Here is a 42,278-nt window from a genome sequence, read left to right as displayed (position 1 = left end):
CGGGTGCGGTCCGCGCTGCGCGCCCGCGTCCTGCGCGCGGCCCTGCCGGGGTGGGCACCGCGCCGGGGACTCGCGGACGTCGTCTATGCCGAGGCCCTGGACGCCGAGGTCGCCCGCCTCGACGACTGGCTCACCGACTACGTCCCCGCCCGCCGCGCGATGCTGCTCGGCAGCGGTGTCGTCCTCGCCGCCATCGCTCTGCGGAGCTGGTTCGTGGCCCTCCTGCTGGTGCTGGCCACCCCGCTGCTGCCGGCCAACCTCAAGGTCATCGGGATGGGGACGAAGGCGGCCGTACAGGCCCAGCTCGGTGCCGTCCGCACGCTGCACGGCCGGCTCCTGGACCAGATGCGCGGACTGCCGACCCTGGTCGGGCTCGGTGCGCAGGAGACGGCGGCACGGGCCCTGCGCCGGGACGACGAGGAACTCGCCCGCCGCACCACCCTCGTCCTGCGGGTGGCCTTCCTGTCCACCGCCTGGGTGGAACTGCTCATCACGGGCACGCTCGCCGTCGTCGCCACCTACTGCGGCCTGGTGCTCCTGGACTACCTGCGCCTGCCCGCCGTACCGGACCACATGAGCCTCGCGACCGCCCTGTTCGTGCTGACGCTCACCCCCGCCTACTTCGCCCCGGCGCGGGAACTGGCCCGCGGCTATCACGCCCGCGCCCAGGCGGCGGCCGCGGCCGACCTGATCGCCGGGGCCATGCGGGGTACGGCCCCCGAGGGCCGCCGCCCGGCCGCCCGCGGCGCCGCGCCCCTGTCCGTCCGCCTTCGCGAGGTGTCCGTCGTCCATCCCGGACGGGCGCGGCCCGCCCTGGACCGGGTCGAACTGGACATCCGCGCCGGGGAGTTCATGGTCGTCACCGGCCCGAGCGGCGCCGGCAAGTCCACGCTCCTGTCCGTGGCGGCGGGACTGCTGGTGCCCGACCGTGGCAGCGTCCTGCACGGGCCCGAGGGGGCGACTCCCGCGAACGTGGCCTGGGCCGGCCAGCCGGGCTTCCTGCTCCCGGGGAGTGTGCGTGAGAACCTCCGGCTCGCCCGGCCCGACGCCACGGACCCCGAACTCCTCGCCGTCTTCGACGAACTGGGCTTCGCCGGTCTCCTGGCCGCGCTGCCCGATGGACTGGACACACCCGTGGGCGAACGCGGCTTCGGCCTCTCCTCCGGCCAGTCGCAGCAACTGGTCTTCGTCCGAGCCATGTTGCGGGACGCCCCGCTGCTCTGCCTGGACGAACCGACCGCACATCTCGACCCGGACGCCGAGACGGCCATGGTGACGGCACTGCGCCACCTGGCCCGGCACCGGACCGTCCTGCTGGCCACCCACAGCCCGGCCTTCCTGCCCCTCGCCGACCGGGTGATCACCCTGGAGCAGGGGAGGCTCGCATGACCCCGGCACGACCGCTGCGGCTGCTGACGTCGGCGGCCCGACGGCGCGATCTGCTGTACGGCCTGCTCCTCGCCGGGGCGGCCGAACTGTCCGCCGCCACCCTGCTCGGGGTGTCCGGCTGGTTCCTCACGGCGTGCGCCCTGGTGACGGTACGGGCCGACACCACGTGGTCGTGGATGTATCCGTCCGCCGCCGTACGCGTCCTCGCCCTGTCGCGCACCGGGCTGCGCTACGCGGAGCGCCTGGTCAGTCACCGTGTCCTGCTCAACGCCACGGTGGCGCTCCGGGCCCGGCTGGTGCGCGGCGGCGCGGCCCTGCCGACGCGGGAGCTGCGCGCGCTGCGGGACGGAGCCCTGCTGAGCCGGCTCACCGACGACGTCACGACTGTCGGCGCGCTCCACACCGACGTCCTGGCCCCTGTGGCGAGTACGACGGTGACGGCGGCGGTCGTGACCGGGCTGCTGTGGCACGCCGACACATGGCTGGGTGCGGCGGAACTGCTGGTGTTCCTGCTCGCCGCCGCGACCGCCGTGGCGGCGCACCGACGCGCGGAGGACGCGGTACGGCGGTCGGCGCTGGAGCGGGCCGTCGTACGGACCGAACTCCTCGGCGCACGGGACGCGTTGCCCGAACTGATCTGCCTCGACGCGGTGACGCCGGCCCGGGTCCGGATCGCGGAGGCGCTGGAGCGCGCCCATCGTGCCGACGAGGACGCCCGACGGGCCCTGCGCGCCGGCCGGTCGGCCCTCCGGCTGCTGGGCGCGCTCGGCCAGTGTCTCGTCCTGCTCCTCGCCCTGGACCTCGCGGCGACGGCGCAGTCCGTGTCCGCCGCGATCGGTGAGGTCCTGCTGATCGCCGCCGGATACGAGCTCGTCGAGCAACTGCCGAGGGTGCTGCCGGCGTACGGCCGGGCGCGCGCCGCGGCGGAGCGGCTGGCCCCGCTGGACGCCGTCCATGACCTGTCGGCGGGGGAGACACCGGTGACCCTCGACGCCGAGCCGGGCACCACCACCCTGGTGACCGGCCCCAACGGCAGTGGAAAGAGCACGCTGTTGGCCCAACTGGCGGGCCGCGCGACCCCGCAGGCCCGGACCCTGGTCGAGGCCGAGGACTGGCTCGCCGACGCGACCGTCGCCGAGAACCTGCGGCTGGCCGCCCCGGACGCGGACCCGGAACGGCTCACCGAGGTGCTGGGCCTGGTCGACCTGGACGACATCCCACCGGACTTCGCGGTGGGTACGAACGGCAGCAGGCTCTCCCAGGGCCAGCGCCGCCGGCTCGCCCTCGCGCGAGCCGTGCTGCGCGACCCGCCGGTCCTGCTGCTGGACGAGCCGACCGCCGGACTCGACCGGGCCACCGCCCGCCGCGTCCTGGGCGCCGTCCGCTCCGCGCTTCCCGCCACCGCTTTCGTGATCGCATTGCCCGACCGTGACCACGACCTCCTCCCCTTTCCGGTTGACGGCCGGATCGAACTGATGGCCCGAGGGACGATGGAGCGCGTATGACCGACGAGGCGATGGGTGACGAGGCGGAGGGCGCGATGCGGTGATCCCCGTATCCGAGGGCGTCTGACGGAGCGGCGACGCAGCGGACGCGTGTGGGCGCGGGGACGGTTTCCGTCCCCGCGCCCACGCTGTTTCCAGGAGTGTCTGTCGGCGCGTCTTCGGTCGGGTCAGCGGGACAACGGGCGGTGGAGGCGGGCGGTGAGGAGGTTCGGGTCCCGCTGGGTGAGGCAGGCGGCGTCGGCCACGTACACCGTGCCGCCGCGGACGGCGACGGAGGCGGGGTTCTGTAATCCGTCGGTGTGGTCGAGGACGACGGTGTGGCCGCCGTTCCCGGACACCAGGGCCACCTCGCTGCCGGCGTTGAGGGCCGCGAGGAGCTGGTCGCCGTGACCCGTGAACGCGAAGTCGTCGACACCGGTCAGACCCGTCGCGACGGTGCGGATCGCGCCCGGGGCGCCGTCGTGGCGGACCGGGACGACCGTTGGGCAGCGCGTCGGCGGGCAGTGCCGCGATGCGCTCCGGGCTGCCGCCGGGACGCAGCCGCCAGACGCCGGTGAGGGTGTCGGTGCCGGTGGCGTAGAGGAAGCAGAGCGTGTGTTCGTGGCCTTGGACGATGCCGCCGAGGAAGGACGACCCGAGCACGGGGGTCCGGGCGCCCGAGGGCGGCGCGGGAAGCGTCGCGAGGACGCGGACCGCGCCGCTGGCGAGTGCGGTGGTACCCACCACGGCCGCGGCAAGAACCGTACGAGATGCCATGGCCCCGACCGTAGGCAACGCCCGGCCCGGCCACATGCCTCCTGGCGCACGGCGTCGCGCCGCGGAGCGCCAGGCCCAGGGGCAGGGCACTGGAGGGTTCGTTCCGGTGCGCGCACGGTCATGGCGGCCGGGCGGGCGGCCGCTAGCGTTCGGCGCATCCCACGCATGCGCGACGCAACTCGCCGGAAGAAGAGAAACTCATGCAATTCGGCATCTTCACGGTCGGTGATGTGACGACCGACCCGACCACGGGACGTACTCCCTCGGAGCACGAGCGCATCAAGGCGATGGTCGCCATCGCGCTCAAGGCGGAGGAGGCCGGCCTCGACGTCTTCGCGACCGGCGAGCACCACAACCCGCCGTTCGTGCCCTCCTCGCCGACCACGATGCTCGGTCACATCGCCGCCCGCACCGAGAAGCTGATCCTGTCCACCGCCACGACTCTGATCACCACCAACGACCCGGTGAAGATCGCCGAGGACTACGCGATGCTCCAGCACCTGGCCGACGGCCGGGTGGACCTGATGCTGGGCCGCGGCAACACCGGGCCCGTCTACCCGTGGTTCGGGCAGGACATCCGGCGGGGCCTCGACCTCGCCAAGGAGAACTACGCGCTGCTGCGCCGCCTGTGGCGCGAGGACGTCGTCGACTGGGAGGGGACGTTCCGCACCCCGCTCCAGGGGTTCACCGCCACACCCCGTCCGCTGGACGGCGTGCCGCCGTTCGTCTGGCACGGTTCGATCCGGTCCCCGGAGATAGCCGAACAGGCGGCCTTTTACGGTGACGGCTTCTTCCACAATAACATCTTCTGGCCGGCCGACCACACCCGGCGCATGGTCCAGTTGTACCGGCGGCGGTACGCCTTCCACGGCCACGGCCTGCCCCAGGAGGCGATCGTCGGGCTCGGCGGCCAGGTGTTCATGCGGAAGAACTCCCAGGACGCGATACGGGAGTTCCGCCCCTACTTCGACAACGCGCCCGTCTACGGGCACGGGCCGTCCCTGGAGGACTTCACCGAGCAGACCCCGCTGACCGTGGGCTCCCCCCAGCAGGTCATCGAGCGGACGCTGACCTTCCGCGAGACGGTCGGCGACTACCAGCGGCAACTGTTCCTGATGGACCACGCCGGGCTGCCGCTGAAGTCGGTGCTGGAGCAGATCGACATCCTGGGCGAAGCGGTCGTACCCGTCCTGCGCAAGGAGTTCGCGGCCAGGCGGCCGGCGGACGTGCCCGAGGCACCCACTCACGCGGCCCTGCTCGCCGCCGCACGGCAGGAGGCCGCCGTATGAGTCTCACCGCCACAGCCGGAGGTCGCCCGGTGAGGCTCGTCGCCGTGTCGGCCGGGCTGAGCACCCCGTCCTCCACCCGCCTACTCGCGGACCGGCTCGCCGAGGCGGTCCACGGCGAACTCGGGCCGCGGGGGTACGAGGTGGAGAGCCGCGTCGTCGAGCTGCGCGAGCTGGCTGTCGCCATCGCCAACCAACTCGTCACCGGTTTCCCGCCGCCCCCACTGGCCGCCGCCATCGACGCGATGACGGGCGCCGACGGCCTGATCGCCGTGACCCCCGTGTTCAGCGCCTCCTACAGCGGGTTGTTCAAGTCGTTCTTCGACCTGATCGACCCCGGCGCCCTCACCGGCAGGCCGGTCCTCGTCGCCGCGACGGGCGGTACGGCCCGGCACTCCCTGGTCCTGGAACACGCGCTGCGCCCGCTCTTCGCCTACCTGCGCGCCGTCGTCGTACCGACCGGCGTGTACGCGGCGTCCGAGGACTGGGGGACCGGCGGCGGCGAGTACGCCGAGGGCCTGCCCACGCGCATCCGCCGCGCGGGCGGCGAACTGGCCGCCCTGATGGCCGCCCGCCCGGCCGAGCCGGAGCCCGGGGATGAGATCAGCGCTCTCGAACGGCACCTGTCCGACCTGCGGTTCGACTGAGAAGAACGCGCGCGTTCACGTTCTCCGGTTCGACCGAGAAGCGTGCGGGTGATGTGGCGCAACAGCGCCGCGTTCGGCCGCCAGGGGTTCCCTGGCGGCCGTACCACCATCACCTTCCAGCTCGGCGCGTGCCGGGCGAACGCGCGCCGAGGCCCGGCGCGTCCCCGCCCTGGCCGTCCCCCGCGCTCTGCGCGAGCCGGGCGGTGCTGAGCGGCGGAGTCGGCCGCATGGTCCGCCTGGCGCGGGCCAACCTCCGCAACATTTGCCCGCCCTTGAGGCTCAGGGCGGTATCGCCGGTCCCGCCGAGGTGTCGAAGGCGTGCGTCACCTCGGGCGCGGTGCCCGGGGTGAGCAGCGCTCGGGCCTCCTCCTCGAACCGGCGGTCGGTGGCCGTCAGCCGGACGTGGTGCTGGGCGTGGTGCTCCGCCCAGGAGGAGACGAGGTAGTTCTCGACGAAGCGCTCCGGGTCGTGGCCGTCCTGGTAGAGGCCCCAGGACAGGGCTCCGGTACGGCGCCGGGAGCGGGCCACGCGGCGCATCCGGTCCCTGAACTCGGCCCGTCGCTCCGCCGGGACCCGGTAGACGACGGAGACCAGGACCGGGCCGTCGGCCTCCCCCGGCTCGAACACGAGGGGAGGCGCGGGCCAGTGGTCCGACGGCGTGGGGTTGATGCCCTCGGCCTCGTGCAGCGGCCACCGCCGTACGCTGGCCGCACTGAGCAGCATGGCGCCGCCGGCGATCAGCAGACAGGTGCTCAGCCCGAGCCAGTCGGCCACCGCACCCCACAGGGGCGCCGCCAGCGCCTGCCCGCCCTGGAAGACCAGCAGGTACACGGCGAGCCCGCGCGCCCTGACCCAGCCCGGGAGCCGCGTCTGCACGGCCGCGTTGAGCGTGGACAGAACGGCGATCCAGGCGAGGCCCGCGGGCAGCAGAGCGAGCGCGACCAGCCCCGGCACATGGACCGTGGCCAGCACCGCGAGCACCCCGGCGAACACCAGGGCGCCGCCGGCGAGGATGCCGTTGGCGCCGAGCAGGCGACGGGCGCGGGGCAGCAGGAAGGCCCCGCCCACCGCGCCGGCCCCCACCGCCGCGAGCAGCAGTCCGTAGCCACCCGAGCCGAGGCCCAGGGAGCGGCTCGCGGCCAGCGGCAGCAGGGCCCACAGCGCGGCACCGCCGGGGATGAACAGGAGCGTGCGGAGCAGAACGCGGCGGACGCCGGGCGCGTTCCAGACGTAGCGGCGGCCGGCGTACAGGGCGGCCAGCAGCCCTTCGTTCCGGGCGGGCGGGGCGGCCGCCGCGGCGGGGCGCCGCCACAGCAGCAGGACCGCCGCGACGCCCAGATAGGACGCCGCGTTGAAGGCGAAGACCCAGCCCGCGCCCGCCGCCGCGACCACCGCCCCGCCGAGCGCCGGGCCGACGGCACGGGCCAGGTTCATGTTCACCGCGCCCAGCGCCGCCGCCTGACCGAGCCGTTCCCGCCCCACCAGCTCGGGCTGGATGGCCTGCCAGGCCGGGCCCATCAGCGCGGTCCCGCAGCCCAGCAGGAAGGTCAGGAGCAGCAGTACCGTCGGTGACAGGGCGTCCAGGAACGCCAGCACGGCGAGCGCACTCGACACCGCGAGCATCGCGAACTGCGCGGTCACCAGCACCGAGCGCCGCTCGAAGCGGTCGGCTATCACCCCGGAGGGCAGGGCCAGCAGCACGACCGGCAGGCTGGCGGCCGTCTGCACCAGCGTCACCAGCGCGGCGCTGTCCCCGACCAGCAGCCACTGGGCGCCCACCGTCTGCATCCAGCTACCGATGTTGGAGACCAACTGGGCGATCCACAGCGCCCGGAAGACGCGCGCCGCGAGCGGCGCCCACGGGGAGTCGGTGGCAGCGTCGCTCATGCTGCTCCCGACCGGGTCCAGGCGGGGGCGCCGCCGGACAGTCGGTGCGTCGTCAGGGAGGTCAGGGCCAGGAGCAGCAGGGCCAGGCCCAGGGTGAGCACCAGATGGCCGTGGAGCAGGAGTTGGGTTCCGGCGAACGCGCCGAGCAGCATGGCGAGCACGGACAGGATCCGGCGGCCCGGCCGGGGCGCGGCACCGCCCGCCGGGGTGGAGTCCGCGGCCAGGCCCGTCAGGGTCAGCGTCAGGACGGTCGTGGTCAGGTCGGGGACGCCGAGGCGTCGGGCCACCGCGTTCTGGAGGCCCATGCCGAGCCCGAGAAACACGATCAGCGTGTACTGCACACCGGTGCCGACCCGGCCGTCGGTGACCGCGGTGACGGCCACCGTGACGGCGACCAGCACGGTCTGCACGGCCGTCGCCGTCTTCAGCAGAGTCCCTCGGTGTGCGGCGAACCGGGTGCCCAGCCGCCCCCCGGCCAGTGCCCCGACGAGGAACGCGGCCAGGGCGACGACGGAGGCGAACGCGGACAGGTTCGGGGCGCCCGCCAGCGCGAAGCCGAGGAACACCACGTTGCCGGTCATGTTGGCGACGAAGACATGCCCGAGCGACAGATAACTCACCGCGTCGACCAGTCCGGTGACCACCGTCAGCGCCAGCATCAGGGGAGGCAGCGGGCCGTGGCGGTCGTCCCGGGGCGGTACCAGCGTGTGGAGCGCGTCAGTCAGCAGCCCGCGCACGGGGAGCTCCTTCCGGTGCGGTGGGGGTGCGGTGCAGCACCGCGCGGGTGAGCAGCCCGCTCGTGGGGCCGATGACGATCGTCGCGAGGACGAGCCACAGCGGCCACGGGGTGAGGCCCAGCGCGTGGTCGACGGACCACCGGCCGGGCCCGGTGAGGGCCAGGGACACCGAGATGACGACGAGGACCAGCGGATACTCGTACCCGTCGTTCTGCACCCACAGGCCCTTGGGCCACTTGACCGTGCCCGCGACCGTCATCACGCCCATCGCCGCCATCGCCGCCAGTGGCGTGAGCAGTCCGGCTGCCAGGAACAGACCGGCGCCGATCTGGCTGCCGCCCGCGACGATCGCGGTCAGCCGCCCGCCGCGGAAACCGTCGTGCCGGAACTCCTCCGTTCCACCCACCAAGCCGTTGCCCCCGAGGTGGAAGCTCACCTTCTGCACTCCGTGACCGGCGATGAGGAGTCCCGCCAGCAGCCGGAGGACCAGCAGTCCAGCATCCATGTCTTCCTGCCTGTTCCTGACTCGTCCGTGACGTCTGCTCAGCCGGCGGTGTTGGCGCCGATCATGGTCTGGGCGTAGACCAGGCCGAGGCCGTAGGCGCCGCCGTGCTCCTTGACCACGTTCGTCGCCGCCTCGTACGTCCCCGTGCGGGCCCAGTCGCGCTGGAACTCCAGGAGCACCTGGAGCCAGGTGACCGGGACGGCACCGCCCTGGACCATGCGCTGGACGGCGTGCTCATGGGCCTGCGGGGTGACACCGCCGGACGCGTCGGCGACCACGTAGACCTCGTAGCCCTGGGCGATGGCGGAGAGGGCCGGCAGGACCACGCACACCTCGGTCCACAGACCGGCGATGACGAGCTTCTCGCGACCGGTCGCCTTGACGGCCTCGACGAACGCCGCGTCCTCCCAGGCGTTCATCGAGGTGCGGTCGATGATCTGCCGGCCGGGGAAGACGTCCGCGAGCTGCGGCAGGATGGGGCCGGAGAAGGACTCGGCGGCCACGGTGCTCAGCACGACCGGCACGTCGAACGCCTTGGCGGCCTTGGCCAGACCCAGGGTGGAGTTGATGATCGCGGTGCGGTCGCCGCTGGCGGTGCCGAAGAACATCTGCGGCTGGTGGTCCACGAACAGCACGGCGCAGTTGTCGGGGGTCAGCAGATCGGGGCTGGGGGCAGCGGTCACCTGGGCGATGTCGACCATGACGAAGAACCTTTCTCAGCAAAGGGTGGGATGGTGCCCCGGAAGGAGGAAGGGCAAGTGCCGTCCTTCTTCCGGGAGTCTCAGAGGAAGCAGGGGTCGGACGGCGTGGCGGCGCCGTCCGGAATCAGGCCGCGCCGGACCCGCCACGCCCGGTGCAGCTCGGACTCGGCGACGGCCTCGCCCAGCGCCTCCGCCTGGCGTACGCCCGCCGGTCCGCGCGGGGCCGCCTGGTAGCCGCCGAAGTGCGCCACCGGGCTCCAGCCGGGGGTGATGGCCGGCAGCTCCTCGTCGAGGCCCGCGTACTCGCCGGCGGCGTAGACGATCCGGCCGCCGGTGACCGTGAGCAGCGACTCGATGTGGGCGATCTCCGGCTCGGGCACGGTGAAGTAGTCGTCGGAGAGGATCGCGAGATCCGCGAAGAAACCCGGGCGCAGGATGCCCTTGACCCCCTCCTCACCCGTCAGTTCGGCGCCGGCCCGGGTGAACATGCGCAGGGCTGTCTGCCGGTCGACACGGTTGGACCGGGGGCGGAGCACGAGGTCACCGGCGTTGCGCCCGCTGATCAGCCAGTGCAGGGCGACCCACGGGTTGTAGGTGGAGACCCGGGTGGCGTCGGTGCCGGCGGCCACGGTCAGCCCGCGCTCCAGCATCTCCCGGACCGGCGGGGCGTCGGCGGCGGCACCGGGGCCGTAGCGGCGCAGGAATGCCTCGCCCTGGAAGGACAGGCGGTTCTGCACGGACATCGCACCGCCGAGCGTGGCCACGCGGTCGAGGCTCTCCGCCGACACGGTCTCCGCGTGGTCGAACAACCACCGGTTCCCGGCCGGGAAGAGGCCCTCGGCGGCCAGCTTCTCGAAGACCGCGAGATCCCGGCGGATGGTCTCGTCGTAGGTGGCGTGCAGCCGAAATCCCCAGCCGTTCGCCATGAGAAGACGCACCGCCTTCTCGAACTCCGTCTCGTAGTCGTCGAGTTCGGGACGTGGCTGGTTGAAGTTCTCGAAGTCGGCGGCCGCCCAGGTCAGGTTCTCGCCCGCGCCGTTGAGACGCAGCCATTCGTCGCCGTCCCCGTAGTCCGCCATCTCGATCCAGCGGGTGAGGTCGGCCACCTCCTGGCCCGGGGTCTGCGGGAAGAGGTGATAGGCGATGCGCAGCGACAGCTCACCGGCCTCGGCCAGCTCGATGACGGTGCTGTAGTTCTCGGGGAAGTTCTGGAAGCCGCCGGCCGCGTCGATCGCCGACGTCAGCCCGAACCGGTTCAGCTCGCGCAGGAAATGCCGGGTCGAGGACTTCCGGTGCTCCTCGCTCAGCACCGGCGCCTTGGCCAGCGTCGAATAGAGGACGAGGGCGCTGGGCGCGGCCAGCAGCATGCCCGTCGGCTCCCCATCCCGGCCACGCACGATCTGGCCGCCCCTCGGGTCGGGGGTGTCCTTGTCGAAACCGGCGGCCTTCAGCGCCGCCCGGTTGAGGACGGCCGACTGGTACAGGTGCAGGACGAACACCGGGGTGTCCGGGGCGGCCGCGTTCAGCTCGGCGACGGTCGGCAACCGCCGTTCGGCGAACTGCTCGGCCGACCAGCCGCCCACCACCCGCACCCACTGGCCCCCCGGGGTACGCGCGGCCTGCTCGCGCAGCATCGCCAGGCCCTGCCGCAGCGTGGGCACCCCGTCCCAGCGCAGCTCCAGTACGTAGTTGAGCCCGCCACGAATCACATGCAGATGGGCGTCGTTGAGACCCGGGACCACCCGTCGGCCGAGCGCGTCGACCACCTTGGTGGCCGAACCGACGTGCGGGGCCACGTCCTTGTCGTCGCCGACGACCGTGATCACACCGTTCCGGACGGCCATCGCCCCCGCCTGCGGGCGGTTCGGGTCTCCGGTGTGGATTTTCGCGTTGCGGACGACGAGCTCTGCGGGATCGTCGACGGCCTGAGGAGCCAGACCGCCGACCGGCATTGAGGACACGCTTGCGGGACCCCCTCCGGGATGGGAATTGCGGTGCCGGGGTCCGTGTTCGCCGTCGAATCAGAGGTGAACCGCGACCGCCGAACCGTTACGTTAGGGCCGGTTCCAGCCGCGGTGTGTCCCGTGCGCGCACTCGCACCGGCCCCGCAGCGCACCGCCTGCGCACGTGCGCCGCGGGGCCGCCGAAAGTGCGCTTGCGGGCAACTGCCCGGCGCACAGGGCTCCTACGGTGGGTCGCGGCGGCGCCGGACCGACCGGTGTGCCCCACGCAATCCCAGGAGACTCACATGCCCGAAGCCTTCACGCCCGTCAAGCCGGTGCTCGAACCCGCCGCCCAGGACTTCGTCGAGGCCACCGCCAACCCGCCCTACCTCTTCGACCTCGCCCCGGCGGACGGCCGCAAGGCCGTCGACGAGGTGCAGTCCGGCGAGATCGCCAAGCCGGTGATCGACGAGGAGTGGATCACGGTTTCCGGCGGCCCCACGGGCACCGTCCGGGCGCGCATCGTCAAGCCCGCCGGCGCCACGGGCACCCTGCCGGTCATCATCTACATCCACGGCGCCGGCTGGGTCTTCGGCAATGCCCACACCCACGACCGCCTGGTGCGCGAACTCGCCGTCGGCGCCAACGCCGCGGTCGTCTTTCCCGAGTACGACCTCTCGCCGGAGGTACGCTACCCGGTCGCCATCGAGCAGAACTGGACCGTAGCGCGATGGGTGGTGGAGCAGGGTGCGACCAAGGACCTGGACGCCACCCGGATCGCGGTGGCCGGTGACTCGGTCGGCGGCAACATGGCCGCCGCCCTCACTCTGATGGCGAAGGAGCGCGGCGGTGTCCCGCTGCTCCAGCAGGTGCTGTTCTACCCGGTGACCGACGCGAGCTTCGACACCAACTCCTACCACCAGTTCGCCACCGGCTACTTCCTGCGCCGCGACGGCATGCAGTGGTTCTGGGACCAGTACACGACCGACGAGGCCGAGCGCGCCCAGATCACCGCCTCCCCGCTGCGCGCCACCACCGAGCAGCTCAAGGACCTGCCCCCGGCCCTGGTCATCACCGCCGAGGCCGACGTCCTGCGCGACGAGGGCGAGGCCTACGCAAATAAGCTGCGCGAGGCCGGCGTGTCCGTCACCGCCGTCCGCGTCCAGGGCATCATCCACGACTTCGTGATGCTCAACGCCCTGCGCGAGTCGCACGCCGCCGAAGCCGCCATCTCCCTGGCCGTGCGCACCCTGCACGCGGCCCTGTACACCGGCTGATCAGGGCGACGGCGTGACCACGAACGGACCCGTCCGCGCACGACGGCCACCCGCGCATGGAGAGCTCAAGGCGCGGGTGGCGGAGTGCGCGGAGGACCAGCACCGGCTCAGTGAGGCCGGGCCGGAGGAGTCCGCCCGCGTATCGCAGCCGTATCGGCCCGAGCGGGCGCACGCTCCTGGCCGACGACGGCCTGGGCGGCGGCACCGTCCCGGTGCGCCTGTGGGACCTGGAGCATCGCCGCACGCTCTTCGAGCAGCGGGTGCCGGGACTCGGAAAAGCAGCCGTCAGCCGGGACGACCGCCTGGTGGGGATGTGTCCGGAAGACGGACGGATACGACTCTGGCGCGTCGCCGGGCAGCGCCCGGTGACCGGAGCTCTCCATGTCTCAGACCGCCGCGCCGTCTGTGTCCACCGCACCCGGCGGCGCCACCGCGCAGCAGGGCAGTGAGTTCAGCCTCCTGCTGCGGAAGGTCAGGGGGCAGGGTCGCTCACGATGAACGCCAGAGCTACGGGCAGGTTCCCGAGCGGGACCCGGCGCCGCGTCCGGGGCGGCGCTCGTTCGCCGCGGAGTACAAGGGCAGGGAAACCTGACGGCGATCGCGGAGTCGCTCGCCGAGTGGGCGTACGGTGACGAACCCGACGCCGGGGACCTGGAGTTCGCCAGGCGGCCGCTCCTGGGCACAGTGACGATGATGCTGGCCGCCCGCGCTCGGGACGGCAGCGGTCATCCTCCAGTCTGGCCGCCTCCGGAAATTACCCGGCCCTGCTCTTCGCCCCAGTTGGTCGCGAGCTCGATCAGGGACAGATCCGCTCCGCGGACCGACGACCGCACCAGCCCACCGCATCGCTAACCTGGCGGCATGGAAGCAATCCTGGTGAGCGCGTGTCTGCGTGGGGTGCCGTGCCGCTTCGACGGACGTCATAAGGTTTCGGCGGAGTTCGAGGAGGCAGTGGCCGGTCGCGAAGTCGTCTCCTTCTGCCCAGAGGTCGCGGGCGGGCTCGCGACGCCGCGGAGGCCGGCCGAACTGGTGGGCGGTGACGGGCACGATGTGCTCGACGGGACGGCGCGGGTCGTTGCAGACACCGGGCATGACGTGACAGAGGCGTTCGTGACCGGAGCACGGCGCGCACTTGCGGCGGCGCGGCAGGGAGGCTGCACGGAGGCGCTGTTGATGCCGCGTAGTCCATCGTGCGGACAAGGTGTGGTGTACGACGGATCTTTCACCGGGGAGCTGGTGCCGGGAGACGGGGTGACGACGGCGCTGCTCGAGCGGAACGGGATCGCCGTGCGGCCCGCACCCGGCGTGTGAGGTTACATCTCCCGGCGATGGACAGGCATCCGCTCACTGTGCCGGTGGCGGGGCCGAAGCGATGAGCCGGGCCGGATGGACGCGGTGGCGTTCGGTGTGCTGGGCGGTCCGAGGACGGCCGCTGAAGCCGTCGGCGGGAACATGGGTGTTGAGCGGGGCGGCGCGTACGGCGTGGGGGAGCAGGGCCTGCCCCCCACGCTCGACACCGCACCCTCGATCGCCCGGCCAGGACGGCTAGTTCATATCCCGGCTGCCTCGAAGTGGGCCGCGGCGAGTACCAGGTCTTCCCAGGCCATGCCTACGCTCTTGAAGAAGCGCGGCCGGTCCGGGGGGATCTCGTGCCTGCCCGACACGACATCGGCCAGGCACACCAGCTCGCCGGGATCGACGGCGCCCGCCTGGACCGCCTGGACCACATCGCCGGCTTCGCGCAGCGCGGCCGAGACCGCTTCGACGACCACTGTGGACCTGGCGACGGCCGTTTCGTCGACCTCCCGGGCGTCGGGCTCGTGCGAGCCGACGGCCACGATGGTCGCCGATGCCGGCAGCAGGGCGCCGTCGAACAACGGGGTGCGTGCCGTCGTGCAGCACGCGACGATATCCGCGTGCACGATGTCGTCCACCGTGCCGACCCGCGCCCCGGCCTCGGCCGCGAAAGCGCGGGCACGGTCGGCGTTCCGGCCGATGACCGCGACGTCCTGGATCGGCCGGACGCAGCTAAGGGCCTCCAGATGGGACCGGGCCTGCGGTCCTGTTCCGAACAGGACGAGTCGGCTCGCATCCGGCCCGGCCAGCGCGTCGGCGGCCACCGCAGAGACGGCGGCGGTGCGTACGGATGTGAGGGCGATGCCGTCGAGCAGGGCCAGCGGTGTGAGGGTCTCGCCGTCCAGGAGCAGGTAGTTGCCCTGAATGCGGGGGAGGCCACGGGCCGCGTTGCCCGGTGCCGCGGTCACCATTTTCACCCCGGCGTAGTTCCCCCAGTGCGCGGGCATGAGCAGGAGCTGGCCGTGTGGCACCGGGACGACGGAGCGCGGCGGCCCGGCCTCCGGGTCCAGTCCGTCGAGCAAGCTCTTGCGCAGGACATCGATGGCGGCCGCCATGGGCGGGGCGCCTTCCAGAAACGGGATCACAGGTAGAAGCCCTCCGGGAGCGAATCCTCCGGATCGAGGAAGAACTGCGCGGTTCCGGTCAACCACGCACGACCAGTGATCGTAGTGCTGACGGCCGAAGGATCGGACATGACCAAGTGCTACGACCCCTACAGCGCGCTTCCTCCGGTACCGCCGTTCGCACTTCGCAGCACCGACGTCGACGTCGCTGACGGTGAGACCCTGGCCGCCGCCCGGCGCAGCACCCTGTTCGGCGGGCCGGGCCAGGACCGCTCCCCGCATCTGGCCTGGGACGGCCATCCGGCCGGGACGCGGAGCTTCGCGGTCACGTGCTACGGCCGACGCCAATCAGTAGTGATCCGACGGCAGATCACTATGCCCGCGAGCGGGCCGCTTTAACGACACCGCCTCTGAATAAGGCAGAGCGCCAAGACATTCTTGACTTCAAGCGCAGTTGAGGTATGAGACTCGATCTGTCCATACATCCCCCGATGGGAGACACATGAACACGGTGCGGGATGAGATCGCCGAGCTCGTGACGCGCTATGAGATCGCGTTCAATAACAACGATGCCAAAGCGATGAACGCTCTGTTCTCCAAAGACGCGGTCTTCGTGAACTTCGGCGGCAACCTGGTGTTCGGCGCCGATCTGCTGTACAGGGCACAAGCCCATGTCTTCGCTCCCGGGGGAGCGCTGGAGAATATCAACGTCCGTTACCTCGTTGAGAGCATCGTTTTCCTCACACCCGAGGTGGCCGTAGTCCACGCACGGCAACGCTCCGCAGACTCCGACGGGCAACTCCCCACGGATGACCATGACCCCATGGAAAGCATCTTTCAAATGACGCTGATGCGGGACGCCCAGAACAGATGGTGTATCCGGGTCGCTCAGAACACACCAGTGACCGCACCGCCAGTGAAGCCAGACGGCAGCCACTGACCTGGCCGTGTGGTGCCGCACCCGTGACTGTACGAGGGCGGGAACGGCGCACGACGTCCCACCCCAAACAGCATCCCGACGGGATCAGCGAGGAGGACCTGGCCGCCGAGACCGGCCTGACGCTGGACCGGCCGGAGCGGCTGATCAGGCGGCTCATCGCCGAAAACGGCTGGCCACCGTTGATCTGGACCAGGGCCGATGGCTACCAGCTCGGCGCCGAACGGGCGGCGTTGGAGGCATACGAACGGGCCGTGCTCACCGAGAAGCTGACCGAGTTCCGCCGGTTCATCACCGGCACCGTCGCCCCGCACGGCGCCGCCCACCCGCGCGACAAGTGAGTCAAGCACATCATCGCCCAGCGTCAAGGCCGCCGAATCCGTCTCCAAGGCCACCCGCGGCTACGACGCAGGCAAGAAGGTCAACGGCCGCAAGCGCCACATGGTCGTCGACACTCGCGGCCTCCCCCTCATGGCCATGGTCACCCCAGCCGACCTGCACGACTCCGCCGCAGCGAAGGAAGTCCTGTTCCGCCTCCGCCTCATGCACCCAGAGATCACGATCGTGTGGGCCGACTCCGCCTACGCGGGCCCCGTCGACCGGGCAGGACGGGCAGCAAGCATCACCTGATCACCGCCGCCACCGGCATCCCGCTCGCGCCACCTTGACCGGCGGTAGCCCCAACGACGTCACCCAGCTCATCCCGCTACGCGAAGCCGTGCCGCCGGTGCGTGGCAAGCTCGGTCGGCCCCGGCACGCCCGAACGTGGTGCTTGGCGATCGCGGCTACGACCACGACAAGTACCGCCGACTGGTCCGGGACCTGGTGTGAAGCCACTGATCGCTCGTCGCGGCACCGAGCACGGCTCCGGACGGGGCACCCAACGCCGGGTCGTGGAGCGCGCCTTCGCCCACCTGCACCGGTCCCGTCGCTTGCGGATCGCTGGGAGATCCGCGACGACATCCACGAAGCCTTCCTCACGCTCGGGTACGCACTGATCTGTTGGAGACGTCTGCGCTCAGTCTGCTGACTGGTCCAGCGGGAATAACGAGGCGGCTGTGCCGACGTAACTACTTGAGGTCGGAGAGGAGCGCGTCGAGCGCCTTGGTCAGGGCCTCGGCGTTGTCCTTGTCGAACCAGGTGGTGCGGAGGCGCTCGTTGAGTCCCTTCGGGGTCTCGTGGTCACCGGCGAGCTGCCGCAGCGAGCGCGTGTCGTCGCCCAATGCGCGACCGACGCCCTGGAAGAGGCCGCGGACGTAGCGGTCCGCGCCCTCGGCGGGAATCCCCTGCCGGGCGGCCCAGGAGGTGAGCGTGGCCAGGTACCAGTAGTGGGAGGTCAGCGTGGCCGTCAGCGCCTGGAAAACGTTGAGGGTCGCTTCGTCCTCGACGGGGAGCGTCCCACCGAGGCGGCCGAAGAAGCCGTCCACGGCCGGGTGGGAGGGGCAGGTCACGGTGACGGACCGGCGCTCGCGCGCGGAGGGGAGCGGAATGGCGCGCACCACCGGGGCGTCGGTGCCGAGCGTGTGGCGCAGCTCGCTGATGGCGACGCCGGTCATGACGCTGACCACGACGTGGTCGCTGCCGACCCGGAGCCCGGCGAGGGCCTCGGCGCGGTCCTGGGGGCGGACGGCGAGGATCACCAATGCGGAGCGGTTCAGCACGTCCTGGTTGTCGGTGCACACCTGCACGTTCGGATACCGCTGAGACAGTTCGGTTGCCGCACGGGCGCCACGGGGTGAGAGGTAGATCTCCGGGGGCTCCCCATCGCCGTCACACAGACCGTCCACGATGGCGCGGCCGATCTCGCCCACGCCGATGATCCCGATGCGGTCCACTGCTTCTCCCCGTCGTCTTGCCAGCGGTGCCCGCGCCTCGATACGCAGGCCACCGCCGAGTGTAGTTGCGAACAGTATGCGCAGAGCCTCTCCCACGGCTTCGCCCATGCCACTGCGCGGCACCCCTGGGGCATTGGTCCCGGAGCGATCCAACCGGCTCGGTTTCGCCAGGAGTTCTTAGTCCTCCTCTTCTTCCGCGTCGTGCGATGCGGAGGTCGTGGATGCCTTGCAGCATCCCGATGACGGATGCCTCCGCCCGGCCGAGAGCCTGCCGCACGCCGCCGCACGATCGGAGTCGGGCCCCACGTGCTCGGCCCAGCCGATCACAGTTTCGGCGACGTCCTCCATCTGTTCGTCCGCCAGCCGAGTCGAAGCGGTGAGCTCCAGCTCCGCCTTGGCCAGGAGAACACCGAGCAGCCGCAGACGGTCCTCCTCCTGAGGGCCCTCGGGCCGTATCTCCGGATCGAAGAGTGGCTCGGCTCCCACGGCCACCAGAGCCCGATAGATCTGGTCTGCACTGGCCGGGTGCTCGCTGCTGATGCTCACGTCTCCAACGTCACCCCGGTCGGGCTACTCATCTCGTCACAGTCGTCGTCGCAAGTCTCCGCGGTGGGATGGCCGCAGTCCTTGAAGCGGAGAGAGGTGACCTCACCCTCGGCGACAGGTGATGTGAGGGAGAGCCGGATCGTCCCGTCATCCTGGGCGTTGAAGACCACGTCCAGCACGCCGCCGCCGGGGGCGCGGGTCGACGTCGTCAACAAGTGCTCCTGGCCGAAGGCCAGAGCACCACCCATCGCCTTGATCACGGCAACAAGTAGCTCATGTGAACGACTGTCCCGAGGAATTCGGCGTCCCTGCTCAGGCCTGTCCACATCCGGTTCCGCAGTCATACCTGCTCAACGGCGCTCTGGCTCTCAAGACAACGTGTCGACCGATGCACCGGGGATTCGAAACAGGCACTGAGCTTGTCTTTTAACTGATCCGCCGTGGCTTCGTGCCGACCTTGTGGTGGGTGGGTCGTTGGCAGGGCTGGCCGGTGGCGAGGACTCTGCCCACGTCATGGCGGGTTGCTCGGTGCCGGTTCCGGGTGCCTGGCGGTCGGCCGGGGCCTGGTCGTGAGGGTTTCGGTGCTCCCGCGGGGGATGCTGCTGTCGGCCCAGGGTCTGCTTCATCATCCGGAAGGCGTGCTCGCGTCGAACCGTCGTAGGAACGCCTGCCAACAACGGTCGATGCCGGCCGCGGTCGCACCGGTCTTGGACCACCACCAGCACGTCTGGGTCGCCGTCCGTCCACTGGCCGGAGGCCACCAGCCGCTCGATGACCTCCCGGATCTGCGCACTGGTCACCGCCGCAACGTCGGCGCTGGGCGCCAGCCGAACGGCGTCCAGGATCGCTGTCCACGACGTCCTCCCGGTCTCCAGCGCGGCAACGACCGAGTACGGCCAGCCCGGAATCATCAGGTGCTTGTTCTCGCCGTACCCGTATGTGTGGCAAAAGCACCGGTCAGGGGCGGCGTCGGCGACCGGGCGCAGCCACAGTGAGTGTCCGGAACCGGGACAACATCATCAGGGACTCGATGCGGGCAGGGTTGTGCAGCAGACTCACTCTCACGGCCCTTGGTTGATCATCAGCGTCTCGACAGCGCGCCTGATCACACCAAGGCCGAACCACTGTCTCCTTGGAGGAAACTCTTCTGCCCAGGCCGTCCAGCGAAGCTAGCCTCTTGCCATGAGTTGGGACGAAGGACGCCTGCTGGCCCTGGAGATCGACGCGAACTACGGCCTCGCACCAGACCCGGACACCCCTCAAGCAACCCTGAAAGATCCTTCCCTGCTCGCGGTGTGGGCATGGTCCCCTCACGCACGTCTCCTGGCACTCGCACCCGGACTCGCGCTCCCCAGCTCCATGGACGGCATGGACCAGGAGTACAGCCCCGGCCGTCTACCCGACGCGCTTCACTGTCTGGTCGCATCCCTCGACGACCGAACGGTGTCCGTCGAGGGCGGCCCGTGTTTCGTCTTCCCGGACCGTCTCGACGTCCCAGACCCAGCCCCGCTGCCGATCATCGTCTCCACCGCCGACGGCCGGCGCACCGCTCAACACCTGATCCGGCCGGACAACTGGCAGCCCGACGAGTGGAACGAACTGATCAACGGGCGCATGGGTGAGTGGGCCATGGCCGTCCACGGCCGGGAGCCGGTGTCGATCTGCTTCACACCCGCGTCGAACGCCACCGCCGCAGAGGCAGGCATCTGGACCCGTCCCGACTTCCGCGGCAAGCGCCTCGCACCGACCGTCGTAGCCGCCTGGTCCCAGCGTGAGCACCGCACCAAGACCGTGCTCTTCTACAGCACCACCGCGGACAACCACGCCTCCCAATCCGTCGCCCACGCACTCGGCCTCACCCCACTGGGCTGGATCTGGACCGCACGTTGAAAGACAAGCTGAGCAGCCTTGAGACCTGCGCCGGCTTGGTGGCAACGGCCGAGGCCGGGGCCCGGCGAGTAATGGTCAAGATCTGTGGATCGGCGAAGTCACAGGCTGATGCTCCGATGCCATTGGATCTCGCCGTCGTGCCGTTCGTCGGTGGGCGTGAGCCCGGCGGCAGTGGCCACGGCGGCGGATGCCCGATGCTCGGGGTGGATATGGGCGATGACGGTGTGCACCGGCTGCCGGCTGAGCCAGCCGATGAGTCCTTGGGCTGCTTCGGTAGCGAAGCCTCTTCCCTGCCACGGGGTTCCCACCACCCAGGCGATCTCGGCGATGCGGCCGTGGCCGGAGGGGCTGACTGTCGCCTGGACGGTGCCCGTCAGGTCGGCCTCGTCACGGAGCCGGATCACCCAGTTCAGCCAGGAGACGGCCGGATCGGGAGAGCCCGCGGTCATGCGCTGGTAGCGCGAGCGCAGGGCCCCAGGGGTGTCCGGAGTGCCGCCGATGAAGGTGTGCAGGGCCGGGTCGGACAGTACGGCGGCCATCTCCTCGGCGTGCTCGACGCGCAGCGGCAGCAGGTCCAGCCGCCTGGTGCTGATGGCCTGGGCCGCGAGGGTGCTCACGCTGCGACCGCCTCGGGGCGTTCGACGAGCTGTGCCTTGGCCTCCTCCAGGCGGACGAACCGCTTGCGCTCGCCCGTGGCCTCGTCGACGCGCTTGTCGCTCACCCGCGGTGCCTTCACCTCGACCACACCGGCCCCGGTCGCGACCCGCCGGGGCTCGTGATAGCCGTTGCGCACCACCAGACGGTGCCCTTTGCCGTCGCTTTCGTCGGCCAACTCCGCTATGTGGGAGTTGACTTCGGCCTCCAGCGCGGCGGCGGGCATCCGCCGTGCGCCTTCCTGAACGATCTCATCCGGCAGCGAGCTGCCGCTTGGCGTGGTGCCGTCCTCATTGACTGCCGTAAGCACGGGCGTGCCCTCCCGGCCGACGCTACAACGTCGGCCTTGCTCGATGACCTATCGATCGATCCATCGGGACGGTACGCCTCCCTCCGCCAGGAGTGATCCACAGGTATTGAGCATTGCTCGGCCCCGGCCGGGGCGGAGTTCTGGGCGTCGGTGTGTCGGTCCAGGCAGTGGCGCCGATCGTGGTTTTGCTGGTGGTGCCTGTGGCCGTGGGGCTGATCGATATCGGATCGCATGAGACGGATGCGAGCTGGCACGCTGCCTCCATGGATCCTGCGGAAGTGCTACTCATCGGTGGACGGGCTGGAGTCGGCAAGACGACGGTGGGATGGGAGGTCTCGGCGTTGCTGCGGGCCGCGGCGGTCTCTCACGCGGTTATCGATGGTGACTTCATGGGGCAGGTGCATCCGGCCCCGGAGGGGGACCCTCACCGTTCGGAGATCACCGAGAGCAATCTGACCGCCGTGTGGGCCAACTTCACCCGGTGCGGCTACCACCGACTGATCTATACGAACACCGTCAGTGTGCTGCCCGAGACGACCGGTATGTTCCAGCGGGCCATGGGGACGGGGGTGCGGATCGTGCGGGTCCTTCTCACCGCCTCCGATGCCACCGCCCGCGAGCGGCTGGTGCGCCGGGAACTCGGCTCGGAGCTGGAGCAGGAGCTGGCAGGCAGTGCCCGCAAGGCGCGGTTGTTGGATCAGCGCCTCCCCGCGGATGCGGTGCGGGTGGAGACGGACGGGAGAGCTGTCATGGACATCGCTCACGAGGTGGTGGCCGCCACCGGCTGGTCTGGACAGCGCTCCGCGACCAGGCCGTGATCGAGGTCCAGCAGAGCATGCACGACCTCCGCGTCGCCATCGGCGACGCGGAGGAAGAAGAGGGGTAACGAGGATGGCCAGCCGTCGGTCGGCACCGGTTTCCCCGGCCGGCCGCGCCTGGGTGGCCGGCGGCTGCCGTGCCGTGGCCGCCTGGAGCACTCCGGATCGGGACCCAGGTCCCGGGTTCGCCGCGATCGGCCCGCCGGCCACCGAGCTCGCGGGGGACCGGGCGGCGGCCATGGAGTCCGCCCGGGAAGCACGGGCACCGTACCGCCCGAGGGACCCGGTGTGGTGCCTCGCCACCGTCGGGGGGGGATCCGCGGGCCCAGGGCAGGGGCCTGGGTGCTGTGGTCATCCGGCCCGGCCTTGAGGAGGCCGAACGCGCGGGGGTCCCGGTGTTCCTGGAGACCTCGGAGGCGGCCAATCGGCCGGGCGCTTGCGGGAGACAAAATATCCTCTCCGGCAGCGGCCCGTCCGGGCCGGGGCTTTGAGGAGCACCTTTGAACGCTTGTACGCTCGGCGATCTCGTCGGCAGTTTGGCCCTGCGGCTCCACACCGCGCCCGCCGGCCCCGCCACCCCGGTCACCGAGGTGCTGCTGTATGACGCGCATGTCCCGCTCCCGCATGCGCCCGGGGCTCTGCTGCTGGCGGTCGGGGTGCGGGCAGTCGCGGCCGGGTCGCTGGTGCGGGCCGCGGCGGCGGCCGGGGTGACGGGGGTCGTGGTGCGGGGCGCGGACGGGCCGGTCGGGGAGGCCGAAGCGTATGGTGTGGCGCTGCTGTCGGTCGACGAGGAGGTGTCCTGGCACCATGTGTATCTGATGCTGGCCTCGGCGATCGGCGCCCGGTCCGCCCCCGGAGGTGGGCCGGGTGAGCTGTTCGCGCTGGCCGACGCGATTGCGGCGGCGACCGGCGGGGCCACCTCTGTGGAGGACCCGCACCAGCGGATTCTGGCCTACTCCACGGTGCCCGGTCAGCCGGTCGATGAGGACCGCCGCCAGGGCATCCTCGGCCTTCAGGTCCCGGCCGGCGTGGCGAACGAGGACCAGGTCCGGCGGGTGTTCGGCTCGGACGGGCCGGTGCGGCTGCCTCCGCTCACCGCGGGGGACCTGCCGCGGCTCGCCGTCGCGGTGCGGGCCGGCGGCGAGACGCTCGGCTCGATCTGGGTGGTCGACGGCGGCACGCTGGCCGCGGGCGTGGAGGAGACCCTGGCCCAGGGCGCGTCCACGGCGGCGTTGCTTCTGCTGCGCGCCCGCGTGGCCCGGGAACTGGCTCGCGACCAGAACACCTACCTGGTACGCCGGTTGCTGGAGGGTTCGGCGGATGCCTCGACGGCGGCGCACCGCCTGGGGTGGGACGCGGTCCGGGTGGCCGCGTTCGTGCTGGACTCCTCGGCGAGTGTGCCGGACGCCGAGCGGACCCTGCTCAGGCTGCTGGACGTCGTGCGCCTTCAGTGCGAGGCCCGCCACGGGCGGCATGGGTGCGTGCTCCTGGACGGGGTGGTGTACGCCTTGCTGCCCGCGCCCGGGAAGCAGGGCGGGGAGCATAGGACGCAGGAGCAGAGGACGCAGGAGCAGAGGACGGCCGACCGGCGGCACCGGCAGTTGGCGGAGGACATCGTGCGCCGGGCCGGGCGGTCGCTGCGGGTGCCGGTACGGGCGGCGCTCGGCGAGGTGGTGCCCGACCTCGGCGAGGTGGCGGACTCGCGTGCGGACGCGGACCTGGTCCTGCGGCTGCTGAACGAGGATCTGCCGGTGGCCACCGTAGCCGAGGTGCGGTCCCGGGTGACGCTGCTGCGGCTGCGCGATGTGATGGGGGAGCGGCGGGAGTTGCGGGCGGGCGCCTGGCGGCGGGTGCTGGCGGCGGACGCCGAGCACGGCACCGATTACGCCCGCACCCTGGTGTCCTGGTTCGACGCGGGCTGTGACGTGGCAGGCGCGGCGAAGGCGCTGTCCGTCCATCCCAACACCTGCCGCTACCGTCTGAAGCAGGTCGGCCGGCAGCTCGGGATCGACCTGGCGGACCCCGACGAACGGCTGGTCCTCTGGCTCCAGTTGCGGGTTCTGGCCGAAGGCTCCTGGTCAGATGGTCCCTGACGGCCGCTCCCCGACAGCCGCTCCCCGTCAGCGCAGGTCGCGGATGAGTTCGCGGAGGATGGAGTCCACCTTCTCCTCCTTGAACTCTTCCGAGCCGATCAGCAGCGTCACGGCCCGCCGGCCGTCATCGGTGACAGCGTTCCTGAGCTTGTGGCCGGTCTCCATGAAGCCGCTGTGTCCCCAGGTGACAAAGCCCGGGGTGCTCTCATACCGCTCGACTCCCAGGCCGTAGCGCCCGCCCCTCTCCTCGGGGTCCACAACGGTCTTCTTCATCTCGGCCAGCTCGGCCGGGGCCAGCAGTTTGCCGGACATCAGCGCGGTGAAGAAGGTGGTGACGTCGGCACCGGTGGAGACCAGCGCGCCGGATGCGTCGGACCCGGAGACGTTCCATTCCGTCCAGTCCAGCACTTTCCCGGACCGCTCCACGTAGCTTCGCAGGTCCGGCTCGGGGAGCGTGGTCCGGTCGCCCGGCCAGGACGTGTGGCGCAGCCCGAGGGGCTTGATGATCCGCTCTTTGATCTCGGTGCCGATGCTGCGGCCGGTGACCTTGGCGACGATCAGCCCGGCCAGGTTGTAGTTGGTGTTGGAGTAGGAGAAGTGGTGCGGAGTGCTGTTGTCGGTCGGGGGCAGAGTCAACGCCTGTAGAACCGTGTCCAGGGGCTCGAAGTGATCCCAGCGGTGCGCAAGCTCGTCCTCCCAGTACGGCGCGTCCAGGTAATCGGGCAGGCCACTGGTGTGCTGGAGCAACTGCCGAATCGTGATCTTGCGCCCGTCATAGTGTTGGGTGCGGATCAGACCCGGCAGATAGTGGTCGACGCTGTCATCGAGCTTGATCTTGCCTTCGCCGACGAGCTGGAGCACGACCGTGGCCACCCAGGTCTTGGTGTTGCTGGCGATACGGCTGTGCTCATTGCCGACGACCTTGCGTCCCGTCTTCAGGTCGGCGAGGCCGACCCCGGCGTTCCGCACACCGCAGCGTGGACTCTTCACCGTCACGCTGATCCCCGAGGCGTCGGCGCTGCTCAGTTCCGTCAACGCCTTTTCTATGGGCTTGGTGTCACACCCCGGTGCCGCGGCCGACGCGGCGGGAACAGCCAGCAGAGGCACGATGACCGCCAATGTCGCAACAACACTTGTCCTACGTCGCATCAAGTCTCCTTCATCCCGTGCGGTTACGTGCGGCGCAACCGGTTGCGCACAGCATCGGGCATGGGCCGGCCCTGGGCATGCAGCGCCTGGCAAGGGATTGCACGCAGGGTTTGTGCGCCTGGCCAACAGGCCGTCTCATCCGATCTGCTATGCGGCGGAGCTTTGTCCACACGTCCAAGCGGCGACCTGCTGATTTGTTCTGCGAGACCAAGGCGCGGGGGCGCACCGCGCGTACGTTGAGGACACGTTCCCCGAGCCCCCCGCAGGTATGCCGGGGTCACGTCTGTTCCCGTCCCCGCGAAAGGCTCCGCCGTGTCCTTGAATCCGCGTCACCGCGCCGTCGTCGCCGATGCCCACAACGACCTCCTCATGGCCGTCGCGGCCCGTCCCGCGAAGCGCTGGGGCGGCTACTTCCGGGACCGGTGGCTGCCGCAACTGCGCGAGGGCGGCGTGGACATCCAGGTGCTGCCGGTGTTCGTCGACGACCAGTACCGCCCCGAGGGAGCGCTGCGGCAGACCCTGCGCATGATCGAGTGCGGCCACGTTCTCGCCGAGGCCAACGCCGACCAGGTCGCGCTGTGCGGCAACGGTGCGGACATCGACAGGGCCCTCGCCGAGGACAGGATCGCCCTGGTTCTCGCGCTGGAGAGCGCACCGGGCATCGACGCCTCCGTCGAACTGTTCTCCACCCTTTTCCGGCTCGGCGTGCGGATCGCCTCGATCGCCCACTGGGGACGCACCCCGCTCGCCGACGGCAGCCGGGAGAACGCCACCGGCAGCCGGCTCACCCTCCCCGGCATCGAGGCGCTGCGGGAAATGGAGCGCCTGGGCATGCTCTTCGACATCTCCCACCTGGGGGAGAGCGGTGTCGCCCATGTCCTCGAGCTCACCACCCGCCCGCTGATCGCCACCCATTCCTGCGCCCGCGCCCTGCGGGACCACCACCGCAACCTCACCGACGACCAGATCCGTGGGGTGGCCGACACCGGCGGCGTCGTATGCGTGAACTTCGTCCCGGACTTCCTCACCGACGACCAGGCGAAGGTGAACGTCGACCGGGTCGTCGACCACATCGAGCACATCGCCTCCGTGGCCGGGATCGACCACGTCGGCCTCGGCTCGGACTTCCTCCGCGAGGTCGTAGCGGACCTCACCCCGCCCTGCTGCGAGAACACCGACGACGAGGACCCCCAGTTCGACTTCCCCGGCCTGGCGGGCCCGGCCGACATGCCCCTGGTGACCGAGGCAATGACCCGCCGTGGACTGCCCGAGGAGGACGTCCTGAAGATCCTGGGCGGGAACCTGCGACGGCTCATGACCACCCACATGGGCTGACGCCGGAACAAGCCCGACAAAGCCCCGCGCGTTCTGCGTCCGGCCCATCAGTCGTTCCGACTCTGGAGGTTTCCCCCGTGCCGCACGATGATGACCACTCCTCCGCGCGGGCGGACGGTGCGCCGCCCCTGGACGCCATGCTCGCGGACCTCGAAGAACTCGTCACCTGCGAGTCCTACTCCGCCGACCACGCGGCCCTGGCCCGCAGTGGCCAGGTGGTCGCCGCGCAGGGCAGCCGTCTGCTCGGTGCCCCGCCCCGAACGCTGGTCATCGAGGGTGTCACCCACCTCCAGTGGGGCTTCGGCACGCCGCGCGTCCTGCTGCTGGGCCATCACGACACCGTCTGGCCGACCGGCTCCATCAGGACCCTGCCCTGGTCGGTCGAGCAGGGCGTCGCCCGCGGGCCCGGGGTCTTCGACATGAAGGCCGGTCTGGTCCAGATGTTCCACGCCCTCGCCTCGCTGCCCTCCCTCGATGGCCTCTGCGTGCTCGTCACCGGTGACGAAGAGACCGGTTCGGCCACCTCCCGCCCGCTCATCGAGGACATCGCGCGCCAGTGCTCGGCCACCCTCGTCCTGGAGCCATCGGCCCCCGGAGGGGCCCTGAAGACCGGCCGCAAGGGCGTATCCGGCTACGACATCACCGTGCACGGCCGCGCCGCCCACTCCGGGCTCGAACCGGAGAAGGGGGTCAACGCGGCCACCGAACTCGCCTGCCAGATCCTCGCTCTACAGAACGTCGCCGACACCGTCATCGCCTCCACCGGGCCCGGGACGACCGTCACTCCCACGGTGATGCGGGCCGGCACCTCGAACAACACCGTACCCGCGCGGGCCGAGCTGAGCGTGGACGTGCGCGTGCCCGATCCGGCGGCGCAGGAGGCGGTCGACCGGCTCATCAGGGCCCTGGAGCCGCAGTTCCCGGGCGCCCGACTACAGATCGACGGCGGTCCCAACCGGCCGCCCCTGGCCCCCGGCGCCTCCCGGGCGCTGTTCGAGCTGGCCGCCGAACAGGCCGCACGGCTCGGCCTCGGCCCGCTGCGCCAAGCGGCTGTCGGCGGAGCCTCCGACGGCAACTACACCGCCGGGGCCGGATGCCCCACGCTCGACGGCCTCGGTGCGGTCGGCGACGGTGCGCACGCCGAGCACGAACACGTCATCACCGCCACCATGCCGGCCCGTGCCCGGCTGCTGGCCCATCTCCTCGGAGCGCTGCGATGAACGGACCGACTGTACGAGAACTCCACGTCATGGAGGACCTCGACGCCGTCAATCACCTCTACGCCGACATCTGGGGGACCGAACCCGGCAGCAGCTCGCCCATCTCCGCCGAGGTCATGCGGGCCCTGTCCCACTCCGGCAACTACGTGGCCGGGGCGTACGAGGACGACCGGCTGGTCGGTGCCTCCGTGGCCTTCTTCGGCGAACCCGCGGGCACCAGCCTGCACTCGCACATCACCGGCGCCGTCATGGGGCGTGGCGTGGGCCTTGCCCTCAAGACGCACCAGCGGCGGTGGGCACTCGCCCGCCGGCTGCGGCGCATCACCTGGACCTACGACCCACTCATCCGCCGCAACGCCTACTTCAACCTGGTCAAGCTCGGCGCCCGGCCGCAGGAGTATCTGACCTCCTTCTACGGTGCGATGGACGACGCCGTCAACAGCGGCGACGAGTCCGACCGGGTCCTGGCCGCCTGGGACCTCACCGCGCCCGCCCCGCCCGGGACGATCGAGCCGCCCCCCGGCGCCGCGCACGGCCTCCGCAACCACCATGGCCGCCCGGAGACCGGCGCAACCGACGCCGGCACCGTACTCATCGACCTCCCGGACGACATCGAGGCCCTGCGCCGCACGGATCCCGGCGCCGCCCGGGCCTGGCGCCTGGCCGTACGGCACACCTTGGGCGGCCTGCTCGCCGAAGGCGCCCGCGTCGTCGGCTTCCACGAACGCCGCCGCTATGTGGTCCAGCGCACAACACCCCGTTCCTGACCCCCTACAGAGGAGCCACCAGTCATGAAGACGAAGATCTCCGGCGTCGAGCTGCGGCGGATCGCGATGCCGCTCGTCGCCCCGTTCCGTACCTCCTTCGGCGTGGAGACCAGCCGCGATGTGCTCCTGGTCCGTGTCGTCACCGCCGACCGTGAGGGCTGGGCCGAATGCGCGGTCATGTCCGAACCTCGCTACTGCTCCGAGTACGTCGACGGCGCGCAGGACGTCCTGCGCAGGTTCCTCATCCCCGCCCTGCCCAAGGACGGCCTGGACGCGCAGGCGGTGGGTCGCGTCCTGGAGCCCTTCACGGGCCACCGCATGGCGAAGTCCGCGCTGGAGACAGCGGTGCTGGACGCCCAACTCCGCGGCGTCGGCGAGTCCTTCGGCGGCTATCTCGGTGCCGCCCGGGACCGGGTGCCCTGCGGTGTCTCCGTCGGGATCATGGACTCCGTGCCCGCGCTCCTCGACGCCGTGGCGGGATACCTCGCCGAGGGCTACGTCCGGATCAAGCTGAAGATCGAGCCCGGTTGGGACGTCGAACCCGTACGCGCCGTGCGCGAGCGCTTCGATGACGATCTGATCCTGCAAGTCGACGCCAACGCCGCCTACACCCTGGCCGACGCTCAACACCTGGCTCAACTAGACGACTTCCGCCTTCTGCTGATCGAACAGCCGCTGGCCGACGACGACTTGGTCCAGCACGCCGAACTGGCGAAGCTGTTGCGCACCCCGATCTGCCTGGACGAGTCCATCAAATCGGCCGCCGACGCCGCGGCGGCCATCTCTCTTGGCTCCTGCTCCGTCATCAACATCAAGCCGGCCCGGGTCGGCGGCTATCTCGAAGCCCGCCGCATCCACGACCTCGCCCGCGCCCATGGCATCCCCGTCTGGTGCGGCGGCATGCTGGAGACCGGTATCGGCCGCGCCGCCAATGTCGCCCTGGCCGCCCTGCCGGGCTGCACCCTCCCCGGCGACACCTCCGGCTCCAGCCGCTACTTCGCCACCGACATCACACAGCCGTTCGTCCTCGCCGACGGCCACCTCGATGTCCCCACCGGCCCCGGCCTCGGCGTCGAGCCGCTGCCCGACATCCTCAACGAGGTCACCACCTCCAGCGAATGGATACCGCTGTGAGCACCTATCGGGTCTGAGTGGCGAACATGGCGTATCCGCCCCGGCGGGTCGAATGGCGAGAATGGCGTATCCGACAGCGGCCCGAGCCGGGAGTGGACATGGACGCGGTGGTGGAGTGGGTGGACGCACGCGAGAGGCTGCCGAGGGACGGTATGCCAGTGGCGGCGGCGACATCGGGCCGCTACCCGCCCGACCGCGAGGCAGAGCCCGATGCCACGTCCGGACAGGACTTCTGGCTGGTGCTGCCCATGTACTTCACCACCCTCCACATCGACGCGGACGGGACCGAGTACCGCGACTGCTTCGTCGACTCCGACCGGGTCGTCCGTCTGCCCCACGGCCGCCCCTGCGCCGAACCCGTCACCCACTGGGCGGAACTGCCCACCCTGCCGGGCATGGCCGTGCACCAGGTGGTGGGTGAGGAAGCGCGGACCGCTCTCCGCGATATCCGGGACGAGTGAACGGCAGGGGCACCGCGCACGACCTGCTCGGGTTCCTCGCCCCAGACGCAGGCCCCAAGCCGATGGCGAGGGCTTCGGCCTGATCTACTTGGATGCGACCCGTCCGAGCGGGTCGGGGCCGGAGCCCGGTGCGTCACGCACGGTCTGCCAGGTGGAGTCCCCGGGGTAGAGCTCGCTGCGCAGATAGGCCCAGGTGAGGCGCGCGACCGCGGCGACCCGCTCGGGGTTCTCGTCCGTGGTCTCGGCGACGTCGTATCCGGGGATCCCGCCGAGTGCGTGTCCCGCGCCGAACAGGGTGAGCAGGGATTTGGGGCTGGGGCCGAGGGTGTAGGGGTCGGCGTGCCAGTCGGGTCCCATGTCGGTGAAGTGCCGGGAGTCGTCTTCGTCGCCGGCGACGACCAGCGCGGGGGTGGTCATCGTGGAGAAGTCGATGGTCGCCAGGACCGGCAGCATGTCGCCCATGGGTCCGTTGAGGACGTCGCCCCTGCCGGGCGCGGCGAGCAGCACGCCCGCCTTGATCCGGGGTTCGAGGAGGTTCACTTCCTTGCCGGTGTCGGGGTCGGTGAGCCCTGCTCCGAGCAGGGTGCTGGAGGTGAAGCCGCCGAAGGAGTGTCCGGCGACAGCGACCTTGGTGTGGTCGATCCGCCCGGCCAGCAGCGGCACGGCCTTCTCGATCTCGTCGAGCCGGTCAAGGATGTGGGTCATGTCCTCGGCGCGCGAGCGCCAGAAGAAGGGCGCTCCGGGGGCGTCGGCGACCAGGTGGCTCAGGGTCCTGGAGGTGAGGTGGGTGGGCTGGATGACGACGAATCCGTGGGCGGCCCAGAAGTTGACCAGCGGCGCGTAGCCGTTCAGCGAGGAGAGGTTGTTCGAGGGGCCTTGGCCGTGGGAGAGCAGGATGACGGGCAGGCCGGTGCCGGTCTCGGGCGCGGAGACGCGCACCTGGAGGTCCACGGGACGTCCGGGTACGGACAGCACCACCGGGCTGTAGGACAGGACCGGGGCGGGCGAGCCCGAGGTGTCGGCGGTGGTGGTGGATGTGCTCATGATGTGTTGGTTGCCCTTCTGCGGACCCTGCCGCCCTGCGGTCCGGTTCGACCGGCGCGTGATGAGGCGGTCAGGAGCGTTCCGCCTCGGCCGGCCTGAAGTGGAGCGTTGCTCCAATTAGTATTCGGAGCGACGCTCCGGTTTGTCAAGGTGTGTGGGAGGAAGGCGTCATGCCCAGCGAGAGCACACCGGGAAGGCACCGGCCCGACGTAAGCAGGCCGACGCGCTGGGCAACCAGCAGGCATCATCAAGTACACCTACGACGCCGGCTGGTCGGGCGCCGGACGCTTCGCCACCATGCTGCGGGATGTATACCACGCGGACAACCCGTCCTGACCGAGCGGCGCCGCGGCCGGCCCGACGCCCGCGCGGGCGGTGCCCCGGCCCGCTCGGAAGTCCTCCAGCCCTGGTCACCCTGCGGTCCGCAGTCGCCGGGGGCCGCTCACCGGCGCTCGCGGGGCACTATCGGTGTGCCGGTACCACCCGTGTCGTCGCGGTGACGTCCGGCAGGGGCCGTTCGCCGGTGAGTACGGGCAGCCCGTCCTGGTCGCCCTGGAGTTCATAGCGGAAGAACGCGGTCGCGTAGGCGATGAGTGCGTCCTGCTGCCGGGAGGGGGACAGTTCCTGGGCCGGGCAGGTGCTGTCGTCCTCACCGAACAGGTACGGCGGCGTCCATGTCGTGTTGTAGTAGTTGTGGTTCGCGCCCTTCAGCGAAATCGAGTAGTCCGTCACGGTGTTCAGCCCGCTGACGTCGTCCAGGTACTCCTGGCCCACCTCGCGAACCGCGCCGTCACAGGAGCTGGTGACCACCGCGAACGGCAGCTTGGTGATGAGTGTGTCGCTGTGGTCGCCCTCCGGGTCGTCGAACTTGACCGGAGCCAGCCCCAGGACCGCACGGACGTTCACACCGGCCGGCCATTCGCCCCGGTGCTTGTCCGATGCCTGCCACATCACGCCCTTACCGCCACGTGAGTGTCCCAGGGTGCCGACGCGGTTCATGTCGACATGGCCGGTGAAGTCCCGTGCGACCGGCCGCCCGGATGGATCGACGAGATGCCTTGCCAGCGGTCCGCCCCTGCCCGCGGCCAACTGCTGCCACAGCCGCAGGTGTTCGTTGACGAGCCGGGCACGGTCGCCGTAGTCGAAGGACGTCTGGTTGATGGCGTCCACGCTGATCGACACCACGACGAAACCGCGGTCGGCCAGCGCGGCGCCCAGATAGTCGTAGCCGCGGTAACTCGGGAACGGGCTCGAGCCCTCCGTGCAGGGCCAGTCGACGGCGTCCTTGGAGTCACAGGCCCACCACGAGCCGTGTGACATGACGATCAGGGGGAGCCGGCCGGTCGGGCGCCGCGGATAGTGCACCTGCGCGCGCACTTCGCTGACCGTACCGGACTGGGAGTCGGTGAACGCCGTGTCACCCAGGTCGTACTCGGCGACCGCGACCGAGCCGACACTGTCCTGTGCCGTGGCGGGCACGTGCGCACCCCCCGCCAGCAGGGCGGAGACGAACAGCAGCGTGGCCGCCAGACGGATCGTGGTTCTCATGTGTGATCTCCCGGCCCGCCCCAGGTGTTGCGCGCCGCGGCCGTTCCACCGCCGTGCTCCGCTGCCGGGTCGAGTGATCCGAGGGACCCCGGGAAGAGGTACTTCTTCTCCGGGACGGTGGTTCCGTGCGCCCACGCGCCGAAGAAGCCGGTGAGGTCCTTGCCGGAGACCTTCCCCATGAGTGCCTCGAACTGCGGCCAGGACGCGTTGCCGTAGCGGTGGTCGCGCTGCCAGCGCCTGAGGGTGCCGAAGAACGCCGTGTCGCCGACCGTGCGGCGCAGGGCGTGCAGCATCATGGACCCCTTGAAGTACAGGGCGCCGGCCAGTTCGCGGCCCTGGCCGGGGTCGTAGAGCCGAGTCGTCCAGAAGTCCGGGTCCGCCGTGCTCTCCTCCACCATGGAGCGGTAGAAGCCGTTGTCCAGGTCGGCTCCGTGCTTCTCCTCGTCCCACAGTTGTCCGGCGTACTGGGCGAAGCACTCGGCCAGGCAGCCGTCGCGCCAGTCGGAGAGGGAGACGCTGTTGCCGAACCACTGGTGGGTGTTCTCGTGGACCATGGAGACGTCGGAGAACGCCCCTTGGTACGTCGGGCGGCTCTGTGTCTCCAGGGCGTTTGGGCCGTCGTCGTCGTTGCCGTCGATGACGATCGCCCCGGCCGAGGAGAACGGGTACGGGCCGAACTTCGAGGCCAGGAAGTCGATGATCTCCGGCAGTTGTGCCTCCTCTTCGGGGCGGACGCCGGCCCCGGGGCTGTAGGCGTGGATGACGGGGGTGCCGTCGGAGAGCTCCGAGGTGCGCACCGTGAACTTGTCGATGGCGATGGTGCTGAGGAACGTGGCCATCGGCCGGTCCTCGTACCAGCGGAACGTGCTCGTGCCCCGGCCGGTGCTGGTGGCGCCCGGTCGCCCGTTGCCGACCACCTGCCAGCCGGTGGGGACCGTGGCCGTGAGCCGGAAGGTGGCCTTGTCCGAGGGGTGGTCGTTGGCCGGGTACCAGGCCGTGGCGGAGTGCGGCTCGCCTGTCGCGCTCGCGCCGCCGTCGGCGAGGGTGTGCCAGCCCTCGCCGACCGGTTTGCCGGAGTAGCGGACGCGTACGGAGAAGCGCGTGTTCTTCGCGATCGGCCGGGCGGGGGTGACGACGAGTTCGTGCGCGCCCTCGCGGGAGACGGCGCTTGCGGGCGTCCCGTCCACGGTGACGGAGGTGACCTGGAAGCCTTCCAGGTCGAGGTGGAAGCGGTCCAGGTCCTGTGTCGCGACGGCCTGTACCGTGGTGTCGCCCTCCAGATGGCGGGGGCGGGCCGGGTCGTAGTTCACGCGGACGTCGTACCCGGAGACGTCGTAGCCGGAGTTGCCGTCGTCGGGGAAGTACGGGTCACCGACGCCGGAGCCGCCGGGGGCGGCGGAGGCCGGCATGGCGGTGAGCACGATGCCGGCGGCCAGGGCCGTGGCCAGGGTGGTGGTGCGGTGGCGGTGTTTCCAGCGGGCAGGCATGCGTCCGCTCCTTCGGGGGTGTTCGGGGATGTTCGGGGGTGTCGAGAGGCCGGGACCGGGTCAGCGGCGCGCGGCGAGCTGCCAGACCGTACTGATGAACGCGTTGGTGCTGGTGGTCTCGGTCACCGGGTCCACGTTCTCGACGCGGTCACACGCCTCGTGGATGCAGTCGTCGATCCCCGTGGCGAAGCCGCCCACCGGGATACCTGCTTCGCCGAACGACACATGGTCGCTGCCGCCGATGCCGATCTCGAACGTGGGCAGGTTCCGGGCGGCGAAGTACCCCTCGAACGCCTCGGCCGCCGCGGGGTCGTCGTGGACGACGAGCCACGGCCGGTTGTTGCCCTTGGTGCCGGCCATGTCGAGGTTCAGGTAGACGTCGATCCGGTCGCGCTTGGCGGCGGACAAGTCCCGCACATAGGCACGGGATCCTGACAGTCCGCCTTCCTCGGCGCCCCACCAGGCGAAACGCAGATGGCGGTTGGGCTTGAGACTGGCCTTGGACACCTCCAGGGCGGTGGCGAGCAGGGCTGCGGAGCCGGAGCCGTTGTCGTTGATGCCGGGGCCGGTCTCCACGCTGTCGAGGTGCGCCCCGGCGAACAGGATGTGCTCGGGGTCGCCGCCGGGCCAGTCCGCGATGAGGTTGTAGCCGGTGGCGCCGTCGTGCGTGAAGCTGTGCAGGGTGGTGCGGAAACCGGCCTTGTCCAGCGCGGCTTGTACATAGGCGACCGAGTCGCGGTAGCCCTGGGTGCCGTGGGCGCGGTTGCCGCCGTTGCGGTCCGCGATTCGCTGAAGTGCGTCCAGATGCGGCATGACCTGATCCGCGGTGACGACGGGCGGGGTGAGGCCGGTGCGGGGTTCGGCCATGGCGGTGGAGGCGCCGGCCACGAGGGCGACACACAGGCCGAGGACTGCGGTCGCGCGGCGCAGGCCGGAGGACGTGCGGGGCCGGGGCGTGCGACGAGCGGCTAAGTGGAGACCTGAGGTGTTGATCGAGTGCATGAGTGCGGTTCTCTCCGGAGGGAGTTGACGGCGGGTGTGCCCGGATGACCGGGCACGGGAGATCACGAACAGGGCGCTTGCGATGCCCTGGATTCCAGAGGGAGAGACGGTTTTGCGGCGAACCGAGTTGTAAAGAAACAGCAAAGCGTCGGGGTGGTCTCCGGCCGCGCAGGAGAGCGGGGCCGTCCGCTGGGGACGGGCCGCTGTGGGTGTCGTGGAACCGGTCGACTCCAACCAGATGTGCCTCCACCTCGCTGAACTGGTCCGCCGTCCAGCCCGTGTTCACGGTGACGTTCAGCCGCAGCCGGCGAAGGTTGGTACTCGCGTCGCCGGGTCGAACCGGTAGTTCGCGGACGCGGGGACGGTGGAGTAACCACGGTTCCGCTGATTTCCGCACGCGTCTCCGGTCCGCGGATGCAAGGTTTTGTGAATTCAGGATTCAGTGTACTGTCGGTGATGTGCTGACTCTCGCTGCTGACATCGAGGTGCTGGCGCGGTTCGGCCGTGCCCTCGCTGACCCGATCCGCTGCCGGATCCTCCTCGCCCTGCGCCAGGCCCCGGCCCATCCCGCCGACCTCGCCGACACCCTGGAGATCTCCCGAACCCGGCTGTCGAACCATCTGGCGTGCCTGCGCGACTGCGGCCTGGTCGTCGCGGTGCCGGTCGGCCGCCGCACCCGCTACGAACTCGCCGACGATCGCCTCGGCCACGCGCTGGACGACCTGCGCACCGCCGTGTTGGCGGTCGAGGCCGACAAGACCTGTGTGGACGCGGACGAGAAGGGCTGCTGCTGAGATGACCGCCGAGATACCCATCGGCATAGGTCCGGCCCCGGCCCGCCGTGACGTCCTCGCCAAGCGGATACGGCTGCTGGTCGCGGCCACCATCAGCTACAACGTGATCGAGGCGATCGTCGCGATCACCGCTGGGACGATCGCCTCCTCCACCGCGCTGATCGGCTTCGGCCTGGACTCCGTCATCGAGGTATCCTCCGCCGCCGCGGTCGGCTGGCAGTTCTCCGCCCGCGACCACGCGGTCCGCGAAGCGCGGGAGAAGACCACCCTGCGGATCATCGCGGTGTCGTTCTTCGCGCTCACCGCGTACGTCGCCTTCGACGCGGTCCGCGCCCTGGTCGGCGCCGGCGAGGCCGACCGCTCGATCCCCGGCATCGTCATCGCCGCCCTGTCGCTGGCCATCATGCCGTTCCTGTCCGCCGCCCAGCGCAAGGCCGGACGCGAACTCGGCTCCGTCAGCGCGGTCGCCGACTCCAAACAGACCCTGCTGTGCACCTACCTCTCCGCCGTCCTCCTGGCCGGCCTCGTTCTCAACGCCACCCTCGGCTGGTCCTGGGCCGACCCCATCGCCGCCCTCGTCATCGCCGCCATCGCCGTCAAGGAAGGCCGCGACGCCTGGCTGGGCAAGGGCTGCTGCGCGACACCCGCCGCCGCGGAGGTCCCTTCCGCCGACACCGGGACAGACATGTGCGGCTGCCGCCCCGGCTGCGACTGCTGCGGCTGAGCCGACATCCGCACACGCACAGGACCCCGGCATCACGTGACCGGAGTCCCGTGCCGTCCGCGGCCGAACCTCCGCCTCGGCGTCCGCGTCGTAGCGGACACCGGCGAGCGCGGCCGCTCGGTCACGCCCCGGCATGATGCCGTACCCACCGGGCCGCCGTGCGCACCCGACTCCTGGGGAGCCATCGTGGTCGTGGACCACCTACACGTCGTCCAGCTCGCCAACAAGATGTTCTCGCAGATCAGGCGCCACACCACCGCCGAACTGCGCGGGGTGCTGATAGGAGGACTCCGTTAGGTTCGTCTCGATCTTGGTGTCGTGTGTGTCCTGCTGGGCAAGGGCTGGTGGCAGGTGATGCAGATGCCGGTCCAGCACCTGCTCGGTGAGGACGAGTTGGCCCTTGCCGTCTGACAGGGCGTCGGCGAGCAGTCTGGCCAGGGCAGCGGTGCGACGCGCGTCGGGTGCCTCGTCGGTACCGATCGCGTCGTGAGGGCCGGGTGGGCCGAGACCGGTGACGGGGTCGAGAGCGTCCAGCAGCGGCACGAGCCGCTGGCGGCCGTAAGCGGCGCAGAAGCGCCGCTGATACTCGGTCAGCGGGCCGGTTCGGTGACCGATCCGCCACAGTAATGAGGCGGCTCGACCTGACGCTGTGGCCGGGAGCTTGTCCCGCAGGTGCTCCAGCGGGGCCGCGTGCAGGTCGACGTGCAGAGCACCATTGCGGCAGCAACGCTCCAGCTTGACCTTGTCGTAACGACAACGTTTCTACTGGTCCCATGCGAATCGGAGCGTTTGTCGGCATCGTCGGCATCACCACCCGCGCCGTGCGGCACCACCACCGTACGGAACGCGCCAGGTGTACGCGCTGACAGACACCGGGCTCCGGGTCTCGACCGTTTGCACACCCCGCGCGGCGCGGTGCGGTTCACCGGCGGAGTCCGGACACCTCGGTGCGGCGTCACCCACCGCCGGATTCGGCACCCACCCTGCCCCGCAGTACATTCAGCCAACCCCCGACCAGGACGGCCATACGCGGCCGCGTGGAAAGGAAGTTCCATGGCACTGCCAGAACTGATCACGGTCGAAGCACTCTTCGGCCCACCCGAGCGCACCACGGCCACGATTTCACCGGACGGAACCCGGATCGCCTACCTCGCGCCGTGGAAGAACCGGCTCAACGTGTGGGTGAGCGGCGTCGACAGCGACACCGACGCACGCTGCGTGACCGCTGACGACGTCCGCAGTGTGAGCACGTACTACTGGACCGACGACCCACGCTGGCTGCTCTACACCCAGGACACCGGCGGCGACGAGAATTGGCACGTCCACCGGGTCGACCTCGACGATCCGGACGCCCCCGTGGTCGACCTCACGCCCTTCCCCGGGATAAAGGTCCTGGATGTGAACCTGCCCATCGAACGTCCCGGCAAGGCGATCGTGCAGCTCAACGCCAGGAAGGTCGAGGAGTTCGACCTGGCGGAGATCGACATCGCGACCGGTGAACTCACCGTTCTCGCCGAGAACCCGGGCCATGTGTACGACTGGATGTGGGGTGCCGACGGCGAGCTGTTCGCCCGCACCCTCACCGCGGAAGGCGACATGGCGCTGTCGCGCTGGAACACGACAGCGGGCGAACTCGAGCTGATCACCACCTTCAACGGCGCCGACTACCCGATGGGTATCCAGCCGTTCGAGATGGCCGCCGACGGAGCCGGTGTCTGGATCGGGTCCATGCAAGGCACCGATCTCACTCGCCTGGTCCGGGTCGACCTGACCACCGGAGTGGAGACCGAGGTCGACAGCCACCCGACCCTGGACCTCGACGGAGCCCGTCGCGCCGTCGCCGGTCTGTCGTCGCCGCTGATCCGTAACCCGCGTACCGGCGCGCTGCTCGGCGTGTGCTACCTCGGAGAACGACAAGAGATCCGCCCGGTGGACCCGGAATTCGCCGCGGTACTGCGGAAGCTGCGGGCACTCTCCGACGGGGACATCGACGCGCTGTCGTCCGACGACAGCGGGCAGCGGTGGGTCGCGAACTTCGTCGACGACGGCAACCCCGAGGTCACCTACTACTACGACCACACCACCGGCGAGAGCCGGCTGCTGTTCCGCTCCCGTCCGCACCTCGACCCGGACGCGATGGCCCCCATGAAGCCGGTGACGATCACCGCGCGGGACGGGCTGGCCCTGCCGTCGTACCTGACGCTGCCGGTGGGGATCGAGCCGTTCGCGCTGCCGATGGTGCTGCTGGTCCACGGTGGCCCGTGGTTCCGGAATAGCTGGGGATTCGACCCCGAGGCACAGCTCCTGGCCAACCGCGGCTATGCGGTGCTCCAGGTCAACTTCCGCGGCTCCGTTGGCTACGGCAAGGCCCATATGCAGGCCGCGATCGGGGAGTTCGCCGGCGCGATGCAGAACGACCTGCTCGACGCCGTCGACTGGGCGGTCGCCCAGGGCTATGCCGACCCCGACCGGATCGGGATCTTCGGCGGTTCCTACGGCGGCTACGCCGCGCTCGTCGGCGTCGCGTTCACCCCGGACCGCTTCGCGGCCGCCATCGACTACGTCGGCATCTCGAACCTGGCGAACGTCATGCGCTCGATGCCCCCGTTCCTCCAACCCGGGCTGGTCGCCAACTGGTACCGCTACGTCGGCGACCCCGCCGATCCCGAGCAGGAGGCCGACATGCTGGCCCGCTCACCGATCACCCGGGTGGAACACATCAAGGCACCGTTGATGGTGGTGCAAGGCGCCAACGACCCCCGCGTCGTGAAGGCCGAGTCGGACAACATCGTCGCCGCGCTGCGGGAGCGTGGGGTCGATGTCGAGTACATGGTCAAGAATGACGAAGGGCACGGATTCCTGAACCCGGACAACCAAATCGAGATGTACCGAGCCGCCGATCGATTCCTGCACCGGCATCTGGGCGGACGACACGGTTGACGGCCGCATCGGGGACCTCGCCTCCGGACGTCTCCTTACCCGGGCGTGCCGTGCCGAAGGCGAGGTGAGGGCGCACGGCCTGCCGTCGATCGGCCACGGAGCGCGGGCCCGAGGCTCTTGCCAGGTGGAGCAGGGGTCGCAGGAGGGGGCCGACCGGACCCAGACGGCGACGCCGTCGGTGTTGTTGGTGACCGTCCGGGTCTTTCTCCTTGGTCAGGTCGGCGGCGGGCAGGACCTGTGTGACCTCGTCGTTGGACGTGACCGCCAGGGTTCGGGACGCTCCGGGCCATTGTCCGCTGCCCGAGTTGACCTGCGCGGCGGGATGCCGCCGAGCTGCTGACCCATTTCCTGCTCGCGTGTGACCCGATCGAGCCAGGCGGCTTTGCGGAGCAGGAGGTGACGATGGTCAATGCCCGGCCCGGACGGGCCGCCCGCCCGAGGAATCACCGGAAGCGGGCAGCCTCCTCGGACACCACGATATCGAGGTCGTTGATCGGTTTGGCAGGGCATCCGGGCCCGGCTTCAGTCCTGTTGGCAGTCTCGCAGGACCCGCCAGGGCCACGGCGTAGTGCGAGGACACCGCGAAGCCCACGTGACGAGCGCCCCCATCCGCCCGGCCGGTCTGCTGTGCGACGGCTCGGCCGGGAGGGACTCTGACCGATGTACTACTCAGGGGTCGGTTCCTCGCTCGGACCGTGTGCCGTGCGGCTCGGTGCCGCCCGCGTGTGACCGCGTCGACGGCTTCCCTTTCACACATCAGCAGGTACTCGGCCGGCCCGCGGGCGTAGGCATCGATCGTGCGGGGCGCACGTCCGAGATCCGTCCAGATCGTCAGCCAGGTCGCCGGTCCGAGCGCAGTCGGCCGACCAGACGACCAGACGACCAGCACGACCGGCAGGTCCGCCAGGGCGTGGGAGAGATAGGCGACGTCGTAGCCGGAGTCCATCACGATCCAGATCTCCGGGTCTCCTGCCTGCCACTGCCGGGCCTGCACCAACCTCGTTACCAAGCACTTGCAGTTGGGCAGCGGTGAGGGTGGTCGTGTCGTCCGCCGACCCCAGGGCACCGCGTCCAGCAGCGTGGTCCAGGAGGTGCGGCCTGTCTCCAGGGCGGTGACGAAGGAGTAGCGCCAGCCGGGCACGAACTGGTCCGAGCTGCGGTCGCCGCGCCCGTAGACGTGCCAAAACAGCCGGTCCTCGCTGGTCGGGGCAGCAGAGCGGAGCCAGTTGCTGACATCCACGGCCGGCACGATCCGGCCGTCGGCCGCCTTCGGTAGCGGCAGGCCGGCCAGCGCGGGCGTAGAGACAGTCGTAAAGCTCGACCCGAAAGCGGGACAAGACGCTCAATGCCTCGCCTGCGGACCCAACGACGGGGAGACTCATGCACAGCCGCCGTTCTCTCGTTCTTCGGTACTCGACATCTCGAAGCGTGGAGAACGGCCGCGTCACGTGCCGCCTGTTCCCCGGGGTCTCAGCAGGTCGAGTGACCCGAGACGTTCGGCGCCAAGCTCGTGCACACTGCATCATCAGGTTTTCGGTGGCGTTATGCGGCGGGGTTCGTGGGCAGGATTCGGGCGAGCCAGTCGGTGCGGGTTCGGCGGGCCGTGGCCGAGATGTGCGCCTGCGGGTACAGGGCGTCGAATCCGTGGAAGCCGCCTGCCCAGACGTGGAGTTCGGCCTGGCCGCCGGCCGCCCAGATGCGGGTGGCGTAATCGGTGTCCTCGTCGCGGAAGACTTCGGCGGAGCCGGTGTCGATGTAGGTGGTCGGCAGGCCCGCGAGGTCGTGGGCCAGGGCGGGTGAGACGTATGCGGGTATCTCGTCGTCGGTGAGGTCGCCGAGGAGGCAGCGCCATCCGAATCCGTTCATCTCGCGGGTCCAGACGCCGGGCCCGTTCGAGTACTGGAGGCTGGAGGTGGTGGTGTTGCGGTGGTCGAGCATGGGGCCGATCAGGACTTGGGCGGCGATCGTCGGGGTGCCGAGGTCGCGGGCCAGCAGGGTGACGCCGGCGGCTAGGCCGCCGCCCGCGCTGGCGCCTGCGACGATGATCCGGGCGGGGTCGATGCCCAGTTCGGCGGCGTGGCCGGCGATCCAGAGCAGTCCCTGGTAGCAGTCGTCGACCGGGATGATGCCGGTGGCCTCGGGTGCGAGCCGGTAGTCGACGGAGACCACGACGGCGCCGAACTCGTCGAGCCACTCCAGCGGGATGTCGATCTGTGAGAAGCGGTCGCCCATGACCATCCCGCCGCCGTGCATCCAGTAGACGCAGGGTGCGGCGGTGGTGCGATCGGTGTTCGCGGGGCTGAAGACGGACAAGGGGATCGGGGTGCCGTCCGGACTCGAAACGGTGACCTCGCGCCGGTCGATCGCGCGGCCTTTGAGGAGGGGTTCGACGGGCATCGAGGAGAAGGGGCGTACCTGCGCCAGCACTTCAGCGCTGAGCTGGGACATCAGCGGCATGTCGGCCAGGAGTTCATGCAGTTCGGGGTCGAGGGCGGGGCGTGCTGTGGTCATGGTCGTTGCCTTTCGTGGGTGGTGGT

At 70.5% G+C, this 42,278-nt stretch carries 38 protein-coding genes and 5 pseudogenes; 22 read left to right on the top strand and 21 right to left on the bottom strand.

What is annotated here, in order from left to right; translation table 11 throughout:
- The coding region (locus KN815_RS12525; RefSeq protein WP_216341856.1) for an ATP-binding cassette domain-containing protein at positions 1 to 1,389 on the top strand (1,389 nt) is incomplete at its 5' end.
- Positions 1,386 to 2,894: an ATP-binding cassette domain-containing protein gene (locus tag KN815_RS12520; protein ID WP_216341855.1), complete on the top strand. Its 1,509-nt coding sequence runs from the start codon at positions 1,386 to 1,388 to the stop codon at positions 2,892 to 2,894. The genes KN815_RS12525 and KN815_RS12520, both read left to right, overlap by 4 nt.
- A gap of 167 nt (positions 2,895 to 3,061) precedes the next feature.
- Here the strand turns inward: KN815_RS12520 and KN815_RS12515 are convergent, their stop codons facing one another.
- Positions 3,062 to 3,232 carry a hypothetical protein gene (locus KN815_RS12515; RefSeq protein WP_216341854.1) on the bottom strand — a complete coding sequence of 57 codons (171 nt, stop codon included), beginning with the start codon at positions 3,230 to 3,232 and terminating at the stop codon, positions 3,062 to 3,064.
- A gap of 618 nt (positions 3,233 to 3,850) precedes the next feature.
- Between KN815_RS12515 and KN815_RS12510 the strand changes: the two genes are divergently transcribed.
- Together KN815_RS12510 and KN815_RS12505 are read left to right on the top strand one after the other, a co-directional pair.
- Positions 3,851 to 4,939 carry an LLM class flavin-dependent oxidoreductase gene (locus KN815_RS12510; protein WP_216341853.1) on the top strand — a complete coding sequence of 363 codons (1,089 nt, stop codon included), beginning with the start codon at positions 3,851 to 3,853 and terminating at the stop codon, positions 4,937 to 4,939.
- The gene (locus tag KN815_RS12505; protein WP_216341852.1) at positions 4,936 to 5,583 is read left to right on the top strand and encodes an FMN reductase; all 648 of its coding nucleotides are present in this window, start codon (positions 4,936 to 4,938) and stop codon (positions 5,581 to 5,583) included. Before KN815_RS12510 ends, KN815_RS12505 begins: the two co-directional genes overlap by 4 nt.
- Positions 5,584 to 5,862: 279 nt before the next feature.
- Here KN815_RS12505 and KN815_RS12500 read toward each other — a convergent pair whose 3' ends face one another.
- The 5 genes from KN815_RS12500 to KN815_RS12480 form a co-directional block, all read right to left on the bottom strand.
- Positions 5,863 to 7,470, bottom strand: coding sequence for an MFS transporter (locus KN815_RS12500; RefSeq protein WP_216341851.1), 1,608 nt, complete (start codon positions 7,468 to 7,470; stop codon positions 5,863 to 5,865).
- Positions 7,467 to 8,207, bottom strand: coding sequence for a YoaK family protein (locus KN815_RS12495; RefSeq protein WP_216341850.1), 741 nt, complete (start codon positions 8,205 to 8,207; stop codon positions 7,467 to 7,469). Before KN815_RS12495 ends, KN815_RS12500 begins: the two co-directional genes overlap by 4 nt.
- Complete coding sequence (locus tag KN815_RS12490; RefSeq protein ID WP_216341849.1) at positions 8,188 to 8,712, bottom strand: DoxX family protein; 525 nt, start codon at positions 8,710 to 8,712, stop codon at positions 8,188 to 8,190. Before KN815_RS12490 ends, KN815_RS12495 begins: the two co-directional genes overlap by 20 nt.
- Before the next feature lie 38 nt (positions 8,713 to 8,750).
- Positions 8,751 to 9,413 carry a hydrolase gene (locus KN815_RS12485; protein ID WP_216341848.1) on the bottom strand — a complete coding sequence of 221 codons (663 nt, stop codon included), beginning with the start codon at positions 9,411 to 9,413 and terminating at the stop codon, positions 8,751 to 8,753.
- A gap of 80 nt (positions 9,414 to 9,493) precedes the next feature.
- Positions 9,494 to 11,365: an amidohydrolase gene (locus KN815_RS12480; protein WP_253208924.1), complete on the bottom strand. Its 1,872-nt coding sequence runs from the start codon at positions 11,363 to 11,365 to the stop codon at positions 9,494 to 9,496.
- A 296-nt stretch (positions 11,366 to 11,661) separates the two neighbouring features.
- Here KN815_RS12480 and KN815_RS12475 point away from each other — a divergent pair, with 296 nt between their 5' ends.
- Both KN815_RS12475 and KN815_RS12470 read left to right on the top strand, forming a co-directional pair.
- Positions 11,662 to 12,633 (top strand): alpha/beta hydrolase, encoded by a 972-nt coding sequence (locus tag KN815_RS12475; RefSeq protein WP_216341846.1) that lies wholly within the window; start codon positions 11,662 to 11,664, stop codon positions 12,631 to 12,633.
- 861 nt (positions 12,634 to 13,494) lie between these two features.
- Positions 13,495 to 13,944, top strand: coding sequence for a 2-thiouracil desulfurase family protein (locus tag KN815_RS12470; protein ID WP_216341845.1), 450 nt, complete (start codon positions 13,495 to 13,497; stop codon positions 13,942 to 13,944).
- A gap of 239 nt (positions 13,945 to 14,183) precedes the next feature.
- On the opposite strand, the gene KN815_RS12465 is transcribed toward KN815_RS12470, so the two are convergent.
- Positions 14,184 to 15,044, bottom strand: coding sequence for an ornithine cyclodeaminase family protein (locus tag KN815_RS12465; protein WP_216341844.1), 861 nt, complete (start codon positions 15,042 to 15,044; stop codon positions 14,184 to 14,186).
- 26 nt (positions 15,045 to 15,070) lie between these two features.
- Positions 15,071 to 15,169, bottom strand: a pseudogene (locus tag KN815_RS12460) (proline racemase family protein); the annotation flags it as partial.
- Between the two features lie 13 nt (positions 15,170 to 15,182).
- Here KN815_RS12460 and KN815_RS12455 point away from each other — a divergent pair.
- The 5 genes and pseudogenes from KN815_RS12455 to KN815_RS50220 all read left to right on the top strand — a co-directional run.
- Complete coding sequence (locus KN815_RS12455) at positions 15,183 to 15,452, top strand: YbhB/YbcL family Raf kinase inhibitor-like protein (RefSeq protein ID WP_216341842.1); 270 nt, start codon at positions 15,183 to 15,185, stop codon at positions 15,450 to 15,452.
- A gap of 103 nt (positions 15,453 to 15,555) precedes the next feature.
- Positions 15,556 to 15,993, top strand: coding sequence for an SgcJ/EcaC family oxidoreductase (locus KN815_RS12450; protein WP_216341841.1), 438 nt, complete (start codon positions 15,556 to 15,558; stop codon positions 15,991 to 15,993).
- A gap of 158 nt (positions 15,994 to 16,151) precedes the next feature.
- Positions 16,152 to 16,331, top strand: a pseudogene (locus KN815_RS12445) (RacP protein); the annotation flags it as partial.
- 13 nt (positions 16,332 to 16,344) lie between these two features.
- Positions 16,345 to 16,581, top strand: a pseudogene (locus KN815_RS12440) (transposase); the annotation flags it as partial.
- Positions 16,582 to 16,592: 11 nt separating this feature from the next.
- Positions 16,593 to 17,020, top strand: a pseudogene (locus KN815_RS50220) (transposase); the annotation flags it as partial.
- Between the two features lie 40 nt (positions 17,021 to 17,060).
- Here KN815_RS50220 and KN815_RS12435 read toward each other — a convergent pair.
- The 3 genes from KN815_RS12435 to KN815_RS12425 form a co-directional block, all read right to left on the bottom strand.
- A complete protein-coding gene (locus KN815_RS12435; RefSeq protein ID WP_253208922.1) occupies positions 17,061 to 17,825 on the bottom strand; it encodes an NAD(P)-binding domain-containing protein in 765 nt (254 codons plus the stop codon).
- A 177-nt stretch (positions 17,826 to 18,002) separates the two neighbouring features.
- Positions 18,003 to 18,371, bottom strand: coding sequence for a hypothetical protein (locus tag KN815_RS12430; RefSeq protein WP_216341839.1), 369 nt, complete (start codon positions 18,369 to 18,371; stop codon positions 18,003 to 18,005).
- Entirely contained in the window at positions 18,368 to 18,583 is a 216-nt protein-coding gene (locus KN815_RS12425; protein ID WP_216341838.1) for a hypothetical protein, read from the bottom strand. Before KN815_RS12425 ends, KN815_RS12430 begins: the two co-directional genes overlap by 4 nt.
- A gap of 970 nt (positions 18,584 to 19,553) precedes the next feature.
- Between KN815_RS12425 and KN815_RS12420 the strand changes: the two genes are divergently transcribed.
- Positions 19,554 to 20,261, top strand: coding sequence for a GNAT family N-acetyltransferase (locus KN815_RS12420; protein ID WP_216341837.1), 708 nt, complete (start codon positions 19,554 to 19,556; stop codon positions 20,259 to 20,261).
- Positions 20,262 to 20,359: 98 nt separating this feature from the next.
- Here the strand turns inward: KN815_RS12420 and KN815_RS12415 are convergent, their stop codons facing one another.
- Both KN815_RS12415 and KN815_RS12410 read right to left on the bottom strand, forming a co-directional pair.
- Positions 20,360 to 20,878, bottom strand: coding sequence for a GNAT family N-acetyltransferase (locus KN815_RS12415; RefSeq protein WP_216341836.1), 519 nt, complete (start codon positions 20,876 to 20,878; stop codon positions 20,360 to 20,362).
- Positions 20,879 to 20,934: 56 nt separating this feature from the next.
- Positions 20,935 to 21,225: pseudogene (locus tag KN815_RS12410) on the bottom strand (IS256 family transposase); the annotation flags it as partial.
- Between the two features lie 263 nt (positions 21,226 to 21,488).
- Between KN815_RS12410 and KN815_RS12405 the strand changes: the two are divergent.
- Positions 21,489 to 22,043: an AAA family ATPase gene (locus tag KN815_RS12405; RefSeq protein WP_216341835.1), complete on the top strand. Its 555-nt coding sequence runs from the start codon at positions 21,489 to 21,491 to the stop codon at positions 22,041 to 22,043.
- 500 nt (positions 22,044 to 22,543) lie between these two features.
- Positions 22,544 to 24,136, top strand: coding sequence for a PucR family transcriptional regulator (locus KN815_RS12400; RefSeq protein WP_216341834.1), 1,593 nt, complete (start codon positions 22,544 to 22,546; stop codon positions 24,134 to 24,136).
- 27 nt (positions 24,137 to 24,163) lie between these two features.
- Here the strand turns inward: KN815_RS12400 and KN815_RS12395 are convergent, their stop codons facing one another.
- On the bottom strand, positions 24,164 to 25,285 hold the full coding sequence (locus tag KN815_RS12395) for a serine hydrolase domain-containing protein (protein WP_253208921.1): 1,122 nt from the start codon (positions 25,283 to 25,285) through the stop codon (positions 24,164 to 24,166).
- 312 nt (positions 25,286 to 25,597) lie between these two features.
- On the opposite strand from KN815_RS12395, the gene KN815_RS12390 reads away from it, so the two are divergent.
- The 5 genes from KN815_RS12390 to KN815_RS12370 all read left to right on the top strand — a co-directional run bounded on the left by KN815_RS12390 (position 25,598) and on the right by KN815_RS12370 (position 30,202).
- Complete coding sequence (locus tag KN815_RS12390) at positions 25,598 to 26,620, top strand: dipeptidase (RefSeq protein WP_216341833.1); 1,023 nt, start codon at positions 25,598 to 25,600, stop codon at positions 26,618 to 26,620.
- 137 nt (positions 26,621 to 26,757) lie between these two features.
- Entirely contained in the window at positions 26,758 to 27,840 is a 1,083-nt protein-coding gene (locus tag KN815_RS12385; protein ID WP_216341859.1) for a M20 family metallopeptidase, read from the top strand.
- On the top strand, positions 27,837 to 28,607 hold the full coding sequence (locus tag KN815_RS12380) for a GNAT family N-acetyltransferase (RefSeq protein ID WP_216341832.1): 771 nt from the start codon (positions 27,837 to 27,839) through the stop codon (positions 28,605 to 28,607). Before KN815_RS12385 ends, KN815_RS12380 begins: the two co-directional genes overlap by 4 nt.
- A gap of 24 nt (positions 28,608 to 28,631) precedes the next feature.
- A complete protein-coding gene (gene menC, locus KN815_RS12375) occupies positions 28,632 to 29,741 on the top strand; it encodes an o-succinylbenzoate synthase (RefSeq protein WP_216341831.1) in 1,110 nt (369 codons plus the stop codon).
- 98 nt (positions 29,742 to 29,839) lie between these two features.
- The gene (locus KN815_RS12370; RefSeq protein WP_216341830.1) at positions 29,840 to 30,202 is read left to right on the top strand and encodes an AQJ64_40280 family protein; all 363 of its coding nucleotides are present in this window, start codon (positions 29,840 to 29,842) and stop codon (positions 30,200 to 30,202) included.
- 84 nt (positions 30,203 to 30,286) lie between these two features.
- Here the strand turns inward: KN815_RS12370 and KN815_RS12365 are convergent, their stop codons facing one another.
- The 4 genes from KN815_RS12365 to KN815_RS12350 all read right to left on the bottom strand — a co-directional run bounded on the left by KN815_RS12365 (position 30,287) and on the right by KN815_RS12350 (position 35,169).
- Positions 30,287 to 31,246, bottom strand: coding sequence for an alpha/beta hydrolase family protein (locus tag KN815_RS12365; protein WP_216341829.1), 960 nt, complete (start codon positions 31,244 to 31,246; stop codon positions 30,287 to 30,289).
- Between the two features lie 462 nt (positions 31,247 to 31,708).
- Positions 31,709 to 32,794 carry an alpha/beta hydrolase gene (locus KN815_RS12360; protein WP_216341828.1) on the bottom strand — a complete coding sequence of 362 codons (1,086 nt, stop codon included), beginning with the start codon at positions 32,792 to 32,794 and terminating at the stop codon, positions 31,709 to 31,711.
- Entirely contained in the window at positions 32,791 to 34,281 is a 1,491-nt protein-coding gene (locus KN815_RS12355) for a M1 family metallopeptidase (protein ID WP_216341827.1), read from the bottom strand. Before KN815_RS12355 ends, KN815_RS12360 begins: the two co-directional genes overlap by 4 nt.
- Positions 34,282 to 34,341: 60 nt before the next feature.
- Positions 34,342 to 35,169, bottom strand: a complete 828-nt coding sequence (locus KN815_RS12350) for a M20/M25/M40 family metallo-hydrolase (protein WP_253208920.1) — start codon at positions 35,167 to 35,169, stop codon at positions 34,342 to 34,344.
- A 572-nt stretch (positions 35,170 to 35,741) separates the two neighbouring features.
- Here KN815_RS12350 and KN815_RS12345 point away from each other — a divergent pair.
- Both KN815_RS12345 and KN815_RS12340 read left to right on the top strand, forming a co-directional pair.
- Positions 35,742 to 36,077 (top strand): ArsR/SmtB family transcription factor, encoded by a 336-nt coding sequence (locus tag KN815_RS12345; RefSeq protein ID WP_216341826.1) that lies wholly within the window; start codon positions 35,742 to 35,744, stop codon positions 36,075 to 36,077.
- 1 nt (position 36,078) lies between these two features.
- Complete coding sequence (locus KN815_RS12340) at positions 36,079 to 36,801, top strand: cation efflux transmembrane domain-containing protein (RefSeq protein ID WP_216341825.1); 723 nt, start codon at positions 36,079 to 36,081, stop codon at positions 36,799 to 36,801.
- A gap of 201 nt (positions 36,802 to 37,002) precedes the next feature.
- On the opposite strand, the gene KN815_RS12335 is transcribed toward KN815_RS12340, so the two are convergent.
- Positions 37,003 to 37,509, bottom strand: coding sequence for a lantibiotic dehydratase (locus tag KN815_RS12335; RefSeq protein ID WP_301184570.1), 507 nt, complete (start codon positions 37,507 to 37,509; stop codon positions 37,003 to 37,005).
- Between the two features lie 345 nt (positions 37,510 to 37,854).
- Between KN815_RS12335 and KN815_RS12330 the strand changes: the two genes are divergently transcribed.
- Positions 37,855 to 39,741 (top strand): S9 family peptidase, encoded by a 1,887-nt coding sequence (locus tag KN815_RS12330; protein WP_216341824.1) that lies wholly within the window; start codon positions 37,855 to 37,857, stop codon positions 39,739 to 39,741.
- 406 nt (positions 39,742 to 40,147) lie between these two features.
- On the opposite strand, the gene KN815_RS52130 is transcribed toward KN815_RS12330, so the two are convergent.
- On the bottom strand, positions 40,148 to 41,023 hold the full coding sequence (locus KN815_RS52130) for a transposase (RefSeq protein WP_372458329.1): 876 nt from the start codon (positions 41,021 to 41,023) through the stop codon (positions 40,148 to 40,150).
- A gap of 260 nt (positions 41,024 to 41,283) precedes the next feature.
- Entirely contained in the window at positions 41,284 to 42,252 is a 969-nt protein-coding gene (locus KN815_RS12320) for an alpha/beta hydrolase (RefSeq protein WP_216341823.1), read from the bottom strand.
- Positions 42,253 to 42,278: the final 26 nt, after the last annotated feature.

It is taken from the genome of Streptomyces niphimycinicus (genome assembly GCF_018883605.1).
Lineage (GTDB): Bacteria > Actinomycetota > Actinomycetes > Streptomycetales > Streptomycetaceae > Streptomyces > Streptomyces niphimycinicus.
Note: the sequence above shows the minus strand (reverse complement) of the source record. Positions and strands in the feature narration are given on the sequence as shown.

Coding starts and splice junctions, on each gene's coding strand:
- KN815_RS12520 (WP_216341855.1), top strand. CDS start 1,386: ATGACCCCGGCACGACCGCTGCGGCTGCTGACGTCGGCGGCCCGACGG.
- KN815_RS12510 (WP_216341853.1), top strand. CDS start 3,851: ATGCAATTCGGCATCTTCACGGTCGGTGATGTGACGACCGACCCGACC.
- KN815_RS12505 (WP_216341852.1), top strand. CDS start 4,936: ATGAGTCTCACCGCCACAGCCGGAGGTCGCCCGGTGAGGCTCGTCGCC.
- KN815_RS12500 (WP_216341851.1), bottom strand. CDS start 7,470: ATGAGCGACGCTGCCACCGACTCCCCGTGGGCGCCGCTCGCGGCGCGC.
- KN815_RS12490 (WP_216341849.1), bottom strand. CDS start 8,712: ATGGATGCTGGACTGCTGGTCCTCCGGCTGCTGGCGGGACTCCTCATC.
- KN815_RS12485 (WP_216341848.1), bottom strand. CDS start 9,413: ATGGTCGACATCGCCCAGGTGACCGCTGCCCCCAGCCCCGATCTGCTG.
- KN815_RS12480 (WP_253208924.1), bottom strand. CDS start 11,365: ATGCCGGTCGGCGGTCTGGCTCCTCAGGCCGTCGACGATCCCGCAGAG.
- KN815_RS12475 (WP_216341846.1), top strand. CDS start 11,662: ATGCCCGAAGCCTTCACGCCCGTCAAGCCGGTGCTCGAACCCGCCGCC.
- KN815_RS12470 (WP_216341845.1), top strand. CDS start 13,495: ATGGAAGCAATCCTGGTGAGCGCGTGTCTGCGTGGGGTGCCGTGCCGC.
- KN815_RS12465 (WP_216341844.1), bottom strand. CDS start 15,044: ATGGCGGCCGCCATCGATGTCCTGCGCAAGAGCTTGCTCGACGGACTG.
- KN815_RS12455 (WP_216341842.1), top strand. CDS start 15,183: ATGACCAAGTGCTACGACCCCTACAGCGCGCTTCCTCCGGTACCGCCG.
- KN815_RS12450 (WP_216341841.1), top strand. CDS start 15,556: ATGAACACGGTGCGGGATGAGATCGCCGAGCTCGTGACGCGCTATGAG.
- KN815_RS12420 (WP_216341837.1), top strand. CDS start 19,554: ATGAGTTGGGACGAAGGACGCCTGCTGGCCCTGGAGATCGACGCGAAC.
- KN815_RS12405 (WP_216341835.1), top strand. CDS start 21,489: ATGGATCCTGCGGAAGTGCTACTCATCGGTGGACGGGCTGGAGTCGGC.
- KN815_RS12395 (WP_253208921.1), bottom strand. CDS start 25,285: ATGCGACGTAGGACAAGTGTTGTTGCGACATTGGCGGTCATCGTGCCT.
- KN815_RS12385 (WP_216341859.1), top strand. CDS start 26,758: ATGCTCGCGGACCTCGAAGAACTCGTCACCTGCGAGTCCTACTCCGCC.
- KN815_RS12380 (WP_216341832.1), top strand. CDS start 27,837: ATGAACGGACCGACTGTACGAGAACTCCACGTCATGGAGGACCTCGAC.
- menC (WP_216341831.1), top strand. CDS start 28,632: ATGAAGACGAAGATCTCCGGCGTCGAGCTGCGGCGGATCGCGATGCCG.
- KN815_RS12370 (WP_216341830.1), top strand. CDS start 29,840: ATGGACGCGGTGGTGGAGTGGGTGGACGCACGCGAGAGGCTGCCGAGG.
- KN815_RS12365 (WP_216341829.1), bottom strand. CDS start 31,246: ATGAGCACATCCACCACCACCGCCGACACCTCGGGCTCGCCCGCCCCG.
- KN815_RS12360 (WP_216341828.1), bottom strand. CDS start 32,794: ATGAGAACCACGATCCGTCTGGCGGCCACGCTGCTGTTCGTCTCCGCC.
- KN815_RS12355 (WP_216341827.1), bottom strand. CDS start 34,281: ATGCCTGCCCGCTGGAAACACCGCCACCGCACCACCACCCTGGCCACG.
- KN815_RS12340 (WP_216341825.1), top strand. CDS start 36,079: ATGACCGCCGAGATACCCATCGGCATAGGTCCGGCCCCGGCCCGCCGT.
- KN815_RS12330 (WP_216341824.1), top strand. CDS start 37,855: ATGGCACTGCCAGAACTGATCACGGTCGAAGCACTCTTCGGCCCACCC.
- KN815_RS12320 (WP_216341823.1), bottom strand. CDS start 42,252: ATGACCACAGCACGCCCCGCCCTCGACCCCGAACTGCATGAACTCCTG.